Below are 46,704 nucleotides of genomic sequence, written 5' to 3' on the forward strand. Positions count from 1 at the left end.
AACTGTTTTAACAAATCAAAAGGGGTTTTTATAACTGGCTCAAAGCTGAAAGCTTTACTGAACCCCCAGCCTAGCTGGGGGTTTTCTGCGCACAATAAATGGGCGCAAAAGAGTGCGCCCATTTATGGATCCTTCTGGTTGATTACCCTTCTTTTTCAATACCAAAGTGCTTATAGGCATGATTAGTCGCCATACGGCCACGCGGTGTGCGCTGAATAAATCCCTGTTGGATCAAGAAGGGTTCGATGACATCTTCAATGGTTTCACGCTCTTCGCCAATGGCAGCCGCCAGATTATCCAAACCCACCGGCCCTCCGGTAAATTTATCAATAATCGCCAGCAGCAATTTGCGATCCATATAGTCAAAACCTTCGGCATCCACGTTCAGCATATTCAACGCCTGTGCCGCAATGTCGCCGTTGATCGCACCATCTGCCCGCACTTCAGCGAAATCACGCACGCGGCGCAGCAAACGGTTGGCGATACGCGGTGTCCCACGCGCGCGACGCGCAATCTCATGCGCACCATCCGCCGACAGGCTTAGCCCCAAGCAACTGGCGCTACGCGAAACAATATGTTCTAGATCTGCGACCTGATAAAATTCCAACCGCTGAACAATACCAAAACGATCGCGTAATGGCGAAGTCAGTGATCCCGCACGGGTGGTGGCGCCCACCAAGGTAAACGGCGGTAAATCGAGTTTAATCGAGCGCGCCGCTGGCCCCTCACCAATCATGATATCGAGTTGATAATCCTCCATCGCCGGATACAGCACTTCTTCCACCACCGGCGACAAACGGTGAATTTCGTCGATAAACAACACATCGTGGGGTTCGAGGTTAGTCAGCATTGCCGCTAAATCGCCCGCCTTTTCCAGCACCGGCCCAGAGGTGGTGCGCAAATTGACGCCCATCTCGTTGGCGACAATATTTGCCAACGTCGTTTTCCCCAAGCCAGGAGGCCCAAAGATCAGCAGGTGATCCAACGCATCGCCACGCTGTTTTGCCGCCTGAATGAAAATTTCCATTTGCTCACGGACGTGAGGTTGGCCGACGTACTCCGTCAACAACTTGGGGCGAATAGCGCGGTCGAGCACCTCTTCTTCAGTGATCGGCTCGGCAGAAATCAGACGGTCAGCTTCAATCATGTTTTATCCTTTCCTGACGACTACAGCGCGGCACGCAATGCGTCGCGGATCAGGGTTTCACAATCCGCGCCAGCCTTGGCAATTTTACTCACCATGCGGCTAGCTTCCTGCGGTTTATACCCCAACGCCACCAGCGCCGAAGCGGCTTCAGATTCGGCATCGGCCTCTTGCGGATCTACCGCCGTCGCAGGCAGGCTAATTTCGCTACTGTTGTTGAACAGATCGCCGTTCAAGCCTTTGAAGCGATCCTTCATCTCTACCACCAACCGCTCGGCAGTCTTTTTGCCCACGCCCGGCAATTTCACCAGCGCCGTAATTTCTTCCCGTTCCACCGCACCCACAAACTGCTGCGCTGACATACCCGACAAAATAGCCAGCGCTAATTTCGGCCCCACGCCGTTCACTTTGATTAATTCACGAAACAGCGCGCGCTCTTGCTTATCATTGAAACCGTATAATAACTGTGCGTCTTCACGCACCACAAAATGGGTAAATACGATCGCTTCCTGCCCCAACTCTGGCAACTCATAGAAGCACGTCATTGGCATATGCACTTCATAACCGACACCGTTCGCTTCCAGCAAAACCAGCGGTGGCTGTTTTTCCAGAATATTACCTCTGAGACGACCTATCATTTACCCTCCTGCTTGGATTCTTATCGCGGCCAACAGCCTACGGTATCGCTAAGCTTATACCATAAAAAAGGCTGGATGAATATCCAGCCTCAAACTGCTGACAAAGCGAGTTATTAGGGAAAGCGTGGCGGTGGGACCGTCGTAGCGTAAGCCACCGGAGCGCCCCTCGCTACGCTAAGCCCGGATATCGCGAGCCATCAGGCGGCTTCGTCATCAAGCCTTAATTACCGCGCAGCCGCGCGTTAACGCAATCGCCCACGCGCCAAATTCAACCGCCCTTCACTCATGCGCAGCACGTTTTGGCTCAGGTGGCAGTGAGTAATCGCGATCGCCAACGCATCGGCGGCATCGGCCTGTGGGCTTGCGGAAAGCTTGAGCAGTGAACGCACCATATGTTGTACTTGGCTTTTATCCGCCGCACCGGTGCCGACCACCGTTTGCTTTACCTGACGCGCAGCGTATTCAAACACCTCGAGATTTTGGTTTACCGCGGCAACAATCGCAACGCCGCGCGCCTGGCCAAGTTTCAACGCCGAATCCGGGTTCTTGGCCATAAACACTTGCTCAATGGCAAAAAAATCAGGTTTGAACTGGGTGATAATCTCGCTGACACCGGCATAAATTAACTTCAACCGGGTTGGCATATCATCCACCACCGTGCGAATACAGCCGCTCGCCACATACGTCAGTTGACGGCCTTGCTGGCGGATCAGGCCATAACCGGTGATGCGTGAACCGGGATCGATACCGAGTATGATCGCCATTGCTACATCTGCTCCGTGTTAATCGCCAACATCGCCAGACGCTGCCAAACGGCAGCGCCATCTCTCACTGACATTACAGCGTCGCCGCCACCTCGTCAGAGATCTCACCGTTGTGATAAACCTCTTGCACGTCATCACAATCTTCCAACATGTCGATCAGACGCAGCAACTTCGGAGCGGTTTCTTCATCCATATCCGCTTTAGTTGATGGAATCATGGAGACTTCTGCCGCTTCAGCGCTGAAACCTGCCGCCGTCAACGCATCTTTCACTTCACCCAGGTTTTCCCATGCGGTGAACACATCGATCGCGCCGTCGTCATACGTCACAATATCTTCCGCACCCGCTTCCAGCGCAGCTTCCATTACCGCATCTTCATCCAGACCCGGTGCATAGGTGATCACGCCTTTTTTGGTAAACAGGTAAGCCACCGAGCCATCGGTACCCAAGTTACCGCCACATTTGGTGAAAGCATGACGCACTTCAGCCACGGTGCGGTTACGGTTATCACTCAGGCAATCGATCATGATCGCCGTACCGCCAGGGCCGTAACCTTCGTAAATGATGGTTTCCATGTTGCTGTCGTCTTCACCACCGACACCGCGCGCAATAGCACGGTTCATGGTGTCACGCGTCATATTGTTAGACAGCGCTTTATCCATCGCCGCGCGCAGACGCGGGTTAGAATCGGGATCGCCACCGCCTAACTTCGCCGCCGTTACCAACTCACGGATGATCTTGGTGAAAATCTTACCGCGCTTGGCATCCTGAGCCGCTTTGCGGTGCTTGGTGTTGGCCCATTTACTGTGACCTGCCATAAAAATATCTCCAAAAATAAAGTCTACTGGACTGAATTAATCACAAACTCTTCAATCGCCTGCTGATTGCTCCACGACTTGGTTAATTTCACGGCGTCTGCCGCCTCAAGCCATTGATAAGCATGATGCTCGGTAATGACCGGATCGCGCTCCTCGGGCAGTGCCAGACAGAACCAGTGCTCTTTATTACGCGTGGTTCCCGGCGCATAGCGATGTCGCAAATGGACAAAGAGTTCAAATTCCACACAGCGTTGGCAATCTAGCAACGGCAGATTCTCTGCGTCGATATCGATGCCGACCTCTTCCATGACTTCACGCCGCGCGGCACACGGCGGCGACTCACCGAGCTCTAGGCTGCCGGTAACAGACTGCCAGAACTCGGTGTCATCGCGCCGTTGTAACATCAGCACCCGACCACTGGAACGCGCGTAAATCACTACCAGAATAGATTCGGGACGCTTGTAATTCATTACACGCTCTCTGCGTTTGAATCGTCGGAAGCGGCTTTCTTGACCACGCTGATGGCAAGCTCTTGCAACGCCGCAGGGTTGGCGAAGCTAGGTGCATCGGTCATCAGGCAAGCGGCAGCGGTGGTTTTCGGGAAGGCGATAACGTCGCGGATGTTATCCGTACCGGTTAACAACATCACCAGACGGTCTAAACCAAAGGCCAGACCCGCATGCGGCGGCGTACCGTACTTCAACGCATCCAACAGGAAGCCAAACTTCTCACGCTGTTCGTGCTCATTGATGCCAAGAATGCCAAACACGGTCTGTTGCATTTCGCTGCGGTGGATACGCACAGAGCCCCCGCCCACTTCATAGCCGTTAACGACCATATCGTAGGCGTTAGCGATCGCAGACGTCGGATCGTTAGCCAACTCTTGTGGTGCCATATCGCGCGGCGCAGTGAATGGATGGTGCATGGCGGCCAACCCGCCTTCGCCGTCCTCTTCGAACATTGGGAAATCAACCACCCACAGCGGCGCCCATGCATCCAGCTTGGTCAGTTGTAGATCACGCCCCAACTTCAGTCGCAACGCGCCCAGCGCATCAGTAACGATTTTGCCGCTATCTGCACCAAAGAACAGAATGTCGCCGGTTTGCGCATCAGTACGCGCCAGAATAGCCTCTAATACCTCTGCAGTGAGGAATTTGGCAATCGGGCTTTGCACGCCATCCATGCCCGCCGCACGGTCATTCACCTTCAGCCAGGCCAGGCCTTTGGCACCGTAAATATTAACAAACGCCCCGTACTCGTCGATCTGCTTACGCGTCAACTGCGCGCCACCCGGCACACAAATCGCTGCCACGCGGCCTTTGGCATCGTTGGCTGGGCCAGAGAAGACTTTGAACTCAACGTCTTTAACCAGATCGGCGACGTCCACCAGCTCCAACGGGTTACGCAGATCCGGTTTGTCAGAGCCATAGCGACGCATCGCTTCGGCGAAGGTCATGATCGGGAAGTTGCCAAGGTCCACACCCTTCACGTCTTGCCACAGTTCGCGCACCAATTGTTCCATCACGTCACGCACCTGCTCAGCGGTCATGAAGGAGGTTTCGACGTCGATCTGGGTGAATTCAGGCTGGCGATCGGCGCGCAAGTCTTCGTCACGGAAACACTTAACGATTTGATAATAACGATCGAAGCCAGACATCATTAACAACTGTTTAAACAGCTGCGGCGACTGCGGCAACGCATAAAACTTGCCTTTATGCACCCGGCTTGGCACCAGATAATCACGTGCGCCTTCCGGTGTGGCTTTGGTCAGCATCGGGGTTTCGATATCCAGGAAGCCATGATCGTCCATAAAACGCCGTACGAAACTGGTGATTTTGGCACGGGCTTTTAAACGATCGGCCATGTCAGGACGACGCAGATCCAGATAGCGGTATTTCAGGCGCGCTTCTTCGCTGTTGGTTTGATTCGAGTCCAGCGGCAATGGCTCTGAACGGTTGATAATCTCCAGCGCGTGAGCAAAAACTTCCACTTGCCCTGTCGCCATCTCTTTATTGATCTGGCTAGCGGGACGCGCACGCACGGTGCCAACAATCTGAATGCAGAACTCATTGCGCAGCTCAAACGCTTTGTCGAATGCGGTTTTTTGGTCTGGATCGAAGAACACCTGCACGATGCCTTCGCGGTCACGCATATCAATGAAGATCAGGCCGCCTAAATCACGACGACGATTGACCCAACCGCACAACGTCACTTCTTGACCCACGTGAGACAGATTCAACTGCCCGCAATATTCAGTACGCATACGCTATCCTTTTACTCAGCCGATGCCGCGCCAGAGTCATTATTGCTCTGTCCGCTGCTGTTATCCGACGATCGCTTATTTTCCGCATTGAACGCTGCCATGAAGCATCTCAGGATGCCCAGACATCGTCGTCAATCGGCAAGGTCGTAGGATTAAAGAGTGTTGAAAAAAGGCGGCTATTATAAAGGAAATTCGTCCGCCCGATAAGTGCGAACACAGCATTGTTGTTCCACTAAATGCCGCGTTTTTACCCGAATCAACACATTGATTAACAAATTCCCCATTAACAACCGCTGGAATTTTCACGTAGCCTGCGATCGTGCGCTGTCGAAATAGCGTAATTTTACCGCCCTCCGCATTGCTGATGAGGGCGATTATTGACGAGATGACTTCCCTATGTTGAAAATTGATAGCAAAACGACCGCGTTGGTTGTGATCGATCTGCAAAACGGCATTCTACCCTTTGCGGGTGGCCCACACGCTGCCGAACAGGTCGTCAACCACGCAGCCCAGTTGGCTGGCCGCTTTCGTGCGATGAATGCCCCAGTGATCTTCGTACGCGTTGGCTGGTGCGATTCATTCGCTGATGCCCTGAAACAGCCCGTTGATGCGCCTACGCCAACACCGGTGGATGGGCTGCCGGATGATTGGTGGACTTTCCCCGACGCCCTCGCCGTCACCGACCGCGACATTGTCATCACCAAACGTCAGTGGGGCGCTTTCTACGGCACCGATCTTGAGCTGCAACTGCGCCGTCGCGGTATTAACACGCTGGTATTGGGCGGTATTGCCACCAATATCGGCGTGGAATCCACTGCACGTGTAGCATGGGAACTGGGTTTTGAACTGGTGATCGCCGAAGACATGTGCAGCGCCCAAAACAGTGAGATGCATCAGTTTGCCTTCCAGCATATCTTCCCTCGGCTGGCTCGAGTGCGCAGTACGCGCGAAATTGTTGCCGCGCTGTCAGTCACACGCTAACGTAGACGTTATTTTTTATGCTGCCCTGCGGGGCAGCCAATCGATCATGAAGGCGCTGATGTATATCGGATTACCGCAATGGCAACACCCATCATGGAACCGCATCGGGCTACGCGATTTGGCAGATTACAGCCGCTACTTTAACTGTGTAGAAGGCAATACCACTTTTTACGCATTGCCAAAAGGGGAGATCGTTCAACGCTGGCGCGCGATGACCGACGATCATTTCCGTTTCTGCTTTAAGTTTCCCGCTGATATTAGCCATAAAGCTGCGCTGCGTAATTGCACAGCAGATATTCTGGCGTTTTATCATTGCCTGACGCCAATCCATCAGCGCATCGGTCAATTATGGCTACAATTACCGGCGACGTTTGGCCCGAGTCAATTGCCAACAATGTGGGCGTTTTTCGACGCATTACCGACCGACTTCACCTACGGCGTTGAAGTCCGACATCCTGCGTTTTTCGCCAAGGGTGACGAGGAACGGCAACTGAATCAGGGGCTGCAACAGCGCGGTATCAACCGAGTCATGCTCGACAGCCGCCCGGTGCATCACGCGGCTCCCCACAGCCCAGCGGTGCGTGATGCGCAACAGAAAAAGCCCAAACTGCCTGTACATGCCGTGGCCACCGCCGACAACCCGTTGGTTCGCTTTATCGGCGGTGATGTGTTAGCAGACAACTTACGCTGGTTCGTGCCTTGGCAACAGAAACTGTCGGACTGGCAACATCGTCAACCTTATCTATTCATTCATACCCCAGATAATGGCGACTCCCCGCAACAGGCACAAAAAATTTGGCAACAACTGCGGCAGGGAATCCCCGCATTACCCGCGCCACCAAGCTGGCCGGAGCAGAACTCACTGTTTTAACCAATTAATCTGATCAATAACATCAGATTTTTCACCGAGACAGTCAGGCTAATGCCAGTTATTATGCCCGCTGCCAGTTTTGGTTAGAGAATGGAGTTAAATAATGGTAAGCGCGCTTTATGTGGTGCTCGGCGCATTGTTGTTGATTAAACTCTCTTATGACGTAGTCAGACTCAGGATGCAGTATCGTGTCGCTTACGGCGACGGCGGTTTCTATGAGTTGCAGACGGCTATCCGTGTGCACGGCAACGCCGTTGAATACATTCCTATCGCCGCCGTTTTACTGGTGCTGATGGAGATGAACGGTACCGCCATCTGGATGATTCATCTTTGTGGCCTGATGTTGATGAGCGGACGCTTGGTTCATTATTACGGCCTGCGCAACCGTGAAGTAAGCTGGCGCCGTTCCGGCATGTCTGCCACTTACATTTCGTTGATCTTAATGATACTGGCAAATATCTACTATCTGCCTTGGGATCTTATCTTCAGTCTGCACTGATTGCTTATCCCCCGGGCGGCTTCGCCGCCTGTTTACGCCGCTCCCCTGCTCTTCAACCATCAATATATGACCTGGATTGTGGTTATCTGCTAGAATACGCCGCTCCGAATTCTGACCTGATTTTTGCCGTTATGCCAAACCGCGATTCTTTGTTTTCCGCCCCGATCGCCAAACTGGGCGATTGGACCTTCGACGAACGCGTTGCTGAAGTGTTTCCTGACATGATCCAACGCTCCGTTCCCGGCTATTCCAACATCATTTCGATGATTGGCATGCTGGCTGAGCGTTTTGTTCAGCCGAATAGCCTCGTTTACGATCTGGGGTGCTCGCTTGGCGCGGCGACGCTGTCGATGCGGCGCAACATCGGCGTCGAGGGCTGCAAAATTATCGCCATTGACAACTCTCCGGCCATGGTTGAACGCTGCCGTCGCCATATTGACGCTTTCCGCGCTGATACGCCGGTTGAGGTCATTGAGGCGGATATTCTCGATATCAATATCGAGAACGCCTCCATGGTAGTGCTGAACTTTACCCTGCAATTTCTTGAACCAGCCGATCGGTTACGCCTACTTAAACAGGTTTATGCCGGCTTGCGCCCAGGCGGCGCATTAGTGTTATCAGAGAAATTCAGTTTTGAAGACCAAGACGTGGGCGAACTGCTGTTCAACATGCATCACGACTTCAAACGTGCCAACGGCTACAGCGAGCTGGAGATCAGCCAAAAGCGCAGCATGTTGGAAAACGTGATGTTGACCGACTCGGTGGAAACGCATAAAGCACGACTGAAACAGGCAGGCTTCGAGCATGCGGAAGTGTGGTTCCAATGCTTTAATTTCGGTTCGCTGATCGCATTGAAGTCTGGAGAGTGCGCATGATTGAGTTCGGTGATTTTTATCAACACATTGCCAAAAGCCCGCTCAGCCATTGGCTAGACACCTTGCCAGCACAACTCAGCGCCTGGCAGCGTGAATCACTACACGGCAAATTCAAGCAGTGGTTTAATTCGGTAGAACATCTGCCACTGCTGACGCCGAGCAAACTGGATTTGCTCAACGGTGTGCATGCCGAGATGGATCCCCCACTGTCTGCCGGCCAACGCGAAGGCATTGAAAAAATGCTGCGTACCTTGATGCCGTGGCGCAAAGGGCCATTTTCCCTGTACGGCATTGATATTGAAACCGAATGGCATTCAGACTGGAAATGGGAACGCGTGTTACCGCACATTTCCCCGCTGGCAGGCCGCACCGTATTAGACGTGGGCTGTGGCAGTGGTTATCACATGTGGCGCATGCTGGGTGCCGGTGCACACTTTGTGGTCGGTATCGACCCAATGCAACTCTTCCTGTGCCAATTTGAAGCGGTACGCAAACAGCTGGGCGGCGATCAGCGCGCCCATCTGTTGCCACTCGGCATTGAGCAACTGCCTGAGTTGGCCGCGTTCGATACCGTATTCTCAATGGGCGTGTTGTATCATCGCCGTTCGCCGCTGGACCATTTATACCAATTGAAAAACCAACTGGTGCGCGAAGGTGAGCTGGTACTGGAAACTTTAGTGGTGGAAGGCGATCGTCATCAGGTATTAGTGCCGGGCGATCGTTACGCCCAAATGCGTAACGTTTACTTTATTCCATCAACCGAGGCGTTGAAGTGTTGGCTGGAAAAATGCGGCTTTGTTGACGTGAAAGTGGCGGATATCAGCGTTACCAGCACCGAAGAGCAGCGCCGTACCGGCTGGATGACCAGCGAATCATTGGCGGAGTTTCTCGATCCGGACGATCGCAGTAAAACCCTTGAAGGCTACCCGGCGCCGCGCCGCGCGGTGTTGATAGCCAGAAAACCCTAACCGTAGACCCAGCCCTGCGGTGGCTGGTGGCTATCATCAGCCACGGTAATGATTAACGTAAAGCGGCCTCGACCGAATAGGTCGAGGGCGTACATATTACAAAAAGCCTTTATTTAGTTTATTAAAATAGAAAATATTAATCGAGTGGTCTTTCTGAATGTACGGTTGGATAACCATTAGGCAAAGTGTAAGCTTTAAGAGCATCATATTCATCAAAAGGATAATTCCCGAAAGGATGCCGACAGGTTACCGTACCATTCTGTTTAGGGATTGATAACGGTTGCAGAGCTCGACTCGCCACATAATATTCACCATCGGTAAGGTCTAGAAAGTACACGTCATAAGCTACAGATATAGTATGCGTGCCATCCGTTTCAATATTATAAGAAAGAGCAGATGTGAACCAGCCAGCCTGTAATTTCACGTAATTCTCTTCAACCGTTTCGCCATCTTTAGCGAAAAATAGACTTTGGATGACACGTGTTGGTACTTTTTTCATAAACAATCTCCTTGTGGTTTTAACAGCGGTTGCTGTGAGAACAATATCCACAATTTTAGAGTGCCTATAAAACCATACCCGTTGTGCCTCCACCAGCAGACTGCATCGAAAAATAAAAAGTGTTTACGCGTGCTGTTTGGCAATAAAAAAGCCCCGATAAGGTATCGAGGCTGAGTCTTAAGTATTTACGCGAGTGCGAATATTGCTCGCTCAGGCGCTCTGCGCCAGCGGATCGACCAAGGCCAACGCGTTTTTCATCGCCTCGACCATGTCGCCGTCAACACAATAGTGACTGAACTCATCAAATTCGTTATCTGCGCACATCGTTACGCCCGCCTTGCGGTAGCGCATGGTCGATGGCACGGTATGCCCCGACGAGCTGTGCAATTCCCGAATGCCGATATCGACAAATTTATGCAGGTTGCTCAAACGTACGCCGGCACCGGCCATAATGATCGGGCCTTCGCTGGCGCGTTGCAAATCACGCAGTAACGGTATCCCCAACTCAGCGTTTTGCTGCTGGCCAGACGTCAAGATACGCGCTACGCCTAACTCAGTAAGTTGGTTGAGTGCCACCATAGGGTTTTGACACATATCAAACGCCCGATGGAAGGTAACCGCCATCTCTCCGCTCAGTTTCATGATCTCGCGCATACGGGGTAAATCGATATGCCCTTCATCATCCAGCATCCCGACCACCACCCCGGCAAAGCCCAAATCGCGCATTAATGAAATATCATTTTTGATCACTTCAAAATCGACGGCGGCGTAGCAAAAATCCCCGGCGCGCGGGCGCACAATCGGATGTACCGGGATCGTCACGCGTTCCCGCGCCACTAACAGTGAACCGTAACTGGGTGTTAACCCTCCTTCGCTTTGGCTTGAGCATAATTCTATGCGGTCGGCACCCGCGCGTTCAGCCGTCAGTGCGCAATCTACGCTATAGCAGCAAACTTCCAGTTTAATCATTGTCACCTCCGGATGACGGCTAAAATACATCCGCAGTTGTTAACGTCAGGGTTTCTGGCGTAGGCTCAACGCAACCGCGTGTAATCGATTTAAGGAACACTATGGCATTCAATTTTGATCAAGGGGTAGAACGCCGTCATAGCGGAAGCGTTAAGTGGGACAAATATCACGATCGTGACATTATTCCGCTGTGGGTCGCAGATACCGACTTCCAATCGCCACCCGCCGTGATCGATGCCTTGCAACAGCGAGTCGCGCACGGTGTGTTTGGCTATGGTCACCCCTCCGCTGAGCTGATTGCGATTTTCACCCGGCGCATGGTAGAGCGCTACGGCTGGCGCATCAAGCCCGAGTGGCTGGTTTTTTTGCCCGGTGTGGTTTGCGGTTTGAACCTTTGTGTACGAGCATTTACCGCCAATGGAGAAGTCACGCTGGCTCCCTCACCCATTTATCCACCATTTCGTCAAGCGGCCAAATATGCCGGACGCCGCCAATTGTCGATTCCGATGCAATTACAGCATCAGCGCTGGTTGCCGGATCTACAAGCCGCAACGGATCAACTCCGCGGCAATGAAAAACTGCTGCTGTTATGCAACCCACACAACCCCGGAGGTACCGTCTATCGCCCACAAGAATTGCTGGCACAGCACCAGTTCGCGCAAACTCACGGGCTGATTGTCTGTTCCGATGAAATTCATTGTGATTTGCTGCTGGAGCCGGGTCTGCAACATATTCCCTTTGTATCGCTGAATGAGGATGCCGCCCAGCGCAGCGTCACGTTGATGTCACCTTCCAAGACCTTTAACATTGCCGGACTGGGGGCATCTCTCGCTATTATCCCCAACCCACAACTCCGGCAAGCATTTTGCCGCGAACGCCGCGGGATAGTACCCAGCGTTGACATATTGGCATTGGTCGCGGCACAGGCCGCTTACCAACATGGACAAGCCTGGTTGGATCAACAGCTGGCTTATCTGCGTGCCAATCGTGATCTGGTGATAACGCAGATCAATGCCCTCCCCGGCATGCGCTTGCCGCCCATCGAAGCCACTTATCTGGCATGGATTGATTGCAGCGATTTACCCGTCGATAACCCACACGCATTTTTTGAACAGGCTGGCGTCGGGCTGAGCCCCGGGCTGGATTTCGGCGATCGGCGATATGTTCGGCTTAACTTTGGCTGCCAGCGTGCATTGCTGATTTGCGCACTGGATCGCATCGCGCACGCGGTTAACGCACTTCCCCATTAGCGACGTTCACTGGCGACAATATCGCGGATGGAATAGGGATGAAACTTGATGGTCACACTACCATCGGTAATCGCCAGCGTTGGATTCGGCAGACGTTCTCCCTCACCCTTTGGCGAACTTTGCTTTAGTTTGATACCCGGCGTCAGTAAGGCTTCATCAGGCATTAACGCCAGCGCGCGGGCGTACAAGGTTTCTGGATCACCACCGATCGCCAACTCGACATGCTCCCAGCCTTCATGCGGGTAACGTTTATCTCCGGGGAACGGCAGTTCCACACAATCGATGCACCAAGGCCCGAGTTCGATTGCGGTGCTCAGCGTAAACAAGCAAATCGGTCGACCATTAATCATCGCCTCTGACATCAGGCTACCGCACTGTAGTAACCCTTTGCGCCAACGTTCAGCAGTGGTGTTCTGGTGACAACGCACTGAAATGTGATCGGCAGTGAACTGCGCTAAATCCAGATGCAGCTTTGCAGCGAACGCTGTCAGGGCCTGTTCAAAGCGCGGTAAATCCAATGCCAGATCGTGTAATTCGGCAACGTTAGATAGGTTGGTCATAAAATTCTCACTGCAACATAAAAACATTTTCTGCCGCATAATTTACACTGCCGATGCCAGCATCGCCACTGCAAGTCAAGCGCTAGCCGCGCTAAACACCGCTCTGCCGAATAAAACAGCAATTTAGGCAAAGCGATTTATTGTCCACGCCAAACAGAAATATAATCGATGACAATTAACTAGGACTTTTCTTATTAAATTATTACTAATACTCCCTCAAATAAATCAGCGATAACTTTTTATTATTGATTCTGCTTCTCCTCATTCACTTTTATTATCAGCTTTGCAACCTTTGCCCTTTCTTTTGTTGCATTGATGTCTATTTTATGTAAAAAATATAAGATATCGATTTGTAAATAATGAGATTTTAACAAGAAAATATCGAGAGTTATCTTAAATTAATCCAGGTAAATTGCTTCAACCTAGCAATTAAGTTATTTTGAATTAATATTACAACAGAGATAATTCACCATGTTTCTTCTAACTGTATCGCTAATACTGGTTGTTATTGGTATTTATGCAATTTATCGTCATTTCAAAATACGCCGCGATAGTAGCTTAACAACACATCGTCGTTATAAAAAGCGCTAGCTTTTTTATTTCCGTTAATCTTTTTAAAGAATTAATTTATTTAATCTATTTTACAGACTATTTGGTGGTTATCGAGGCTCAGGTATTCGATCTGCCTCCACACTACGCCCTTGTTCAATCCGCGCCAACTGCTGACGCGGCGCATTCTATCGGTTACAATTGCGGACTGTTTCTGGAGGGACGCACCACGCGGCCCTCGTTCGTTATTTAAGGTATCCCGGTGAATATTCAGGCTCTTCTCTCAGAAAAAGTCAGCCAGGCGCTGATTGCCGCAGGCGCGCCTGCGGATTGCGAAGCTCAGGTTCGTCAGTCCGCCAAGGCGCAGTTTGGTGATTATCAGGCTAACGGCGTTATGTCCGTGGCCAAAAAACTCGGCATGCCCCCGCGACAACTGGCAGAAAAAGTGGTGGAACTGCTCGCGCTCGGCGATATCGCCAATAAAGTGGAGATCGCAGGACCGGGTTTCATCAACATTTTCCTAAACCCTGCCTGGGTCGCGCAGCAGGCCGATGCCGTGTTGCGTGCACCCAAGTTAGGAATCGCGCCGGTTGAACCACAAACCATCGTTATCGACTACTCAGCCCCCAACGTCGCAAAAGAAATGCATGTCGGCCATGTGCGCTCAACCATCATCGGTGATGCCGCAGCGCGTACACAAGAATTTCTCGGCCATAAAGTGATTCGCGCCAACCACGTCGGTGATTGGGGCACCCAGTTTGGTATGCTGATTGCCTATCTGGAAAAAATGCAGAATGAAAATGCCAGCGATATGGGCTTATCAGACCTTGAGAAGTTCTACCGTGAAGCGAAGAAAAACTACGATGAAGATGCCGAGTTCGCTGAGCGCGCCCGCAGTTATGTGGTCAAACTACAAGGCGGTGACCCATATTGCCTGACAATGTGGCGCAAACTGGTGAGCATCACTATGGCGCAGAACCAACTGGTGTATAACCGCCTCAATGTCACGCTGACCGAAGATGATGTGATGGGCGAAAGCCTGTACAACGCCATGCTGCCAGGCATCGTTGCCGATCTGAAAGCCAAAGGGCTGGCAGTGGAAAGCGAAGGCGCCACAGTGGTGTTCCTCGACGAGTACAAAAATAAAGATGGCGACCCGATGGGCGTTATCATCCAGAAGAAAGACGGCGGTTATTTGTATACCACCACCGACATCGCCTGTGCTAAGTATCGCTACGAAACGCTGGGTGCTGACCGAGTGCTTTACTACATCGATTCTCGCCAACACCAACACCTGATGCAAGCCTGGTCCATCGTGCGTAAAGCAGGCTATGTGCCGGAGTCCGTGTCGCTTGAGCACCACATGTTCGGCATGATGTTAGGGAAAGATGGTAAGCCATTCAAAACCCGTTCGGGCGGCACCATCAAACTGTCTGATCTGCTGGATGAAGCCATCGAGCGAGCAGAAAAGCTGATTGTCGAAAAAAATCCTGATATGCCAGCCGATGAACTGAAAAAGCTGGTCACGGCTGTTGGTATCGGTGCGGTGAAATACGCCGACCTGTCGAAAAGCCGTACCACTGACTACATCTTCGACTGGGACAATATGTTGTCGTTTGAAGGCAATACCGCACCGTATATGCAATATGCCTATACCCGAGTTGCATCGGTGTTCAAACGCGCAGGTATTGATGAAAGTACTCTGACAATGCCATTGGTGATGACCGAGGAGCGAGAAATCGCGCTCGCCACCCGCTTACTGCAGTTTGAAGAAATCATCACCGCGGTAGCCCGCGAAGGTACTCCGCATGTGATGTGTGCTTATCTGTACGATCTGGCGGGGCTGTTCTCCAGCTTCTACGAGCACTGCCAGATCCTGAATGCTGACAACGAAGAGGCGCGTCAAAGCCGTCTTAAACTGGCGCTGTTAACCGCCAAAACGCTGAAAACAGGGCTGGATACGTTAGGTATCGAAACCGTGGAACGCATGTAAGCCAGTTGAATGAAAGGGTTGCCGCTGCGACCCTTTCATTTTGTATGGCGTTTTGTCACCTCCACCGTCGGCTCAGCCTGCGCTTTATATTCAACACCCGCCAACAGCGGGCGCGGCGTGCCACGCCCCTACGGGGTTATGCCATCATGCGCTCACATGCCACCCGTGATAGCTACCATCGTAGTGGCCGGGCACGCCCAGCCAGTAATTTACGTCAACACCCGCCAACAGCGGGCGCGGCGTGCCACGCCCCTACGGAGTTATGCCATCATGCGCTCACATGCCATCCGTGATAACGGCCACCGTAGTGGCCGGGCATGCCCGGCCTGTGCTTTACATTCAACATCCGCCAATAATCAAGCGCGGTGTGCCACGCCCCTGAGGGCTTTTATAAAAGTGCGTTAAACCACGCGGCGCGCGAAGTCCCGCGGGCGGAAACCAAGCGCACCCAACACGCCAAAGTACGCCACGATGCCAGCTATCACCACCACCGACAGCCGCAGCAACCGCTCAAGCATGTTACCGTCGTCCCATGCTGGCATCAGCCATAATACCCCCACCAATACCGCAGACATTCCCACAACCGCCACAATCAGTTTAGTGAGGAACAGTGCCCAACCCGGCTGCGGTTGGAAAATATCCTGTTTACGCAATTGCCAATATAGCAATGATGCGTTCAGACAGGCCGCTAAGCCAATCGATAGCGATAGCCCGGCATGCTTCAGCGGGCCAATAAACGCCAGGTTCATCACCTGCGTCATAATCAGCGTTACAATAGCAATTTTCACCGGCGTCTTGATGTTCTGACGCGAATAAAAGCCCGGAGCTAACACCTTCACAACAATCAGCCCCATCAGCCCCACCGAATAAGCCACTAGCGCCCGTTGCGTCATGGCCGCATCAAACGCGGTAAACTTGCCATATTGAAACAGTGAAACGGTTAACGGTTTAGCGAGAATGCCTAACGCAACGGCGCTTGGTAGCGCCAGCAAGAAACACAGGCGCAACCCCCAATCCATTAACCGCGAATACTCATCCTGATTTCCGCTGGCAAAGCTTTTAGCCAGTGAGGGCAGCAAAATAGTCCCCAATGCGACACCCAACACGCCCGACGGAAACTCCATCAAACGATCGGCGTAATACATCCACGAAACGGAGCCTGATACCAAAAATGAGGCGAAAATAGTGTTAATGATCAGGGAGATTTGGCTCACTGACACCCCCAGGATCGCCGGCCCCATCTGGCGCAGAACGCGCCAAACGCCTGCATCGCGCAATTTAATGCGTGGCAATACCAACATACCAATCTTTTTCAAATGTGGCAGTTGATAGCCCAATTGCAGAACACCGCCGACCACCACAGCCCATGCCAGCGCCAGCACCGGCGGATTGAAATAGGGTGCTGCAAACAGCGCGAAGCCAATCATACTGACGTTAAGCAACGTCGGCGCAAACGCCGGAATCGAAAATCGGTTCCAGGTATTGAGAATCGCCCCCACCAAAGAGGCTAACGAAATCAGCAAAATATAAGGAAAAGTGATACGCAATAGCGATGAGGTCAGCGCAAATTTATCCGGTGTGTCAGCGAAACCCGGCGCGGTAATAAAGATAACCCACGGTGCCGCCAGCATTCCCAACACCGTCACAACGGCCAAGACCAAGGTTAGCAAACCAGAAACATACGCAACGAAGGTACGCGTCGCCTCTTCACCCTGCTGACTTTTATACTCCGCTAGGATCGGTACAAAAGCCTGCGAAAATGCCCCCTCGGCGAAAATTCGTCGCAGCAAATTTGGCAACTTGAACGCGACGAAGAAAGCATCCGTTGCCATACCGGCCCCAAAAACGCGTGCAACGATGGCATCACGCGCAAAGCCAAGCACCCGAGAAAACATCGTCATCGAGCTGACGGCTGCCAGTGATTTGAGTAGATTCATGTGGTTTGAATAATACCGTAGAATATCAACGCCTGCGGATGCAGGCGTCAGTGTAAAAAAGTGGCTTCAGTTTACGCATCCGCGACAGAATAGCCACCGCCAACTGTTACATCGCGTTACCTGACAACCCCGCATCGCGGAGCATTTTCTCGATCAACCGTTGGGCGACGATTGCCTGCTCACCGGACGTCTCTGGCATAGTCTGGTTACTCACCGACTCGATAAAATGCCGCACCGCACCGTCAAAACCGCGCTGTGTCAGTGTGGTCTGCCAACCGGGAGTCGGTTGCTCAACGATACCGTGGCGATCTTCACGCAGCCATTGACGCATGTCATTAAGCTGATATCGCGCGCCGTCGGTCACCGCCTGAATGCTTTCACGTTGGCTGCCCGCCCGCCGGTGCATGCTGGTAGTAACCAACGTATCACCGCATTGAAAATGATGCTCGGCGTACAGCATTTCGCCAGCCTCTGTCGCTTGCACACTACCGGTTATCGCCGCAGCCGTACCGCCACCAAGCCACAATGCGGTATCCACCACATGCAAATAGTCGTCCAGCAACGTAAAGCGCAAGCCATGCGGCCCGACGCTGTTGGCACGGTGTTTATCCATACGAATAGAGGCTGGGTACTGCATTTGCTGTTTCAACTGCCGATACAGCGGCGCGAAACGGCGGTTAAACCCTACCATCAGCGTTTTACCGCGCGCCTGTGCCAGCGCGATCAGTTGCTCACTTTGCGAGAGCGTTTCCGCCAAGGGTTTATCAACATAGACGTGTACCCCATATTCCAAGAGCTGCTTGACCACGGGAAAATGGCTGGCGGTGCTGCTGTGAACAAAAACCGCGTCGCACTGCTCGGCCAGCAGATCCAAACGAGAGAAACGCGCCATACGGTAACTGTCACATACCTGCTGCGCTTTTTGTTGATTAGGAGAAAAACCGCCCACCAATTGCCACTCTGCCGCCTGACTGAGAATCGGCAAATAGGCTTTTTGCGCAATCCCACCAAGCCCGACCACGCCAATACGTAATTTATTCATCGCCGCCCCGCGCAATCAACTGTTGCAGTTGCTGTTTTAAGCTGGCAACTTCTAATTCCAGCACGGCGACACGTTCACTTAATGGCCCCTCATACACCGCACCCTCGCCTTGCAGCGCTACGGATTCCGTCGCACCGCTGAATAAATGCATAAACCGGCTTTCGCGCTTACCGGCTTCACGAGCCAATCGCTCGACAAATGGCCCGTCTTCACGCACGGTGAGTTGTTGTAATGTCTGCTCTACTTCGCCAACGTCGCTGAAATCATGCATTCGCGCAGCACGCGTACGTAATTCACCGGGAGTTTGTGCACCACGCAATAGCAACGTGGCGATCAGCGCTAATTCAGCGGGAGACAGTTTAAGCTGGCCAAATTCAGAGTTGCAAAAGCGCTGTTCGTATTTCACCACGCGGTTACCAAAACCACTCAGCGTACGTAAGAAGTGTTTCTTTAGTAGCAGATCGAGCGTTTGCTGTACGTCACTTTCGCTCAGTTCCATCACCGGTTCGCGGTTGGTTTTTTGATTACAAGCCAGCGTAATGGCATTGAGAGACAACGGATATTGATCGGGAGTGGTAACCTGTTTTTCCAACAGGCAGCCAATCACTCGCGCTTCTTTCGCGCTTAAATCGTATTTCATTTTTCTGACCTCAGCGTGGCGGTAGCCATTCTTTATTGGTTAACGCGGTCAATATATGATCCTGCCACTGCCCGTTGATGAGCAGATAATCCTTGGCGTAGCCTTCACGTTCAAACCCAAGCCGGGTAAGTAATGCCCCACTGCGATGATTATGCGGCATATAGTTCGCCATAATGCGATGCATACGCTGCTGACGCAGCATATAACGGTTGGCCGTTTGCAACGCCTCGTACATCAGGCCCTGCCCTTGCCATTTTTGCCCCAGCGAATAACCCAGAAAACAGGCGTGAAACGAACCGCGCATAACATTACTGAAATTGGCGACCCCACGAACCTGTGTTTCATCGTGATCGAGCAGAATAAAATAGTAAGCGCTGCCCTGTTTTTGCATTTCAGTGATCATACCTAGACGCGCCTGCCAGCCCGAAGGATAGCAGTGGCTCTCGTCACGCACCGGTTCCCACGGTTTAAGGAATGCGCGGTTTTCGGCATAATAATCTGCCAACCGATACGCATCGCGCTCATGCACTAAACGGACAACCAATCGGTCGGTGGTAAGACGTACTTTTGGTGATGCAGAGCGATAGCCGAACATCATTTCCCCCGCTGTCAGAACGGTTCGATAGAAAGAGAGTGATACACCGCCGGAACAGAGATTCATCGCGAAATAGCGGGTAGCGTTATTTTTCATCGGCTGGCGTAGAACCGCACTTGCCCTGCGTTAATATAACCGTAGCCTGCCCCGTAGGTAAAATTTACCCGCTCAGTAAATCATCATTCGGCGTGATTTTTGTTTTTTGCCGGTGTTCTTGCCATCGTGTTGTCTGCATGCTCTGCTTTTCGTGATAGCTGCTATTCTGATAGTGAAAATATCAATAGGAGTTGTTGGCATGTCAGAAACAAACTTACCGCAATTATTAGAACATATGGTACTGAATTTGCGCATGATCTATGCGCGCTCAACCCTGATGGAGAAGGCGCTGGCGCATATTCTTGCCGATAACACCACGCTAAAGAACGATGTGATTAAGCAATTACAAATGGTCAGTGCCACTACCGAGCGCGATAAAATCGATTTAGAACAGGCACGCATACATTTAATTGAAGTGATCAATGCCGCTCCAGCCAAAAAATAATGCCCAACTGCCCGCGTTGATCGCGGGCTAGATCACATTACGCATCTTCCAACAAGAAAGCCGTGTGGCAGCCTCAGTATGCTGTAATAGCTTTTGCCCTAAAACCAGAGAACCGGAGCAAGCATGAAACTGTTTATTTACGATCATTGCCCATTCTGCGTTAAGGCCCGCATGATTTTTGGCCTCAAAAACCTACCGGTACGGCTGGTGACCCTGCTTAACGATGATGAGCTCACACCGATCAATATGATTGGTAAAAAAATGGCACCTATACTGCAAAAAGATGACGGTAGTTATTTACCTGAAAGCATGGATATTGTGCATTACATAGATACATTGGATGACCAGCCGGTACTGACCGGGAAAACCAATCCGGCGATCAATGAATGGCTGCAGCAGGTCGACGATTACAGTGGCACACTGTTGCTGCCGCGTTTTGCTCAAGCTGATTTCGAAGAGTTTGCTACCGACAGCGCCCGCCAGTATTTCACCGATAAAAAGCAGACGGCTATCGGCAACTTTGCCGATCATCTCGCCAATAGTGCAGACTTAATAACCCAGTTGGAACGCGATCTCCAGTCACTGGCTGAATTGATCGTCGCGCCGAATGCCGTGAATGGCAAACTTTCAGAAGATGATATTCACCTATTCCCGCTGCTGCGTTCGCTGTCAATTGTCGCTGGCGTGACGCTGCCAGAGAACGTTGAGGCCTACCGTAATCAACTGGCCAAGATCAGTGACATCCCGCTGCTGCTAGATATGGAACACTAATTTCCGTTCGCGATAAGGGAGTGGCGCGCCGATGTTAAAAATGTTTTTTGTTACCGCCCGCGATCGGGCTCGGCTAGCAGAAATATCTGCCGTGCTGATCCGCCACGGTTTGCAAGACATCGTTCGGCTGCTTGGCCTTAATACCTTACTCGGCACCACCGTTGGCGGCCAACGTGATGACGGTAGCCAGCAATCATTACCTGAGCGTCTGCGCGCCGCGCTGGAGTCCCTAGGCCCAACCTTTGTTAAGTTTGGCCAGATTCTCGCCACGCGATCCGATCTGCTGGATAAAAACTGGACCGATGAACTTGAGCGCCTGCACTGCCAAGTGAACATGTTACCGTGGCATATAATGGCGGCTCAGGTGCAGGCCGATCTTGGTGTCGAACCGCAGCAAGCATTTGCTGAATTTGATAGCGAACCCTTGGCCGCCGCATCGATGGCGCAAGTTTATCGCGCTCGATTGCACAGTGGTGAAGCCGTCGTTGTTAAAGTGTTGCGCCCTGGTTTGGCAAAAACTATTCAGGCTGACCTACGTTTACTGGCGTATCTGGCGGAAACCGTCGAACAGCAAAGTCCAGCCCTAGCGCGCTATCGCCCCCAGCAAATGGTGCGCACGCTCGCAACGGCGCTCAATCATGAACTGGATCTGACTCATGAAGGGAATAATTGTGATCGGGTTGCACAACAGTTTAGCCATCAGCCTGAGATAGTTATTCCCAAAATATATTGGCAATGGTCCTGCAAACGATTACTGGTACAGGAATTTCTACCCGGTATTACACCTATCAATCCGCAACAGTTAGCCGAGGCGGGTTTCGATGGCCCCTTGTTAGCTACACGCGGCGCGCAGGCTTTCATGCGTATGGTGCTGGAACACCGCCTCTACCACGCCGATCCGCATCCTGGGAATGTGATGGCGCTCCAGGATAACCGCGTCGGCTTTATCGATTTCGGTATGGTCGGCCAACTTTCGCAACAGCGACGTAACCAGTTGTTGGTGATATTACAATCCATTGCAGAACGCCAGAGTGAAGGGATCGTCAATACCTTGATCGCTTGGTCTGACAGCACTGAGTTAGATGTATTGGATCTTGAGTTAGCGGCACAAAATTTTCTGGATAAACAAGCCTCATCCACACTGATGCTCGGCAAAGCCTTGACCGATTTATTCGTCATGGCGCGCGAACACCGATTGGCGCTACCGCCCGATTTGGTGCTGCTCTTTAAAGCGCTGATCACCGCCGACGGCGTTTTGCATCGGTTAGATCCCGCTTTCGATATTGTCGCCACGCTAAAACCCATGCTGCAACAGGTGATGTTACAACGCTACGCACCGAAAGCAGTGCATCAACGGATGCTCAAACTCGGGGCGGAGGCGCTAGACGCCAGTGATGAATTGCCGCAAGCCATGCGTTTACTCATCCGTCGTATGAAACGTGGGCAACTCAACGCCGACATTAACCTCACAAACCTGCGTCAGCTCAGTCAATCGCTCGAACGGTCGGCGATAACGCTTGCAATCGCTATTGTTACCGCGGCATTTGCTCTTGGGCTGGCACCGTATTTGATGCAATCTACGCTGCGGCTATGGGGTATTCCGCTGTTTCCCGCACTCGGCGGTTTGGCCTGCATCGCCGGTGTGGTGCTTTTGGCACTGCGCCTGCGACGTTAAGCATATTCAGCGTTATCCGATAGGCGATTTGGCGTTTCCCACGCACTATCGTTCCACTTCATGCTTAAACCTTGGTTAGCGTGACGATGAATGTTTATATACCCGTCATACTTCACGTTGCATGTGTGTTGGCTGCACTCGTTCACCCGAATCACTTACCCGTGTAAGCTCATCGGGATTCACTTCCTTGCCGTCTTCCTGCAATGCGAATTATTTAGGGTATAATGACAAATCAATTAATTAACTGCCGTTGTTTTGCTTGGCGGTCTAATGAGGCCAGTATGAGAAAGATTTTTATGTGTATCGCCGCACTGATGTTCGTCGGCGTGGTTGCCGGATGTAATCAATTAACGCAGTACACCCTGAGCGAGCAAGAAGTGAATGCATATCTGCAAAAGCACAATGATTATCAGAAGCAAATCGGTGTGCCAGGGTTGGTTGATGCCCACATCGTACTGACTCAGTTGCAAAGCCAGATTGGCCGCAGTGAACCCGGTAAAGTGACATTGACCGGCAATGCCAAAGTCGATATTACCTCAATCCTTGGGCCACAAGCCGCCGATATGCAACTGACGCTGAAAGCGCAACCGGTCTACGATCGCGAAAAAGGTGCAATCTTCCTGAAAGATATGGAACTGACAGATTACAAAATACAGCCGGAGAAAATGGATACGGTGATGAAGGCATTAACACCTTATCTGAACCAGTCGTTAAAAAGCTACTTCAATCAAAAACCGGCCTACGTGCTAAATCCTGACAACAGTAAAGCGGAAGCCATGGCGCGTAAATTGGCGAAAGGGCTGGAAGTCAAACCCGGTCAATTAGTGATCCCGTTCACCGACTAATATATTAGGGCGCAGCCCACGCCGCGCCCTGTTGTTTTGTGCACCACACCTTGTTCGCTACTTTACTGCGCATTCAACTCGCCAAGAGTGGTTGATTACTCTTCTTGTGCGGCCGCGCCATCGTCTAAATCTTCATACTCAGCTAACTCATCACGCATCGCCTGCAAGGCATTACGGGTGATCTCCGCCAGTGTGCGGTAAAAACCCGTGGTCGCATGCGCTTCAACTTTCCCCAAGAAACGACCGCACCATGGCAACAAAAACGTATCGAACAGGGTGATTTGCGCTTGGGCTTCATCTTCCTGAGATTGGTCTTCCAGCCAAGACGATGCCAGTAACAAAGAACCAAAATGGTCAGCCGGCGCTTCGCCAAGCGGCATGCCGCGCTGTTGCAAAAAAGTACGCACATCGCTCTGCGTTACACCGTCAACATAGGCTGAACGAAACGGAGAGACGCTGCATTCGCTGCCAACAAATAGCGCGTTAAAATCGGCAGCCAGTAAGTGGGGCTCGCAGTCATGCTGTAAACGCGTCAACAATTCATCCTGCTCTAGCGGCCAGTGTTGTTGCAATTTACCTTCTTTAATTAACGTAAACAAAGGCACCAGCAGCGGATCTTGCGGTTGACGGTAGAACAGCGTGCCAAGCACGCGACAGACGATGGAGAACTCATTCATGATAAAACCTTAGACAAGGTGTTAAATTTGTCGTGACAATGTCACAGATTAGCTAATTCTGCAATCGCTGGTTTGCCACGCTGCTCAAGGAAATCCAACAGCCGTCGCGGGCTAGCGTTAAGGATTCGCGCCTGCGGGAATGCCACCTCCGCAATAACCCGCTCACAATGCTCAAAGTTACCTAGGGACATAGCGATGTGAGAGTCCGATCCCAGCGCTAACCAACCGCCAGCGTCACGCACGGCGGCAGCAATCGCCCTGCAGTTTACTTCACTGCCTTTGCGTGAGTGGGTAAATGATGAATTATTCAATTCCAGGGCGACATTATAATGCGCCGCTGCCGCAGCCACTTCGGCAATATCAATCGGATAACGCGGGTTGCCTGGGTGGCTGATTATATGCACATCGCCTTGCGCCATCGCCGCAATCATCGCTTGGGTGTTAAACGCTTTATCCTGCGGCGGCAATACCGGCTCATGGAAACCGGCAATGATCACATCTATGGCATTCAGCATCGGCCCAGTGCAATCAATATCACCGTCGATATTCTTAATATTGGCTTCGATGCCGCGTAAGATACCTACACCATCCACCACGCGTGGCCAAACGTGCATATTCATAAAGTGCCAATAATGCGGCGCATCGGCCATATCTGGCCCATGGTCGGTAATGGCAAACAATTTAATGCCCTTTTGCTTCGCTTCGGCAATGTAATCATGCAACGTGCTATACGCATGGGTGCTGGCAACGGTATGCATATGTAAATCAACGGGGTACATTGTTACTCCTTGTTATCTTCCTGCTCTTATCAACGCAACAGGGGGCTATTCATTTAGCATAGCAGCAACCCCAACGACGCAGAACATTAATAGCCTCGTGTTATATCAACCAGCCCCGATGGTATTTCACCAGATTCGATAGCCTGAATATTACGTGCAATCGCATCCATCGCCTGCTGCGGTAAGGTTATCGCGGCGATATGCGGCGTAAGGGTAACTCGCGGATGACGCCAAAACGGGTGCGCTGACGGGAGTGGCTCGTTGGCGAACACGTCCAACGTTGCAGCAGCGAGTTGCCCCTGAGTGAGTGCTGCCAGCAGATCGTCTTCCACCATATGCGCGCCGCGCGCCAGGTTAATGAGATAGGCGCCCTGCGCTAGCTGGGAGAATAGCGCATGATTGAGAATGCCTACCGTTTCTGGCGTGTTGGGCAGCAGGTTGATCAGCAGCTTCGTCCCGGCAAGAAACGCCGCACGCTGATCCTCACCGGCAAAACTGGTCACCCCGGCGATCTGCTTGGCGCTGCGGCTCCAACAGCGGACATTAAAACCAAACTCCACCAGTTTCTGCGCCACGCTTTTGCCTAACACCCCGGCGCCAAGAATACCTATGGTAAAGTTTTCCTGCTGATGCGGGGATAACGGTTGCCACTTCCCCTGCTGTTGCAGTAATTGATACTCATCAAAACGGCGGAAATAACGCAGAACGTAACTTAGCGCATATTCCTGCATCTGCTGCGCCATGCCGGTATCCTCCAAACGTACCAGCGGCACGCCTCGCGGCAATGTGCCAGGGTGCTGTCTCTCCTGTTGCATAATCGCATCAACCCCTGCCCCCAGCGCAAATATTCCTTGCAAGTCTTGTCGCTTGGCCAACATTTCATAAGGTGGCTGCCACACCAGCGCATAATTCGCAGGCTGATCATCACCGGCCTGCCAGGCACGTACGTTAGCCGTTGGCAGACGTTTTCGCATTCCTGAGAGCCATTGCTGCACATCAAAGAATGGATGATAAAAAATGATATCCATTGCACGCTTCTCCGCTATTTTTTGCTTGAGTCCAAGATTTCCGTTATTTGCCGACAGATGCAAGGCGTCATCGTAAAAATACAATAGCCCCGCTGATCGGGGCTATAACGGAATTAGCATTGACGGTAACGCGATAACTTACGCCTAATCGATGCGTACTTCACGCCGAATCAAACGACGCAGTAGCGGTATTAACAGTAATAAGATAACACCTACCGTTGCCGCTCCCCATCCTAACAAACTGAAAATGTGACTATACCCTGGGTTAGTTTGCAACGGTGTACTGCCACTATTTTCTGGCATCAAGCCAGAGACATAACCCGCCAATACCGACGCGACGCCGGTCACCATCATCCAGCACCCCATCATCACCCCCTGATAGCGTGCAGGTGCCAATTTACCGATCATCGCGTAACCGATGGGCGAGATCATCAGTTCACCAATGCTTTGCAACACATAACTGATTGCGATCCACTTGAACGCCACCAGTCCGTCGCCGCCGGCCATGCTGATCCCCAATGGCAATACCAACATGCCAAGACCAATGCAGAACAACGAGCCGGCGAACTGTAATGGAATATCGATACGACAGCCGCCAGCACGCAGGCGATTAAACCACCATGCCAGCAGCGGCCCACCCAAAACAATCACCAATGTGTTGATGTTCTGCAGCCATTGCGGCGCGACACGAATACCGTACACATTCAGATCGATATTATGTTCAGAGAACAACATCAACCCCATAGGCGCCAGTTGATACAACATCCAGAAGACTAGCGATCCGAGCGCCAAAATCAAGTAAGCGGTCATACGCCGACGTTCGTCTCGCGGATGATGGCGCAATGTCACTACGCACAACATCAAAAAGATGGCGATCCCCAACCCGATAACGAAATGGCCGCTAAATTCTGCGTGAGTCAACATCACCCGAATGATTGGCACCAGAGCCACCAAGACTCCCAGACCGACCAACATTCGCCAGCGGTATTGGCTCGACGTAACGTCGCGCAGTGGGGTACTAATATCGGCCAGAATGCGCCAGCGTGCTGCGGCGACGATAATGGCAGCGGCATTGCCTAACGTAGCAAACAGGAATAACGCACGATAATTCTCAGTCAGTTGAAAATATCCCGCGACGCTAAAGCCAACAAAGAAGCCTAGGTTCATACCGGCATAATTCCACAGGAAAGCGGACTCTCGTCGATCATCCTCGGGGCTAAATCTTTGCGTCAGCATCATGTTGATGCAGGTCACATTCAGCCCACTACCGGTTAGGAACATCGCCAGCCCCCAGTACAGCCCCCCTACGCCAGCAACAGCGATCAGCGCGCACCCTATCACTTGCAACACCATGCCGAGCACAAACAGGTTGCGGTTACTCAGAAAACGGCCACCCAAATAGCCGCCAAACATATGTAATCCGTAGTTGAAGGCACCGAATACGCCCATCATGGCATTGGCATTACCTTCGCTGAACCCTAAGCGCTTAGTGGCATACAGCACCAAGGTTGAGTACAGCACGGCAAAACCCAGCGTAGCGAAAATTTGGATAAAAAAGAGCGCTCCCGCACCGGGAGGGATGGCATGGCGCTGCTGCGCTGCCGAAGTGGAGTCCGATGAAGTCAAAACAAACCTCTACTGCATTATTATTTAGTTGATCAGTTCCTGTCTGCGCCTGGGACCGCCGGGCGATCTCAATGCCAGGCGATATTCCTTACGAATACTACCGTGTTTGCCCCATCATTTAGCGACACATCTGACTAAGAATCCAGTATTAATGCATATAACCGCATAGTTTGCGAATAATTTGCCGACAAATCAACCTATCGAATATGTTGTCGCCGAATTATTCGGCTGAAACCTGGCAAATATAGAAAAAGAGGGATGTTCGCGCGTTTCTGTGGGGAAAAATTATGCGCATCGTTGGTGAAATCAGCAAATTGCTGCAAGTTTAACTAAACGATCGCTGAGAGCGAATAAGAGTGTTGACGCTAGAATCAGTTTCTCCTACATTAGCGCCGTCGGCAACGCAAAGCGTTACTGGCAACAATATGGTGAGGTGTCTGAGTGGCTGAAGGAGCACGCCTGGAAAGTGTGTATACGTGTAAGCGTATCGAGGGTTCGAACCCCTCCCTCACCGCCATATTTTACGAAAAAGCCTGAACTCGCGTTCAGGCTTTTTTACGTTATATTGCCCATTCCCGAGGGAGAGTCCTCGACTGAATTCGACAACACGCCTGCGTTTCTAACCGCCTCAAGCGACCTGCCGACAGAGTTCAGCGGCTCAAGCCCTTCTTTTTTCTCCCAACCTGCGCTAAGCCCGTGTTTATACTCGCGGATACCGTCTATCATTCCGCAATATTTGGATCCGTCGCACAATGAGACGTTGCGCTGATCACCCAACGCTTTCTTTTTCATTTCGAACATCGTGCCAACTTGCAGGTAACAGCAATTAATGCCTGAGTTTCCACCAAAGCGAACACGGCTTAATCACCCGCAACAAAACAACTAAAATAAGCTTGACCCATGAGCCGCCACTCCCTATAGTAGCGCCCCGTTGCACTGACACGTTCAGCGCGGCGAAAACGGTGAGGTGTCTGAGTGGCTGAAGGAGCACGCCTGGAAAGTGTGTATACGCGAAAGTGTATCGAGGGTTCGAACCCCTCTCTCACCGCCAAATTCTACAAAAAAGCCTGAACTTTTGTTCAGGCTTTTTTGTTTTATTCCTAACCAAGAGCGCGCAATATACGCCCTCAGCAAAGTCAAGAAAACGCCCACCCCCTGAAAGCGCCCCTCTATCTTTTTGGCAAATTCACCGGCATCAAATACGCTGTACCGCATCCCCCCCCCTGCCCCCGTGAAACGCCATCCGATTTACTTCACCAACTGCGAAAACTGCATTAGTTTGCTGCATACAACACGATTCTTTCCGCTGCGTTTAGCCTGATATAAAGCGGCATCAGCCGTCGACATCGCTTTCGCCATCGACATGCCCGGCAAATAAATCGATGTGCCAATTGAGATGGTGATACGTAAGCCAGCCCCCTCACAGACATCAAACACGGTATTTTCCACATTGCTACGGATACGCTCCGCCACACGGGCAATGACCTGAGGATCAACACTGGCAGTAATGACAATAAATTCCTCGCCGCCATAACGCCCAACAAAATCTTCACCGCGAACACTTTCATGCAATAAACGCCCTACGCTTGCCAATAACATATCGCCGGACAAGTGCCCATGGGTATCATTGACCTTTTTGAAATCATCCAAATCCAGAATCATAAGGCCACAAGGCCGGCGCTCGCTGCTTTGCAGCTTTAATTTATAATCAACGCTGGCACGGTTATTGATGTGCGTTAGGCTATCCGTCGTCGCTCTGGCACGCATTGAGAAATAAGCGTGAATATGTTGCTGTTTGAAGTTAAGCGCGTGATAACAAATAGCCAGACACAAGGCCGAGATCCCCTGATAAACGAGAATATCAAACCATAGTACCTGCATATCGACCAAAAAACTGACCAACACCACGCGATACAGGGCAATCGCACCAATCGTAAGATAAAAGACTCGGTGCGTTTTTTTCAGCCACACCCGTGAAAACAGCAGCGGCAATAAGATAGAGGCCACAAACAGATTGTCGACGGTCAAACCACCGGTGAATCCGATCGAAATCAGATAGCACACTAACCCGCTGACGCCCCCGCCAAAAAACGTGACCAAAATCATCGGAATCATTCCGAAGCTATAATAAACACTGTGGGTTAACACGAGACGGTCCTGATTCAAATAAAGCACCGCTAAGCCCGCGAGCAGACCGAACAAAATGCGCTTCCAGAGATCAGAGCGGTAAGAGAATGGGGAACTTTTACTGAGGGCAAAATAACTCACGGATAACGTGGCATATGTAATGCATGCATCACTATAAAGCGTAGATATGGACGCAGTATATGTCATATAATTTCGGTCTACCCCTGGCGATAACTGAATGATTTGTTTTATAAATTGAGAACAAATCCCTGTCTCACCCTGTTCGAACCGGCACATATTACGCGAGAAAATAAAATATTAGCAGCGTAATGTGTTAATTCGGCAACCCTATTTTGGCACAAACGCATACCCTTATGATTATAAAGGCTTTGTTATTATCTTCGCCATGCGGTCTGATTTTTCGACGTCCTTACATCATGGTGGGATTAGCAGATTTTTGTCATTGAATCCCCCTTCACCCCATAGCCTGTGAGTTTAACGGATAAGGGGAATATAGCAGAGTAATGAAATGCTTGTTTTTTCCTAATTGTATTGACTCACATCTAGAAACTACTGTGGCAAAAGGCGTATGGTACCCCATCGGTACGTCAAGACGGACCTCATCTGGCCCGCCACACCTTTCTTTTTCCAGAGTTGGTTTGCACTTTAGATGAAAACGCACGAAATTAACGGTATTCGTCCGTTCAGCGCGCTAATAGACGCGTGCTGGCGGGAACCTTACACTTTACAGCGCCTGTTGAAAGACGCCATTGCTGGCGTCACCGTCGGCGTCATTGCAATCCCATTGGCCATGGCATTGGCGATTGCCAGTGGCGTTCCCCCGCAGTACGGTCTTTATACCTCTGCCATCGCCGGTATTGTTATTGCTATCAGCGGTGGCTCACGCTACAGCGTCTCCGGCCCTACGGCGGCTTTTGTGGTGATCCTTTACCCGGTATCACAACAATTTGGTCTGTCAGGTCTGCTGGTCGCCACCTTGTTATCCGGTATCTTTCTGGTGATGATGGGGCTGGCGCGGTTCGGCCGTTTGATTGAATATATTCCGCTGTCGGTCACGCTCGGTTTTACCTCAGGTATTGCCATTACCATTGCCACGTTGCAAATCAAAGATTTCTTCGGCCTGCACATTAATGCGATGCCGGAAAACTATGTGGGTAAAGTGTCGGCATTGCTACACGCCATGCCAACGCTGGATACCGGCGATACCTTAATTGGTGTCATAACCTTAGCGGTGCTGATTTACTGGCCGAAACTGGGCCTACGCATACCCGGCCACTTACCCGCCCTGTTAGCAGGCACTGCCGTCATGGCTGTACTCAATATGTTTGACCACCCTGTGGCAACGATTGGCTCACGTTTCGGCTATTTGCTCGCCGATGGTACCCAAGGCCACGGCATTCCTCCGGTATTACCCCAATTGGCGCTGCCGTGGGATCTCCCCGATATTAACAACCGGCCAATGACGCTGAGTTGGCAAACGCTCTCTGCCCTGTTGCCAGCGGCATTTTCAATGGCGATGCTTGGGGCAATTGAGTCACTGTTATGTGCGGTAGTACTTGATGGTATGACAGGTAAAAAACACAACGCCAATGCTGAGTTGATCGGCCAAGGTGCCGGTAATATCATCGCCCCCTTCTTTGGCGGCATTACGGCGACCGCCGCAATTGCCCGCTCCGCAGCCAATGTTCGCGCGGGTGCCACTTCTCCCATTTCGGCTATTATCCACGCCTTGCTGGTTCTGTTGGCGCTGTTGGTATTAGCGCCTTGGCTATCTTACCTGCCATTAGCGGCGATGGCCTCGCTGCTGTTATTGGTAGCCTGGAACATGAGTGAGGCGCATAAAGTCATGTATTTATTGCGGCGGGCACCCAAAGACGACATTTTAGTGATGTTATTGTGCATGTCACTGACAGTGTTATTCGACATGGTGATCGCCATTACTATCGGTATGGTATTGGCATCACTGCTATTTATGCGGCGTATTGCACGCATGACACGACTTAGTGAATTAAGCTCTACCCACAACCGTTTAGTATTACGGGTCAATGGCCCGCTATTTTTTGCAGCCGCTGAGCGGATTTTTACCGAGTTAGTCGTCCGTAGCGAAAATTACCCGATCATTGTGCTGCAATGGGATGCCGTCCCCGTGCTGGACGCAGGTGGTTTGAACGCCTTACAACGTTTTATCGATGCGCTGCCGGCCGGTAAACAATTAGTCATTACCGATATTCCGTTCCAACCGTTAAAAACGCTGGCTCGGGCGCACGTGCAGCCTATCGTCGGAAGGTTGTCTTTCTATGCAACCTTGTCTGAAGCATTAGCCGAACTCGACGGCCAATAAACAACAAGGCCCAACATCATGTCGGGCCATAAAACAACGGATAACGCCGTTATTGCTTTACGCTGTTGGCGGCACATATCGTGCCCCAGCAAAGCGTGATTGGGTTAGCGCAAGGTGAATCGCCTCACCGCGAACCTCTTGACTCACGCGATCTCAGTTGCTGGTATCTAATTCAGGGAAGCTTTTGACCAAATCATCAATCGCTTTCATCTGTACCAAGAATGGTTCGAGTTTATCCAACGGCAACGCTGATGGGCCATCACACTTGGCACTGTTTGGATCTGGGTGTGCTTCGATGAATAAACCCGCCAGCCCCACCGCCATCCCTGCACGCGCCAATTCAGCCACTTGGGCGCGACGGCCGCCAGAAGCCGCACCGAATGGATCGCGAGTTTGCAGCGCATGCGTGACATCGAAAATCACCGGATGCCCGTCAGTGACGTTCTTCATCACGTTAATCCCGAGCATATCAACCACCAGGTTGTCATAGCCAAAGTTGCTGCCACGATCGCACAAAATCACCTGATCGTTGCCGCCTTCTTTGAACTTATCAACAATATTTCCCATTTGCCCAGGGCTAACAAACTGCGGTTTTTTCACGTTAATCACTGCACCGGTTTTTGCCATCGCTTCGACCAGATCGGTCTGTCTTGCCAAAAAAGCGGGCAACTGGATCACATCAACCACTTCAGAAACCGGCTGAGCCTGAGCGGCCTCATGCACGTCAGTGATAATTTTCACGCCGAAAGCTTTTTTGATGTCTTCAAAGATACGCATCCCTTCGTCCAAACCGGGACCACGGTAGGAGTGGATTGAAGAACGGTTGGCCTTATCAAAAGATGCTTTAAAAACGTAGGGAATGCCCAGTTTTTGCGTCACGGTGACGTAGTGTTCGCAGATGCGCATCGCCAAATCACGTGATTCAAGCACGTTCATACCGCCGAACAGCACAAATGGCAGGTCGTTCGCTACCTTGATGTCGCCAATGCTAACCACTTTCTGTTTCATGCTTACGCCTTTGTTGATGGTAAATCGAAGGGATTAATGCAGCGTGACCTGTTTCGGTTCAATCGCGTGTATCTGTACTTTGATCACTTCACTGACCGGATCTTCAGGACACTGCTCGACAAAATAGTTAAGGTCGGATATCGCAATATGGTTGCATTCCAGTTGCGCGTATATTAAACCGCGATCGCGAATCTCGTACGGATCGTCGGGGTCAAAACACAACACGGTTTCGCTGGCGCGCAAAGCCATTTCCATCTGTTTCTCTTCCATCAGGGCGGCCTTAAGCGTGTCCAACATCTTGCGTACCACCATAATGTTTTCCGACTCATCCAGGTCGTCATCTTCCAGCTCTGCGCTTAGACCCAGATTGCCTTTGATCCAGACTTCTAGCGTATGCTCATTTAGCGTTTCTCCGTTGATCGGATTGATTAACCACATCTCTTCATCCATCCAATCCGCTCGCAGGATCAATTGAGTAGGGAAAATCACCGGCATCAGTGGCAAATCTAACTGGTGAGCTATATGCAGAAAAATAGTGCCGAGCGAAACCGGCGTACCTTGTCGCCCTTCCAGCACTTTATCCAACCAGATCGCATCTGAAAGACGATACACACCGCTTGCGCCACCAAAACCCCATGTTTTATAAAACAGCTCAATGAGTGCATCCAATTGCTGTTCCTGACTGATATCTTCTGGCACCGCGGCTCGCGCTTCGTCAGTCAACTGTTGCAACTGACGTGCCACTTCTGCGGTTGGAAAATCACGCCGTACCGCTTGCGACACCAACATGACACCTTCGCTTAACAGCGAGGCGTTAAATTCAAAATCAGCAATACTACTCATAAATATCCCATCAAAAACGGTATTTTCGTCGTGGCAAGTTTAATGATCAGGTAGACAACCCCCAACGCCAGTACAAACGCTATCGTGCGCAGGTTTTGGCTACGGGGCTTCTTGCCTAATGCGACGTAACCCAGCAGGATATAGATAATAACGCCAATCAGCTTCTCGGTCAGCCAAGAGTCCATACCCAGCAATGGATAAAGCTGAAACATGACCACCAAAGCGATTCCGCTGAGCAACAGCACCGTATCATTCATATGCGGCGCGATCTTTACCCAGCGTTTTTGCATCATCGGCGAATCACGCCACAGCCAAATAAAACGCAAGATAAACAAGGAAATACTGATCGCTACCGTCAGTAAGTGCAAATGCTTTAATGCGGCGTATGCTGCCATGATTGCTCCTTCGCTGTATTCTGTATGTCGTTATTTTTATTTTAAAGATACTGCCCAAGCGTCACGCGATCGTTTCCACCATAATCGCGGCAGGTTTCAATCGCGCTAAACCCCGCAGCCAGTAACAACGCCCGAACACTTTGACCTTGTTGCCAACCGTGTTCCAGCATCAGCCAACCTTGCGGCAATAAATACGCTGGAGCCTGTTGCACAATAATACGTAAATCAGCTAAGCCGTTTTCCTGCGCCACCAGCGCGCTGCCCGGTTCAAAACGCACATCGCCCTGCGACAAATGCGGATCCGCACCATCAATATAGGGAGGGTTACTGATAATCAGTTGGAAACGCTGCCCGTTAACGGGCGTAAACCAGCTGCCTTGAAGGAAGCGCGCATTAGCAATTGCCAGCTTTTGCGCATTATACTGTGCCAAAGCGACGGCATCAGGCTGTAAGTCTACCCCTGTCACCGTGCAATCCGCACGCTCACTGGCCAGCGCCAGCGCAATGGCACCGGTGCCGGTGCCCAAATCAAGAATATCGCACGGGCTTGCTGGCAAACGTGCGAGCGCCTGCTCTACCAGACATTCGGTGTCTGGACGTGGGATCAGCGTAGCAGGAGAAACCGACAGCGGTAATGACCAAAACTCACGCTCCCCCACCAAATAAGCCACTGGCTCACCGTTTTCACGGCGCGCCAGCAAGGACTCAAGCTGGGTGATTTCTTGCGGTGTCAGTTGGGTTTCACCAAACGCCAGCAAAAAGGTTCTGGCACGTTCGGTGACATATCCCAGCAAAATTTCCGCATCCCGCTTGGCGCTATCGCTGTTGGTTAAACGTGTCGTCGCCGCTGTCAGCCAGCTGTGATAATCCATCACTCTGGCTCGGCAGACAGCGCAGCCAATTGGTCAGCCTGATATTCCTGCACAATCGGTTGAATGAGCATATCCAGCTTACCTTCCATCACTTCATCCAAACGATACAAGGTGAGATTAATGCGGTGGTCGGTCACCCGACCCTGTGGGAAATTATAGGTGCGATTACGATCGGAACGGTCACCACTGCCTAGCAGATTGCGGCGGGTCGATGCCTCTTCCTGTTGACGCTTAGCCACTTCGGCCGCGCGAATACGCGCCCCCAGCACCGACATCGCCTTGGCTTTGTTTTTGTGCTGCGAGCGTTCATCCTGACATTCAACAACAATGCCAGTGGGCAAGTGAGTAATACGAATGGCGGAATCCGTAGTGTTAACGTGCTGACCACCCGCCCCCGATGAGCGGAACGTGTCAATTTTCAAATCACTTGGGTTGATGTCCGGCAGTTCGGCCTCTGGTATTTCAGGCATAACCGCGACGGTACAGGCTGAGGTGTGAATACGCCCTTGTGATTCAGTTTCCGGTACGCGTTGTACACGATGACCACCGGATTCAAATTTAAGATGGCCATAGACTCCGTCGCCGGAAACTTTGGCAATCACTTCTTTGTAGCCGCCATGTTCGCCTTCGTTGGCGCTCATCACCTCAACTCGCCAACGGCGCGCTTCTGCGTAACGACTGTACATGCGGAAGAGATCGCCGGCGAAAATCGCCGCCTCATCCCCACCGGTTCCGGCCCGTACTTCCAAAAAGCAACCGCGTTCATCATCAGGATCTTTCGGTAACAGCAACAATTGCAGCTGCTGTTCCAGTTCTTCGGTCGCATCCTTGGCTTGTTTCAACTCTTCTTGCGCCATTTCGCGCATTTCCGGGTCGTCCAGCATCATCTCTGCGGTGGCGATATCGTCTTGCACCTGACGCCATTCAAGGAAGCAACGGCTGACATCCGTCAACTGCGCATATTCACGCGACAATGCGCGGAACCGATCCTGTTCGGCAATAACACCGGCGTCGCCGAGCAGCGCCTGAACTTCTTCATGGCGCTCTTGTAACGCTTCCAGTTTGGCAACAATAGAAGGCTTCATGCGTGGTTTTAAACCCTGTTAATAAGAGAAAACTAATGCTGATCCAGCCCGAGGCTGTCGCGTAATATTTGCAACCGCTCCACGTCGCCGTCGCCGGCTGCCTGTTGGAGGGATTTGGTAGGGGCATGAATAAGGCGATTGGTCAGTTTATGCGCCAGATCGTGGATCACGTGTTGCACGTCGGCACCCTGTGCAATGGCGGCCAAGGCTTTGGCTTCCATCTCGGCGCGGATTTGATCGGCCTGCGAACGGTAATCGCGGATCGTTTCCACGGCACCTTGCGAACGCAACCAAGCCATAAAGTTGGTGCTTTCTTGCTGGACGATGGATTCAGCCTGCACCGCCGCCGCCTTACGCTGCGCCAAGTTGCTTTGGATAATCGCGTGCAGATCGTCCACGCTGTACAAATAGGCGTTGGCCAGTTTGCCGACTTCAGGCTCAATATCACGCGGAACGGCAATATCCACCAACAACATCGGCTGATTGCGACGCGCTTTCAACGCTCGCTCCACCATTCCCTTACCGATGATCGGCAATGGGCTAGCGGTAGAGGTAATAATGATGTCGGCGTCCGCTAGGCGTTCATCAATTTCTGGCAAAGTGATCACTTCCGCACCGACCTCTTCCGCCAAGATTTGCGCGCGCTCGCGGGTACGGTTGGCAATAATCATATGCTTAACGTTATGTTCGCGCAGATGCCGTGCAACCAGTTCGATGGTTTCACCCGCACCGACCAAAAGTACGTTTAATTCCGCCAACGATTCAAAAATTTGACGAGCCAAAGTACAGGCGGCAAACGCCACCGATACGGCACTTGAACCGATATCCGTTTCGGTACGTACGCGCTTGGCAACAGAGAAAGATTTTTGAAATAACCGCTCCAACTCGCCGGAAAGTGACTGACCACGTTGCGATTCAGCAAAGGCTTTTTTCACCTGCCCAAGGATTTGTGGCTCGCCCAGCACCAGGGAGTCTAATCCACTGGCAACGCGCATCAAATGGCTGACTGCGTCATCACCATGATGCCAATACAGACTTTTGCTGACCTCTTCTGGACGCAGTTTATGGTATTCGCACAACCAATTGACCAACTGCTCATGAAGGTGTTCCTGTTGTTCCACACTCAGATACAGCTCAGTTCGATTACAGGTGGACAACACGACGCCGCCCTGCACCAGCGGTTGCTGGAGCAAGCTGTTAAGCGCCTGGGTGATTAACTCTGGGGAGAAAGTCACTTTTTCCCGCAAAGAAACCGGCGCGGTCTTGTGATTAATGCCTAACGCGAGCAGGGTCATTGCTTCGAGTAATACTTATCTTGGTACGGGTTCTCGTTGAACGGCATTCTACTTGATGCGCGGGAGCAATAAAAGTAACAACCGCATCTTAGGTTAAATCACTGTTATTGCCCGTAACGATCAGACAAAAATTTTAAAAAACAATTAATTATCTTTTTAATCAGGAAAATAATCAATCAACCGCCGTTTTTGTGGGCAGTGTATGACAGTGTAGCGAGTTTTTTTATCTCGTTCATGATACTGATTAATCTCGCTTTGATAACGTCCCCGCTACACGCATTGATTTAATTCAGTTCCTTCAGCCCGCGAGCACCTGTCGCTGAATCCGCCAATAACCGGCGTAAGGTGTCAGTTCCCCCACTTACATGGCCCCTTTCTGCACAGCGTTTACCCCAAAGGCCTAAGCCGACGGTTTTTACCTATTGACGCTGTGCCATTAGCTCGCTAGCGTGGTGCAAAATGGGTTGTTCACATCAGCCCACAAGGACAAAAGGACAGATAAAGCCATGCCAATTCGCAAAGTCAGTTTTCTTCGACTGATCCCGCTAGCCAGTCTGGTGCTGGCAGCCTGTACGACGACAAGACCAACAGGCCCGGAAACCAGCCCGACGTCACCACAATGGCGAGCCCACGAGCAGGCGGTACAACAGTTGAACCAGTATCAAACCCGCGGTGCCTTTGCCTACCTGTCCGACCGTAAAAAAGTCTATGCGCGCTTCTTCTGGCAACAATATTCCCCGCAACGTTATCGCTTATTATTGACCAACCCGTTGGGTAGCACCGAGTTAGAACTTAACGTTCAGCAAAACGTCGTGCAACTGACGGACAACCAAGGTAAACGCTACATCAGCGATAATGCAGAAGAGATGATTCGTAAACTTACGGGGATGTCGATCCCGTTAGATAACCTGCGCCAATGGATGCTGGGATTGCCTGGCGAAGCGACCGATTTTACTCTCGACGACCAATATCGCCTTAGCAAACTCAATTATCAGCAAGACAGCCAAATTTGGCACGTCAGCTACCAAGATTACAATAGTGACCTGAAACCACAGCTGCCTAGCCGACTAGAGCTGAAACAGGGGGAACAGCGCATCAAGCTCAAAATGGATAATTGGACACTCAAATGATTCACCAGTGGCCCTCACCGGCAAAATTAAACCTGTTCTTATACATCACTGGCCGTCGCGCAGATGGGTATCATCAATTACAAACGCTGTTTCAGTTTTTGGACTTCGGCGACACACTGACTATCGAACCTCGGCAGGATACGCAGATTCGCTTACTCACGCCGGTTGATGGCGTTGCGGACGAACAAAACCTCATCGTTCGTGCCGCTCGCTTGCTACAGCATTACTGCGACCAACACGCCATCGCGACTCAACCGCGCGGGGCGGATATCAGCATCGACAAACTCCTGCCTATGGGGGGCGGGCTTGGCGGCGGTTCTTCCAATGCCGCAACGGTTCTGGTGGCGCTGAACAGCCTGTGGCAATGTGGCCTGAGCGACGATAAACTGGCGGCGTTGGGGCTTAGCCTCGGTGCCGACGTACCGGTCTTTGTCTGCGGTCATGCCGCCTTCGCCGAGGGTATTGGCGAACAACTACAACCGGCCAATCCGTTAGAAAAGTGGTATTTAGTGGCTCATCCTGGCGTCAGTATTCCCACACCGCTGATTTTTGGCGACCCTGAATTAAAAAGAGATAGCCCCGTTCGGCCGCTGGACGCGTTATTACTGGCTCCGTACGCAAATGATTGCGAACCGATCGCAAGAAAACGTTTTCGCGAGGTTGAACAGCTTCTTTCATGGCTGTTACAATACGCGCCGTCACGCCTGACTGGCACAGGTGCTTGTGTGTTTGCTGAATTCGACACAGAAATCGCCGCTCGTCAGGTGTTAAGTCAAGCCCCGGTGTGGTTGCGTGGTTTTGTAGCACGTGGTGTTAACGTTTCTCCACTACATCGCCACCGCTCCGGGCAGTTTGAGTCGTAGTTCAACGTGTTGTTGTGCGGGTTCATTAGTATAATGAACCAGTGGATCCTGCGTTGTCTGCGTCTCTTTAGATTCTACACACCCGTATGTATATTGCGTCGGCGTCGCCAACAGCCCCTTGGGGTACGCCGTATGACAATATCTTCTCTGGACGCAAGCCTGAGGTTCTTCTCGTGCCTGATATGAAGCTTTTTGCTGGTAACGCCACCCCGGAACTAGCACAACGTATTGCCAACCGTTTGTACACCAGCCTTGGTGACGCCGCTGTAGGTCGTTTTAGCGACGGCGAAGTAAGCGTGCAAATCAACGAAAATGTACGCGGTGGTGATATTTTCATCATCCAGTCCACCTGTGCTCCCACTAACGACAACCTGATGGAACTGGTTGTTATGGTTGATGCTCTGCGCCGCGCCTCCGCAGGCCGTATCACTGCTGTTATTCCTTACTTCGGATACGCTCGCCAAGATCGCCGCGTTCGCTCTGCTCGTGTGCCTATTACTGCGAAGGTTGTTGCCGATTTCCTTTCCAGCGTAGGCGTTGATCGGGTATTAACCGTGGATCTGCATGCTGAACAGATTCAAGGCTTCTTTGATGTCCCGGTAGACAACGTGTTTGGTAGCCCGATTCTGCTGGAAGACATGTTGCAACAGAATTTGGAAAATCCGATCGTGGTTTCTCCGGATATTGGCGGCGTAGTCCGTGCTCGCGCTATCGCGAAACTGCTCAACGATACCGACATGGCCATCATTGACAAACGTCGTCCGCGCGCAAACGTTTCTCAGGTGATGCATATCATCGGTGACGTAGCAGGCCGCGACTGCGTGTTGGTTGATGATATGATCGATACCGGCGGCACTTTGTGTAAAGCGGCGGAAGCATTGAAAGAACGTGGCGCCAAGCGCGTCTTTGCCTACGCAACACACCCGATTTTCTCCGGCAATGCGGTGGACAACATCAAGAATTCGGTTATCGATGAAGTGATTGTTTGTGACACCATTCCATTGTCGCCTGAAATCAAGGCGCTGAAAAATGTACGTACTCTGACTCTGTCCGGCATGCTGGCTGAAGCCATCCGCCGTATCAGCAACGAAGAGTCAATTTCTGCAATGTTCGAACATTAATCCGTTACGGGCACCGCCACGTTAAACCAGGTGCTCGTATTGAATTAAAGCATCGCAGTAAAAGAAAAACCCGTTGGAGCATCAGCAACAACGGGTTTTCTATCGGTAGAGTAACATAATCCAAAACCTGATAACGCGGCATCTATCCCTTGCCGTAGGAACGTTTCCTTTTCAATCAATGTGATGAACGACGTTGATTATTGCGGCAACGTTTATCGAAATTCTTAACCCACCAGTAACGATCCGCTACCTGCTCACGCCCGCCAATCCGCGCGCCAGCTAACCACAACAAGGCACCAACAAAAATACTGAGAATAGCACCATGGGAGAAGAACTGAGGTAAGTTCCAATTAGATACTTCAGCAACAATTGAGTATCCAACGCCACCAATCATCACAATCAACCCCAGCCCCATCAAAACATTGCCTAACGTCTCCGCATTTTTACGTTTCATAAGTCACCTCCATCATGTCAAATACGAAACAAGGATAACGAATAACTCGTTAACCTACTTTATAATGTTAAGTATAGGCGTTGTGCGAATAAGGGTATTGCGTTGGCGATCACAAATGCGCAATTAAGACTGACAATTCTTTACTTTATGCTAACTATTAGCACTCTAATACAATTATTTCATTAATGAATTATTAAATTTGTAATATAAAGACCATATAAAGCACCTAACATCGGGCTGAGTTTTGTCATTCAGCATGGTGGAAGGTAAACTACCCTCCTTTCCATTTTCTAGAGCATAACGGATCCCTCAGTGAGCAGTATCAAATTGATTGTCGGCCTGGCTAATCCGGGCGCTGAATATGCACAAACGCGTCACAACGCAGGGGCTTGGTATGTTGATTTGTTGGCACAACGCCATAATCAACCGCTGAAGGAAGAAAGTAAATTCTTCGGTTACACCGCACGCCTTAACCTAGCAGGACATGATGTACGTCTACTGGTACCCACGACCTTCATGAACCTAAGCGGTAAGTCGGTCGCGGCGATGGCAACATTTTTTCGCATCCAGCCAGATGAGATTTTGGTAGCGCATGACGAATTGGATTTGCCGCCGGGGATTGCGAAACTCAAACTAGGCGGCAGTAATGGTGGGCATAATGGCTTGAAAGATATTCAAAGCAAGATGGCAAACAATCCTAACTTTTATCGCCTCCGCATTGGTATCGGCCATCCAGGCGACCGCAACAAAGTTGTGGGGTTTGTGTTAGGTAAACCACCAGCGAGTGAACAAACGTTGATAGATGATGCTATCGATGAATCGTTACGCTGTACCGAACTGTTGTTAAAACAAGGCATGACAAAAGCAATGAACCGCTTACATGCCTTCAAAGCCGGTAACTAATCGAAATCTTAGGCTGCTTGTCCATCATGCAGCCCAAAATTCGCATTCGGGCGCAGCGGACAAATACGGCACAGACTACCGCGACAGAAAACATTCTTGAAATCTTTTGTAACACCCGTACATCGCGTATTAGAAGACATACGCTCAAACATTTTCCTCTCCCAAGCTCTGATTTCTGAGCGACTAATTAACCTCTTTTTATGCTCATTACGAAAATGTAACACAAAGCAAGAAACCGAAAACACCAATAAAACAGGTACAAATACAATCAAGCTTCCATTCATGCTAGAATCCTTTTATAAAATAAAACCCTTTCCCTCCCGGCCTCAATCTAAATTAGATTATATTAAAAGAATCACATCAGCAATATTGATATAATAAAAAAATTATTTTTCAGAATTACAGCACAACCAAGGAATAACTTATTCAGCAGAATGTATACGGAAATATAATCTAATTTAATTAAGAATAGGTGTGGGTTATTGATATAAAACAGCCACGCTTGAACGTGGCTGTTGGAAAAGTCGCAATATCAATCTGCCGCAACGCGGTAGGTCGGATCATCCAGTTCATGGATGCAGAACGGCCCTGCCTGTTGCAGTAAACTAACGCAGTCTTCACTGAGGTGGCGCAATCGTACCGTTTTACCCGCTGCAAGATAACGAGCGGTTAATTTGTCGATCGCTTCAACACCACTCGAGTCCATTACTCGGGTTTGGGCAAAATCTAGCACGATTATTGGCGGATCATTCTCTGGAGTGAACAATTCTGAAAAATCTGCCGTTGAACCGAAAAATAATGGCCCTTCCAAAGAATAGATTACAGTATTGTTTTCTATTATTTTATCACGAATAGTAATGCGTGCATGCTGCCAAGCAAAAACCAATGCAGAAATTATCACGCCACTGATTACTGCTACTGCCAGATCGGCAAATACGGTAATCACCGTAACGGTAATTAAGATAAAGGCATCTTCTTTCGGCATTCGTTTGAAACGGCGTAATGAGCTCCATTCAAACGTGTTATAACACACGACCAGCATTATTCCCGCCAACGCTGCAACCGGGATAATTCCGATATACGCAGACAGACTCACGACAAACATAATCAGCAATATAGCGCCTATTCCCGCAGAAATACGGCCACGCCCACCGGAAGTGAAGTTAATAATCGATTGTCCAATCATTGCGCAGCCTGCGAAACAACCAAACAGGCCGCACAGGGTATTACCCGCCCCCTGAGCGATGCTTTCACGGTTACCATTGCCTTTTTTGCCGCCCATTTCATCCAGCACTGTCATCGTCAGCAGCGATTCTATTAGCCCTACTAGCGCAATAATCACCGCATACGGCAGAACCACTTTTAGCATGTCTAAGGTAAACGGAGCCATGGGTACACTGAAATGCGGTAGACTACCTGAAATATCCGCTAGGTCGCCCACACGTAGGGTATTCAGATTCAAACCAATAGCCAGCAAAGAAACGACCAACAGCGCCGCCAACGAGGCAGGAATGGCACGCGTCAAACGCGGGAAAAACACTACCACCAGAATAGCCACTAACACCAGACCGTACATCAACAGCCCTTGTCCGGCAATCATATGCAATTGCGCCAGCATGATGACGATCGCTAATCCATTCACAAAGCCATGAATCGCAGGCAATGGCACCAGCCGAATAAATTTCCCCAGCCTGAACAGACCTATCAGAATCTGGATGATGCCGGCAAATATCGTCGCCCACAAAACATAATCCATGCCGTACTGCGCGGCTAAGCTCATCAACACCACGACAATAGAACCCGCGGCACCGGAAACCATGCCCGGTTTCCCGCCGAACAGTGCGGTGGTCAGCCCGATAATAAAGGCGGTATGCAAACCAACGATGGGTGAAAGCCCCGCCACCAAAGAGAAGCCTACCGCTTCTGGGATCATCGATACCGCCACCACAAAACCGGCCAGAACCTCATTCTTGACATCCGCCAGCCTGAAATTGCTCAGGTTAAACATTAATTTTCCAAATATAATTATTTGATAATAAAGGTAAAAATCCGCTAGAACTATAGAAACATTAACGCAAACAGGACGAGGGAAACGTCAAAGAAATTGAGCAGATAAGCACACTCAGTGTGAACCCAACGCCAAACACACTCGACACCTAATTCTGTTGGTTAAATGTAGGATTAAGTATGTTGAAGTGTGAGACAGATCTCAATACAAACCTTCGAACACTGCTGGGCACTCACTCTTGTCAGTTTCTCCATTCACAGTAGGATCGAGATAAATGCTCTTTACGTGTATAATGGCACCATTATTTTGTCATTTATGCAGCCAGTTACCTTTAACTGACTGATAATTAAGATATTTAAGGTGATAACAACATGGGATTCAAATGCGGTATCGTCGGCCTGCCAAACGTCGGCAAATCCACCCTGTTCAACGCGTTGACCAAAGCGGGTATCGAAGCAGCTAACTTCCCGTTCTGCACCATTGAACCGAATACCGGTGTGGTACCGATGCCTGATTCACGCTTGGATCAACTGGCCGAGATCGTAAAACCGCAGCGTATCCTGCCCACCACCATGGAATTTGTGGATATCGCCGGTCTGGTGAAAGGCGCATCCAAAGGCGAAGGGTTGGGTAATCAGTTCCTGACCAACATTCGTGAAACCGAAGCCATTGGTCATGTCGTTCGCTGCTTCGAAAATGACAACATCATTCACGTTAATAATAAAGTTGATCCGGCTGAAGATATTGACGTTATCAACACCGAACTGGCGTTATCGGATCTCGACACCTGTGAACGCGCGATCCATCGCGTACAGAAAAAAGCCAAGGGCGGCGACAAAGATGCAAAAGCAGAATTAGCCGCGCTGGAAAAATGTCTGCCACACTTGGAAAACGCGGGCATGCTACGCGCACTGGATCTGAGTGTTGAAGATAAAGCCGCTATTCGCTATTTGAGCTTCCTGACGCTGAAACCAACAATGTACATTGCCAACGTCAACGAAGATGGGTTTGAAAACAATCCTTATTTGGACACCGTTCGTAAAATTGCGGCAGCCGAAGGTTCTGTCGTGGTTGCTGTTTGTGCCGCTGTTGAATCTGATATCGCTGAATTGGAAGACGAAGACCGCGCCGAATTCATGGCCGAGTTAGGTCTGGAAGAACCTGGGTTAAACCGCGTGATCCGCGCCGGTTATGAGTTATTGAATCTGCAAACCTACTTCACCGCTGGCGTAAAAGAAGTCCGCGCATGGACCATCCCGGTTGGCGCAACCGCCCCGCAGGCCGCAGGTAAGATCCATACCGATTTTGAAAAAGGCTTTATCCGCGCGCAAACTATCGCTTTTGACGACTTCATCACCTACAAAGGTGAGCAAGGCGCGAAAGAAGCAGGGAAAATGCGCTCAGAAGGTAAAGATTACATCGTGAAAGATGGCGACGTGATGAATTTCTTGTTCAACGTCTAAATAAGTTTTGTTGTCTCATGAGGTTTCGCTGAATCTCATAACAACGGCAAAACCCTATAAAATCCACGCAATTGCGTGGATTTTTCATTTCATAATGTCTCAACTCATCTCGTAACAACGCTGTCAAAAATGAGTACATAGATGAGTACAACATTCTTCCATCTTCATTTTAAGTGAGTACAACAACGGTATAATAAATAAACAACCCCCCGTTATGCTCACTGATACGCAATGCCGCACTGCTAAGCCGAAAGAAAAACTCTATCGACTTAATGATTTCAATGGTCTCTACCTGGAAGTGAAACCCAATGGCAAAAAGGCATGGCGCTATCGGTTTAAACTCAACGGTAAATCCAGCATGTTTGCACTGGGTGAGTACCCGACGGTCAAACTTGCCGAAGCTCGCGAGAAATGCGAGCAAGCGCGTAAGCAAGTTGCAGATGGAGTTAGCCCGACACAGGCTCGTCAGTTAGATAAGATCCGCAAGGTCAATGACGCTTCTAACACCTTTGAGCTGATCGCCAAAGAGTAGTTGCAGATGAAAGACTGGGCCGAAATCACCAAAACGCGGCGACTCGATATGCTTGAACGTGTGGTTTTCCCCGCAATAGGTAAGCTCCCTGTCAGAGAGATCACTCCACCCCACATCTTTAAAACTCTTCAAGAAACTGCTAAACGAGGAGCACCGACAGTTGCCGCTGAAGCTCAGCCGCACCATTTCATCAGTTTTGAGTTAGCAGTTGCAACGCTTAGAGCTGATAGCGATCCTGTATGGCCTGTGCGCAAGGCCCTTCCGGCCAATAAGACACAGCACAAACAAGCACTGAATCCTCAGCAAATCGGAAAGTTATTAAACTGTTTTGATAATAGTCGTGGCTCGTACCAGGTTAACTATTGTATGTGGCTTATGTGGTGGACATGGTCGCGTCCTGCAGAAGCGTGCGAAGTTGAATGGACAGAATTCTATATTGTTATCGAC

Annotated in this window: 44 protein-coding genes, 2 tRNA genes and 1 pseudogene; 20 read left to right on the forward strand and 27 right to left on the reverse strand. The window is 50.8% G+C overall.

The window, feature by feature from the left end; all coding sequences use genetic code 11:
• Positions 1–142: 142 nt before the first annotated feature.
• The 6 genes from ruvB to aspS form a co-directional block, all read right to left on the reverse strand.
• Positions 143–1,147 carry a Holliday junction branch migration DNA helicase RuvB gene (ruvB, locus tag ACQKDS_RS18330; RefSeq protein WP_399673322.1) on the reverse strand — a complete coding sequence of 335 codons (1,005 nt, stop codon included), beginning with the start codon at positions 1,145–1,147 and terminating at the stop codon, positions 143–145.
• A 20-nt stretch (positions 1,148–1,167) separates the two neighbouring features.
• A complete protein-coding gene (gene ruvA / locus ACQKDS_RS18335; RefSeq protein ID WP_399673324.1) occupies positions 1,168–1,782 on the reverse strand; it encodes a Holliday junction branch migration protein RuvA in 615 nt (204 codons plus the stop codon).
• Positions 1,783–2,024: 242 nt separating this feature from the next.
• Positions 2,025–2,546 (reverse strand): crossover junction endodeoxyribonuclease RuvC, encoded by a 522-nt coding sequence (gene ruvC / locus ACQKDS_RS18340; RefSeq protein WP_399673326.1) that lies wholly within the window; start codon positions 2,544–2,546, stop codon positions 2,025–2,027.
• 73 nt (positions 2,547–2,619) lie between these two features.
• Positions 2,620–3,363, reverse strand: a complete 744-nt coding sequence (locus tag ACQKDS_RS18345; RefSeq protein WP_399673328.1) for a YebC/PmpR family DNA-binding transcriptional regulator — start codon at positions 3,361–3,363, stop codon at positions 2,620–2,622.
• A 23-nt stretch (positions 3,364–3,386) separates the two neighbouring features.
• Positions 3,387–3,833, reverse strand: coding sequence for a dihydroneopterin triphosphate diphosphatase (nudB, locus tag ACQKDS_RS18350; protein ID WP_399673330.1), 447 nt, complete (start codon positions 3,831–3,833; stop codon positions 3,387–3,389).
• Positions 3,833–5,626, reverse strand: a complete 1,794-nt coding sequence (gene aspS / locus ACQKDS_RS18355) for an aspartate--tRNA ligase (RefSeq protein WP_399673332.1) — start codon at positions 5,624–5,626, stop codon at positions 3,833–3,835. The genes nudB and aspS overlap by 1 nt, the downstream gene beginning before the upstream one ends.
• A gap of 396 nt (positions 5,627–6,022) precedes the next feature.
• Between aspS and ACQKDS_RS18360 the strand changes: the two genes are divergently transcribed.
• The 5 genes from ACQKDS_RS18360 (at position 6,023) to cmoB (ending at position 9,820) form a co-directional block, all read left to right on the forward strand.
• Positions 6,023–6,607 (forward strand): hydrolase, encoded by a 585-nt coding sequence (locus ACQKDS_RS18360; RefSeq protein WP_399673334.1) that lies wholly within the window; start codon positions 6,023–6,025, stop codon positions 6,605–6,607.
• 58 nt (positions 6,608–6,665) lie between these two features.
• Positions 6,666–7,478 carry a DUF72 domain-containing protein gene (locus tag ACQKDS_RS18365; protein ID WP_399673336.1) on the forward strand — a complete coding sequence of 271 codons (813 nt, stop codon included), beginning with the start codon at positions 6,666–6,668 and terminating at the stop codon, positions 7,476–7,478.
• Between the two features lie 103 nt (positions 7,479–7,581).
• A complete protein-coding gene (locus tag ACQKDS_RS18370) occupies positions 7,582–7,977 on the forward strand; it encodes an MAPEG family protein (RefSeq protein ID WP_399673339.1) in 396 nt (131 codons plus the stop codon).
• 131 nt (positions 7,978–8,108) lie between these two features.
• The gene (cmoA, locus tag ACQKDS_RS18375; RefSeq protein ID WP_399673341.1) at positions 8,109–8,852 is read left to right on the forward strand and encodes a carboxy-S-adenosyl-L-methionine synthase CmoA; all 744 of its coding nucleotides are present in this window, start codon (positions 8,109–8,111) and stop codon (positions 8,850–8,852) included.
• Positions 8,849–9,820 (forward strand): tRNA 5-methoxyuridine(34)/uridine 5-oxyacetic acid(34) synthase CmoB, encoded by a 972-nt coding sequence (cmoB, locus tag ACQKDS_RS18380; protein ID WP_399673343.1) that lies wholly within the window; start codon positions 8,849–8,851, stop codon positions 9,818–9,820. Before cmoA ends, cmoB begins: the two co-directional genes overlap by 4 nt.
• A 136-nt stretch (positions 9,821–9,956) precedes the next feature.
• Here the strand turns inward: cmoB and ACQKDS_RS18385 are convergent, their stop codons facing one another.
• Both ACQKDS_RS18385 and cutC read right to left on the reverse strand, forming a co-directional pair.
• Entirely contained in the window at positions 9,957–10,319 is a 363-nt protein-coding gene (locus ACQKDS_RS18385; protein ID WP_399673345.1) for a hypothetical protein, read from the reverse strand.
• A gap of 210 nt (positions 10,320–10,529) precedes the next feature.
• On the reverse strand, positions 10,530–11,288 hold the full coding sequence (cutC, locus tag ACQKDS_RS18390) for a copper homeostasis protein CutC (protein WP_399673347.1): 759 nt from the start codon (positions 11,286–11,288) through the stop codon (positions 10,530–10,532).
• A gap of 101 nt (positions 11,289–11,389) precedes the next feature.
• On the opposite strand from cutC, the gene ACQKDS_RS18395 reads away from it, so the two are divergent.
• Positions 11,390–12,538 carry a MalY/PatB family protein gene (locus ACQKDS_RS18395; RefSeq protein WP_399673349.1) on the forward strand — a complete coding sequence of 383 codons (1,149 nt, stop codon included), beginning with the start codon at positions 11,390–11,392 and terminating at the stop codon, positions 12,536–12,538.
• On the opposite strand, the gene ACQKDS_RS18400 is transcribed toward ACQKDS_RS18395, so the two are convergent.
• Positions 12,535–13,098: a VOC family protein gene (locus ACQKDS_RS18400; protein ID WP_399673351.1), complete on the reverse strand. Its 564-nt coding sequence runs from the start codon at positions 13,096–13,098 to the stop codon at positions 12,535–12,537. The two genes, ACQKDS_RS18395 and ACQKDS_RS18400, sit on opposite strands and share 4 nt — an antisense overlap.
• Positions 13,099–13,909: 811 nt before the next feature.
• Here ACQKDS_RS18400 and argS point away from each other — a divergent pair.
• Positions 13,910–15,640: an arginine--tRNA ligase gene (gene argS, locus ACQKDS_RS18405; RefSeq protein ID WP_399673353.1), complete on the forward strand. Its 1,731-nt coding sequence runs from the start codon at positions 13,910–13,912 to the stop codon at positions 15,638–15,640.
• Positions 15,641–16,041: 401 nt separating this feature from the next.
• On the opposite strand, the gene murJ is transcribed toward argS, so the two are convergent.
• The 4 genes from murJ to rimJ form a co-directional block, all read right to left on the reverse strand.
• A complete protein-coding gene (murJ, locus tag ACQKDS_RS18410) occupies positions 16,042–17,577 on the reverse strand; it encodes a murein biosynthesis integral membrane protein MurJ (protein ID WP_399673355.1) in 1,536 nt (511 codons plus the stop codon).
• A 106-nt stretch (positions 17,578–17,683) separates the two neighbouring features.
• Positions 17,684–18,619 carry a Gfo/Idh/MocA family protein gene (locus tag ACQKDS_RS18415; RefSeq protein WP_399673357.1) on the reverse strand — a complete coding sequence of 312 codons (936 nt, stop codon included), beginning with the start codon at positions 18,617–18,619 and terminating at the stop codon, positions 17,684–17,686.
• Entirely contained in the window at positions 18,612–19,259 is a 648-nt protein-coding gene (locus tag ACQKDS_RS18420) for a YceH family protein (protein WP_399673359.1), read from the reverse strand. The genes ACQKDS_RS18415 and ACQKDS_RS18420 overlap by 8 nt, the downstream gene beginning before the upstream one ends.
• Before the next feature lie 10 nt (positions 19,260–19,269).
• Positions 19,270–19,854 carry a ribosomal protein S5-alanine N-acetyltransferase gene (gene rimJ, locus ACQKDS_RS18425; RefSeq protein ID WP_399673406.1) on the reverse strand — a complete coding sequence of 195 codons (585 nt, stop codon included), beginning with the start codon at positions 19,852–19,854 and terminating at the stop codon, positions 19,270–19,272.
• Between the two features lie 295 nt (positions 19,855–20,149).
• Here rimJ and ACQKDS_RS18430 point away from each other — a divergent pair, with 295 nt between their 5' ends.
• From ACQKDS_RS18430 to ACQKDS_RS18445, 4 genes are all read left to right on the forward strand, one after another.
• Positions 20,150–20,395 carry a hypothetical protein gene (locus tag ACQKDS_RS18430; RefSeq protein ID WP_399673361.1) on the forward strand — a complete coding sequence of 82 codons (246 nt, stop codon included), beginning with the start codon at positions 20,150–20,152 and terminating at the stop codon, positions 20,393–20,395.
• A 123-nt stretch (positions 20,396–20,518) separates the two neighbouring features.
• A complete protein-coding gene (gene grxB / locus ACQKDS_RS18435; RefSeq protein WP_399673363.1) occupies positions 20,519–21,166 on the forward strand; it encodes a glutaredoxin 2 in 648 nt (215 codons plus the stop codon).
• Between the two features lie 31 nt (positions 21,167–21,197).
• Entirely contained in the window at positions 21,198–22,841 is a 1,644-nt protein-coding gene (locus tag ACQKDS_RS18440) for an ABC1 kinase family protein (RefSeq protein ID WP_399673365.1), read from the forward strand.
• 281 nt (positions 22,842–23,122) lie between these two features.
• Positions 23,123–23,686, forward strand: coding sequence for a lipoprotein (locus tag ACQKDS_RS18445; protein ID WP_399673367.1), 564 nt, complete (start codon positions 23,123–23,125; stop codon positions 23,684–23,686).
• 95 nt (positions 23,687–23,781) lie between these two features.
• On the opposite strand, the gene ACQKDS_RS18450 is transcribed toward ACQKDS_RS18445, so the two are convergent.
• The 4 genes from ACQKDS_RS18450 to ACQKDS_RS18465 all read right to left on the reverse strand — a co-directional run bounded on the left by ACQKDS_RS18450 (position 23,782) and on the right by ACQKDS_RS18465 (position 27,796).
• The gene (locus tag ACQKDS_RS18450; RefSeq protein ID WP_399673369.1) at positions 23,782–24,363 is read right to left on the reverse strand and encodes a molecular chaperone; all 582 of its coding nucleotides are present in this window, start codon (positions 24,361–24,363) and stop codon (positions 23,782–23,784) included.
• A gap of 41 nt (positions 24,364–24,404) precedes the next feature.
• A complete protein-coding gene (locus ACQKDS_RS18455; protein ID WP_399673371.1) occupies positions 24,405–25,142 on the reverse strand; it encodes a phosphatase in 738 nt (245 codons plus the stop codon).
• 86 nt (positions 25,143–25,228) lie between these two features.
• A complete protein-coding gene (gene ghrA / locus ACQKDS_RS18460) occupies positions 25,229–26,170 on the reverse strand; it encodes a glyoxylate/hydroxypyruvate reductase GhrA (protein WP_399673372.1) in 942 nt (313 codons plus the stop codon).
• Between the two features lie 144 nt (positions 26,171–26,314).
• Positions 26,315–27,796 (reverse strand): peptide MFS transporter, encoded by a 1,482-nt coding sequence (locus ACQKDS_RS18465; protein ID WP_399673374.1) that lies wholly within the window; start codon positions 27,794–27,796, stop codon positions 26,315–26,317.
• 427 nt (positions 27,797–28,223) lie between these two features.
• On the opposite strand from ACQKDS_RS18465, the gene ACQKDS_RS18470 reads away from it, so the two are divergent.
• Positions 28,224–28,313: transfer RNA gene (locus tag ACQKDS_RS18470), tRNA-Ser, on the forward strand.
• Between the two features lie 38 nt (positions 28,314–28,351).
• On the opposite strand, the gene ACQKDS_RS18475 is transcribed toward ACQKDS_RS18470, so the two are convergent.
• A complete protein-coding gene (locus tag ACQKDS_RS18475; protein WP_399673376.1) occupies positions 28,352–28,588 on the reverse strand; it encodes a hypothetical protein in 237 nt (78 codons plus the stop codon).
• A gap of 169 nt (positions 28,589–28,757) precedes the next feature.
• On the opposite strand from ACQKDS_RS18475, the gene ACQKDS_RS18480 reads away from it, so the two are divergent.
• Positions 28,758–28,847, forward strand: a tRNA-Ser gene (locus ACQKDS_RS18480).
• A 197-nt stretch (positions 28,848–29,044) separates the two neighbouring features.
• Here ACQKDS_RS18480 and ACQKDS_RS18485 read toward each other — a convergent pair.
• Positions 29,045–30,130 (reverse strand): GGDEF domain-containing protein, encoded by a 1,086-nt coding sequence (locus ACQKDS_RS18485; RefSeq protein ID WP_399673378.1) that lies wholly within the window; start codon positions 30,128–30,130, stop codon positions 29,045–29,047.
• Positions 30,131–30,593: 463 nt separating this feature from the next.
• Between ACQKDS_RS18485 and dauA the strand changes: the two genes are divergently transcribed.
• A complete protein-coding gene (gene dauA, locus ACQKDS_RS18490; RefSeq protein WP_399673380.1) occupies positions 30,594–32,285 on the forward strand; it encodes a C4-dicarboxylic acid transporter DauA in 1,692 nt (563 codons plus the stop codon).
• A 153-nt stretch (positions 32,286–32,438) separates the two neighbouring features.
• On the opposite strand, the gene kdsA is transcribed toward dauA, so the two are convergent.
• From kdsA to hemA, 6 genes are read right to left on the reverse strand one after another with little or no spacing between them, the layout of a single operon-like run.
• Positions 32,439–33,293 carry a 3-deoxy-8-phosphooctulonate synthase gene (gene kdsA / locus ACQKDS_RS18495; protein ID WP_399673382.1) on the reverse strand — a complete coding sequence of 285 codons (855 nt, stop codon included), beginning with the start codon at positions 33,291–33,293 and terminating at the stop codon, positions 32,439–32,441.
• A gap of 33 nt (positions 33,294–33,326) precedes the next feature.
• Positions 33,327–34,136: an invasion regulator SirB1 gene (sirB1, locus tag ACQKDS_RS18500; RefSeq protein ID WP_399673384.1), complete on the reverse strand. Its 810-nt coding sequence runs from the start codon at positions 34,134–34,136 to the stop codon at positions 33,327–33,329.
• Positions 34,133–34,531 carry a SirB2 family protein gene (locus tag ACQKDS_RS18505; RefSeq protein ID WP_399673386.1) on the reverse strand — a complete coding sequence of 133 codons (399 nt, stop codon included), beginning with the start codon at positions 34,529–34,531 and terminating at the stop codon, positions 34,133–34,135. The genes sirB1 and ACQKDS_RS18505 overlap by 4 nt, the downstream gene beginning before the upstream one ends.
• A 41-nt stretch (positions 34,532–34,572) precedes the next feature.
• Complete coding sequence (prmC, locus tag ACQKDS_RS18510; protein ID WP_399673388.1) at positions 34,573–35,403, reverse strand: peptide chain release factor N(5)-glutamine methyltransferase; 831 nt, start codon at positions 35,401–35,403, stop codon at positions 34,573–34,575.
• Positions 35,403–36,488 carry a peptide chain release factor 1 gene (gene prfA / locus ACQKDS_RS18515; RefSeq protein WP_399673390.1) on the reverse strand — a complete coding sequence of 362 codons (1,086 nt, stop codon included), beginning with the start codon at positions 36,486–36,488 and terminating at the stop codon, positions 35,403–35,405. Before prfA ends, prmC begins: the two co-directional genes overlap by 1 nt.
• Positions 36,489–36,520: 32 nt before the next feature.
• Positions 36,521–37,783, reverse strand: coding sequence for a glutamyl-tRNA reductase (hemA, locus tag ACQKDS_RS18520; RefSeq protein ID WP_399673392.1), 1,263 nt, complete (start codon positions 37,781–37,783; stop codon positions 36,521–36,523).
• A gap of 506 nt (positions 37,784–38,289) precedes the next feature.
• On the opposite strand from hemA, the gene lolB reads away from it, so the two are divergent.
• The 3 genes from lolB to prs all read left to right on the forward strand — a co-directional run bounded on the left by lolB (position 38,290) and on the right by prs (position 40,897).
• Positions 38,290–38,913: a lipoprotein insertase outer membrane protein LolB gene (lolB, locus tag ACQKDS_RS18525; protein ID WP_399673394.1), complete on the forward strand. Its 624-nt coding sequence runs from the start codon at positions 38,290–38,292 to the stop codon at positions 38,911–38,913.
• A complete protein-coding gene (gene ispE / locus ACQKDS_RS18530; protein ID WP_399673396.1) occupies positions 38,910–39,776 on the forward strand; it encodes a 4-(cytidine 5'-diphospho)-2-C-methyl-D-erythritol kinase in 867 nt (288 codons plus the stop codon). The genes lolB and ispE overlap by 4 nt, the downstream gene beginning before the upstream one ends.
• Positions 39,777–39,949: 173 nt before the next feature.
• Entirely contained in the window at positions 39,950–40,897 is a 948-nt protein-coding gene (gene prs, locus ACQKDS_RS18535; RefSeq protein WP_004941061.1) for a ribose-phosphate diphosphokinase, read from the forward strand.
• Positions 40,898–41,072: 175 nt separating this feature from the next.
• Here prs and ychH read toward each other — a convergent pair whose 3' ends face one another.
• A complete protein-coding gene (gene ychH, locus ACQKDS_RS18540; protein WP_399673398.1) occupies positions 41,073–41,351 on the reverse strand; it encodes a stress-induced protein YchH in 279 nt (92 codons plus the stop codon).
• A 312-nt stretch (positions 41,352–41,663) separates the two neighbouring features.
• On the opposite strand from ychH, the gene pth reads away from it, so the two are divergent.
• Entirely contained in the window at positions 41,664–42,254 is a 591-nt protein-coding gene (gene pth / locus ACQKDS_RS18545; RefSeq protein ID WP_399673400.1) for an aminoacyl-tRNA hydrolase, read from the forward strand.
• 532 nt (positions 42,255–42,786) lie between these two features.
• Here pth and ACQKDS_RS18550 read toward each other — a convergent pair.
• Positions 42,787–44,262: a SulP family inorganic anion transporter gene (locus tag ACQKDS_RS18550; protein WP_399673402.1), complete on the reverse strand. Its 1,476-nt coding sequence runs from the start codon at positions 44,260–44,262 to the stop codon at positions 42,787–42,789.
• 371 nt (positions 44,263–44,633) lie between these two features.
• Here ACQKDS_RS18550 and ychF point away from each other — a divergent pair, with 371 nt between their 5' ends.
• Both ychF and ACQKDS_RS18560 read left to right on the forward strand, forming a co-directional pair.
• Positions 44,634–45,725, forward strand: coding sequence for a redox-regulated ATPase YchF (gene ychF, locus ACQKDS_RS18555; protein ID WP_399673404.1), 1,092 nt, complete (start codon positions 44,634–44,636; stop codon positions 45,723–45,725).
• A 214-nt stretch (positions 45,726–45,939) separates the two neighbouring features.
• Positions 45,940–46,704, forward strand: a pseudogene (locus ACQKDS_RS18560) (tyrosine-type recombinase/integrase); the annotation flags it as partial.

The organism is Serratia sp. NPDC078593, assembly GCF_050268245.1.
Taxonomy (GTDB): Bacteria; Pseudomonadota; Gammaproteobacteria; order Enterobacterales; family Enterobacteriaceae; genus JBNNGK01.

Excerpts from the sequence above, each read along its gene's own strand:
- ruvB (WP_399673322.1), bottom strand. The coding sequence starts at position 1,147 with ATGATTGAAGCTGACCGTCTGATTTCTGCCGAGCCGATCACTGAAGAA.
- ruvA (WP_399673324.1), bottom strand. The coding sequence starts at position 1,782 with ATGATAGGTCGTCTCAGAGGTAATATTCTGGAAAAACAGCCACCGCTG.
- ruvC (WP_399673326.1), bottom strand. The coding sequence starts at position 2,546 with ATGGCGATCATACTCGGTATCGATCCCGGTTCACGCATCACCGGTTAT.
- ACQKDS_RS18345 (WP_399673328.1), bottom strand. The coding sequence starts at position 3,363 with ATGGCAGGTCACAGTAAATGGGCCAACACCAAGCACCGCAAAGCGGCT.
- nudB (WP_399673330.1), bottom strand. The coding sequence starts at position 3,833 with ATGAATTACAAGCGTCCCGAATCTATTCTGGTAGTGATTTACGCGCGT.
- aspS (WP_399673332.1), bottom strand. The coding sequence starts at position 5,626 with ATGCGTACTGAATATTGCGGGCAGTTGAATCTGTCTCACGTGGGTCAA.
- ACQKDS_RS18360 (WP_399673334.1), top strand. The coding sequence starts at position 6,023 with ATGTTGAAAATTGATAGCAAAACGACCGCGTTGGTTGTGATCGATCTG.
- ACQKDS_RS18365 (WP_399673336.1), top strand. The coding sequence starts at position 6,666 with ATGTATATCGGATTACCGCAATGGCAACACCCATCATGGAACCGCATC.
- ACQKDS_RS18370 (WP_399673339.1), top strand. The coding sequence starts at position 7,582 with ATGGTAAGCGCGCTTTATGTGGTGCTCGGCGCATTGTTGTTGATTAAA.
- cmoA (WP_399673341.1), top strand. The coding sequence starts at position 8,109 with ATGCCAAACCGCGATTCTTTGTTTTCCGCCCCGATCGCCAAACTGGGC.
- cmoB (WP_399673343.1), top strand. The coding sequence starts at position 8,849 with ATGATTGAGTTCGGTGATTTTTATCAACACATTGCCAAAAGCCCGCTC.
- ACQKDS_RS18385 (WP_399673345.1), bottom strand. The coding sequence starts at position 10,319 with ATGAAAAAAGTACCAACACGTGTCATCCAAAGTCTATTTTTCGCTAAA.
- cutC (WP_399673347.1), bottom strand. The coding sequence starts at position 11,288 with ATGATTAAACTGGAAGTTTGCTGCTATAGCGTAGATTGCGCACTGACG.
- ACQKDS_RS18395 (WP_399673349.1), top strand. The coding sequence starts at position 11,390 with ATGGCATTCAATTTTGATCAAGGGGTAGAACGCCGTCATAGCGGAAGC.
- ACQKDS_RS18400 (WP_399673351.1), bottom strand. The coding sequence starts at position 13,098 with ATGACCAACCTATCTAACGTTGCCGAATTACACGATCTGGCATTGGAT.
- murJ (WP_399673355.1), bottom strand. The coding sequence starts at position 17,577 with ATGAATCTACTCAAATCACTGGCAGCCGTCAGCTCGATGACGATGTTT.
- ACQKDS_RS18415 (WP_399673357.1), bottom strand. The coding sequence starts at position 18,619 with ATGAATAAATTACGTATTGGCGTGGTCGGGCTTGGTGGGATTGCGCAA.
- ACQKDS_RS18420 (WP_399673359.1), bottom strand. The coding sequence starts at position 19,259 with ATGAAATACGATTTAAGCGCGAAAGAAGCGCGAGTGATTGGCTGCCTG.
- rimJ (WP_399673406.1), bottom strand. The coding sequence starts at position 19,854 with ATGTTCGGCTATCGCTCTGCATCACCAAAAGTACGTCTTACCACCGAC.
- ACQKDS_RS18430 (WP_399673361.1), top strand. The coding sequence starts at position 20,150 with ATGTCAGAAACAAACTTACCGCAATTATTAGAACATATGGTACTGAAT.
- grxB (WP_399673363.1), top strand. The coding sequence starts at position 20,519 with ATGAAACTGTTTATTTACGATCATTGCCCATTCTGCGTTAAGGCCCGC.
- ACQKDS_RS18440 (WP_399673365.1), top strand. The coding sequence starts at position 21,198 with ATGTTAAAAATGTTTTTTGTTACCGCCCGCGATCGGGCTCGGCTAGCA.
- ACQKDS_RS18445 (WP_399673367.1), top strand. The coding sequence starts at position 23,123 with ATGAGAAAGATTTTTATGTGTATCGCCGCACTGATGTTCGTCGGCGTG.
- ACQKDS_RS18450 (WP_399673369.1), bottom strand. The coding sequence starts at position 24,363 with ATGAATGAGTTCTCCATCGTCTGTCGCGTGCTTGGCACGCTGTTCTAC.
- ACQKDS_RS18455 (WP_399673371.1), bottom strand. The coding sequence starts at position 25,142 with ATGTACCCCGTTGATTTACATATGCATACCGTTGCCAGCACCCATGCG.
- ghrA (WP_399673372.1), bottom strand. The coding sequence starts at position 26,170 with ATGGATATCATTTTTTATCATCCATTCTTTGATGTGCAGCAATGGCTC.
- ACQKDS_RS18475 (WP_399673376.1), bottom strand. The coding sequence starts at position 28,588 with ATGAAAAAGAAAGCGTTGGGTGATCAGCGCAACGTCTCATTGTGCGAC.
- ACQKDS_RS18485 (WP_399673378.1), bottom strand. The coding sequence starts at position 30,130 with ATGACATATACTGCGTCCATATCTACGCTTTATAGTGATGCATGCATT.
- dauA (WP_399673380.1), top strand. The coding sequence starts at position 30,594 with ATGAAAACGCACGAAATTAACGGTATTCGTCCGTTCAGCGCGCTAATA.
- kdsA (WP_399673382.1), bottom strand. The coding sequence starts at position 33,293 with ATGAAACAGAAAGTGGTTAGCATTGGCGACATCAAGGTAGCGAACGAC.
- sirB1 (WP_399673384.1), bottom strand. The coding sequence starts at position 34,136 with ATGAGTAGTATTGCTGATTTTGAATTTAACGCCTCGCTGTTAAGCGAA.
- ACQKDS_RS18505 (WP_399673386.1), bottom strand. The coding sequence starts at position 34,531 with ATGGCAGCATACGCCGCATTAAAGCATTTGCACTTACTGACGGTAGCG.
- prmC (WP_399673388.1), bottom strand. The coding sequence starts at position 35,403 with ATGGATTATCACAGCTGGCTGACAGCGGCGACGACACGTTTAACCAAC.
- prfA (WP_399673390.1), bottom strand. The coding sequence starts at position 36,488 with ATGAAGCCTTCTATTGTTGCCAAACTGGAAGCGTTACAAGAGCGCCAT.
- hemA (WP_399673392.1), bottom strand. The coding sequence starts at position 37,783 with ATGACCCTGCTCGCGTTAGGCATTAATCACAAGACCGCGCCGGTTTCT.
- lolB (WP_399673394.1), top strand. The coding sequence starts at position 38,290 with ATGCCAATTCGCAAAGTCAGTTTTCTTCGACTGATCCCGCTAGCCAGT.
- ispE (WP_399673396.1), top strand. The coding sequence starts at position 38,910 with ATGATTCACCAGTGGCCCTCACCGGCAAAATTAAACCTGTTCTTATAC.
- ychH (WP_399673398.1), bottom strand. The coding sequence starts at position 41,351 with ATGAAACGTAAAAATGCGGAGACGTTAGGCAATGTTTTGATGGGGCTG.
- ACQKDS_RS18550 (WP_399673402.1), bottom strand. The coding sequence starts at position 44,262 with ATGTTTAACCTGAGCAATTTCAGGCTGGCGGATGTCAAGAATGAGGTT.
- ychF (WP_399673404.1), top strand. The coding sequence starts at position 44,634 with ATGGGATTCAAATGCGGTATCGTCGGCCTGCCAAACGTCGGCAAATCC.